Here is a 57,671-nt window from a genome sequence, read left to right on the forward strand (position 1 = left end):
CTTTAGTGCGCTACTACATTCCCTAGGGTACAAAGTTTCTCTGCATCATGCTGGGGTACAACCTTTAGGAGCTGAGCCACGCATTAATTCATTTCATCTTGGATTAACAGTGAACTTGCTAAATGAGCAGCAAGAAGATGAAGTATGGATTGTAGATGTCGGACTGGGCGATATGCCATATGAGCCTCTTCCACTCCTGATGGGGACTTATGAACAAACCCCACTTCGTTATAAAGTTATGGAATCTGAAGTTATTACTAATGGTTGGCGTTTAGAACATGACCCGCTTGCTTCATTTGTTGGCGTTGATTTTGCCCCTACGGTTGTTCAGGATTTGGAAGAATTCAGGCCGAAACATCATTTCTATAGCCGCTCCGTGGAATCTCCATGGTTTAACCTGTTTCTAATTCGGCAAAGGCAAGCATTAGAAGCGAATGAACTCAGAGGATGTATTTGGAAAAAACGTGGGCTAAACGGTTTGGAAAAAATAGAGCTGGATAAGAAGTCGCAGTGGCTGGAAGTATTGGCAGATGTATTTGGTGAGCCGCTCGTTAACTACAGTCACCAGGAACGGGACGAGTTATGGAAAAGAGTACTTGCGGCTCATATGGAATGGAAAAAAATCTTTGACTGAAGCGTTACAATAGAGAAGCTTCCTCTAATTCCTTGTTTCAAAGATTCGGTATTCTTTCAGAGGAATATGCACTTCCTCTGTTGCCTCTGTTGCGTTGATTGGACTGCCACACAGGAAGAGCGTCGCTTTGCCAGTATCCATCCACCCAGCTAACGCCCGAAAACTTCCAGTTCCCCAGGATATACCGATCAGCTACATCTCACACCTCCAGCATTTCCGGGGAGTGCTGCAACATTTCCAATTCCTTCACCATGTTTTCAATCAGCTTTGTGAATGAAGCCAATTCTTCCGAGCTGGAGGCCTGTTGCCGGGCACTGGCTGTTGTGGTAGCGGTTTCGGATTGCACACTGTCAAGCATACGGGCAATATCCAGCACCTTGCGCTGAATTTGCTCCTGTGCTTGCTTTGAATTAGATGCCAGCTTTCGCACTTCCTGCGCCACCACTTGAAATCCACGCCCTGCTTCTTGCGCATGGGCTGCCTCAATCGCCGCATTCAGTCCCAGCAGATGAGTCTGATCGGACAATTCTCGAATGGTACTGCTCATCTGTTCAATATGCTTAATCTCGTCACTCAATTGCAATACTAGTTCCTCTGTATGTTCCTGCGAAGAAGCAGTATTGCAAGCACTCTTCGCGATATTATCGGTATTTTCCCTAAGTTCGGCAATCATCCCCGTCAAATTTTGTGCAATTCGGGACACCACAGTCAGCATCTGCGTTTGTTCATCGGCGAGCTCGTTAACTTGCTCCTTTTCCTTTTCCTGATAAGCTTCCAACACAAGTTGGGAATCCAGATTGAACATTTTGGAAAGAGCGTGCACAATAGAATACCAGTCCTCTATCCCCGAACGCTTTAAAATGTCTATTGCAATATCCAGATAAGCAATGTACGTACCCAAATAATAATCGGAAGACAATCCGATCCGGGAATGTACCTGCCCCACAAAAAGGCGGTGTTCGATAAACTGATCATCTATTTTCCCATCTGCAAGAGAAAGCCAGTATTCACGTTGTGTTTGCTTTAGTCGCTCAATATTCGACCATTTAGAGATAATCGACACGAGATGCGGAACCTTTTCTACGTGCTCATAAAAACGATCCACTACCTCATTTACAATAGATTGGAATAGCCCCTGATAGTGGTGCAATAAAGCCAAATCACCATCAGTAATACCAATATATTGTATCTGTTTTAATCTACTCTCAGCGACATGAATCATAAGTTCCTCCAAATAATAGTTTACATAGATTTTACATTACCATATTTATCGGCAACTTTTTAGAAAATGTTAAAAAACACAAGATTGATTGTGATTGTTTACATATTAATTTCAGAAGAGTGTATAAATTCAATTCCCTAATAATACAAAAAAAAGAACCCGCCAGCACCTCAAACGCTCTGTGCCTGCCGGATTCTCTTCACCATCCATTTCAATCCATAGCCTCATTCACACCATTGTTTATTTCCCCTTACCGATTCAGGAGGCTGCCTACATACCTCAATAGATCGTTGGCGCTGGCTCCAGTGTAGCCATGCTCCTCAATCAGCCGCTTAATCACCTCATTCATCCGTTTGAGCTGATTAGCATCAGGCGTTTTGGTCGAAGTTGTGATCTTCACAATATCCTTCAAATCGGCGAACAGCTTCTTTTCAATGGCTTCTCGCAGCCGATCATGATGATGATACTCAAACTTTCGCCCCTTGCGGGAATAGGCAGAAATACGGATTAATATTTCCTCACGGAATGCCTTTTTCGCATTTTCCGACACCCCGATCTGCTCCTCGATGGAACGCATAAGCCGCTCATCCGGGTCGAGCTCCTCATCTGTGAGCGGATCGCGGATTTTCGCCCAATTGCAAAAAGCTTCGATGTTATCTAAATAGTTATCAAACAGCGTCTTGGCTGATTCTTCGAAAGAGTACACAAAGGCCTTTTGTACTTCTTTTTTCGCCAATTCATCATATTCCTTACGAGCCACCGAAATGAAGTTCAGATAACGCTCCCGTTCTTCCTTTGTGATGGAAGCGTGTTGGTCTAAACCATCCTTAATGGCTCGTAAAATATCCAGAGCATTGATGGACTCCACATTTTGCTTAATCAGCGCACTGGAAATACGATTAATGACGTACCTTGGGTCTACGCCGGACATACCTTCTTCCAGAAACTCATGTTGCATCTCCTTCAGATCGGCCTCCTTATAGCCTTCGACCTCCTCACCGTCATACATGCGCATCTTTTTAACCAAATCCATACCCTGCTTCTTGGTTTCTTTCAACCGGGTGAGCACAGAGAAAATGGCCGCCGTTCGCAGCGCATGAGGAGCGATGTGAATATGACGCATGTCACTTTGCTCAATGAGTTTGGCATAAATCTTTTCTTCCTCGGACACTTTCAGATTATAGGGAATGGGCATTACAATCATCCGCGATTGCAACGCCTCGTTCTTTTTATTCGCAATAAAGCTTTTATACTCCGATTCATTCGTGTGAGCTACGATCAATTCATCTGCACTGATGAGCGCAAACCGTCCGGCCTTGAAATTTCCCTCCTGGGTCAGAGACAATAAATTCCATAAAAATTTCTCATCGCATTTCAGCATTTCCTGAAATTCCATCAGTCCGCGATTCGCTTTATTCAGTTCTCCGTCAAATCGATAGGCGCGCGGATCAGATTCCGAACCATACTCCGTAATGGTGGAAAAGTCGATGCTGCCTGTCAAATCGGCAATATCCTGTGACTTTGGATCAGAAGGACTGAACGTACCTATGCCGATCCGGTTTTCTTCCGATATAAAGACCCGCTCCACACGCACCTTTTCGATGTCGCCATCAAATTCCGTACGCAATCTCATCTGGCAGGATGGGCACAGATTACCTTCAATGCGTACACCCAGCTCCTTTTCGAATTCGGGACGCAACTCATGAGGAATAAGATGAAGGGGATCTTCATGCATAGGGCAGCCCTCTATAGCATACACAGCTCCCTGATCTGTTCTTGAAAACTTCTCCAGCCCACGCTTTAGCAAGGTGACCAGTGTCGATTTCCCTCCGCTAACAGGTCCCATCAAAAGAAGGATACGCTTGCGGACATCAAGCCGCCTGGCTGAGGAATGGAAGTACTCCTCCACCAGCTTCTCCAGTGCACGATCCAGCCCAAAAATCTCCTGCTCAAAAAATTTATATCGCTTATGTCCCCCAACCTCTTCTACACCAAAAGATTCAATCATTTTGTAAACCCGTGCATGAGCGGTCATCGCCGGTGTCGGGTCTTTCTTGAGTATCTCGATATACTCTCTAAAAGTGCCGTTCCAGGCCAAGCGGTTGTTCTCCGCTCGGTACTCCGCAAGGCGGTCAAAAATATTCATGCTCGGTTCCTCCCATGACTGCGTAATGACTATCCTCCACTCTTGATGATTATGGCTACACTCGTCACGCCTTTCAGGATATGATGCGATCCTCTTAAAAAAAGTGTAATACATACCTATGCAGATTGATTTCAGAATTGACCTATTTTTTGTGACAGGTCTCTAGGCTTTTTCCAAAAACAAAGGGATTCACTATGTTAAAATAGACAACAACGACGCGGACCTGACGCATTATGGTACAATATAAGCTCGGAATAATGGGATAAAGGAGCGGGAGAATCCATGGCGGTTCGGCATGAGACGGAGCTGTACGCTCCAGTCAAAGCCTTTTTTGAAAATTTGGGATATGAAGTCAAAGGAGAAGTGCGTAACTGCGATTTGGTGGGAATCAAGCCAGGGCAGCAAACGCCACTGATTGTGGAGATAAAAAAGACGTTTAACCTGGCGTTAGTGCTGCAAGGTATGCAGCGCTTGAAGCTAAGCAGCAATGTATATGTAGCCGTAGAACGGAATCGTGCCAAAAAAGGGGCGGTGAATCAACGCTGGAATGAACTGATCGGACTGTGCCGCCAGTTGGGGCTTGGCTTGCTCACCGTCACGTATTTTAAAACAAAGCCTCCACTCGTTGAGGTGCTGTGTAAGCCCGTGGCATCTAGTGATGATGTTTACAAAACGACTGCCATTCGTCGCGGCTCGCGCAAGGAAAAGCTGCTGCGGGAATTCCACGCACGCAGCGGTGACCACAATGTCGGCGGTAGCACCCGGCGCAAGCTGGTCACTGCCTACCGGGAAAAAGCACTGCGCGTAGCCGCTGCTTTGCAGGGCTTGGGAGAAGCCGCCCCGGCGCAGCTTGCCCGTACAGCAGCCGTCAGCGATGCTGCTGCCGTGCTCCAGCGCAATTACTACGGATGGTTTGAACGTGTAGCCCGCGGTCGCTATCGGCTGACTCCGTTCGGTGAAGCCGCCCTGAGCGAGTATGCGGGAGTGCTGCAGCAGCAGGGGATTGAAACTGCCGCTGGAATGGCGGCAGAGTTTAACAAGGATGGTGAACAGCTGCACATTGCAGAAGCATCCACCGGTTATTCAACCATTATCGCGGAGGCAAAGGATGACTGACCCGTGGTGGTGACTATTACTAGCTCCGCGCAGTAAATTCACCGATCGTCTCACCGATCAAATTCATGCCCATAAGTAGCTGTTCTCGGCCCGGGTGGCTAAAGTTAAGGCGAATATGGGACGCACCTTCATCGCCAACCGCACACAGCGCACCTGGCATAAAGGCTACGCCCTTGGGTAGCGCCGCTTTGAGCAGCAAGGCGCTGTCCAGCCCAGCGGGCAATTTCACCCACACATACATCCCACCAGATGGAATATGATACGTCACATCTTTCCAAAACGGACGTTTGAGCAGCTCCAAGAGTAATTGGAGCCGAGTTGAATATTCCTTGTTTAACATTGCCAAGTGCTCGTGCCATTGAAAACGCGAGTTGGTAAGCAATTGGAACAGCAGCCGTTGGTTCATCGTACTGGATTGCACGTCAGCCAGCTGCTTCAAGGCGTACATCCCTTCAATCAGCGGCGCAGGACCAGCCGCCCAGCCAGTTCGCAGTGCAGGGGCAACTGTTTTATTAAATGAACCGATATATAGCACTTGACCGCCCTGACCCGCATGATCCAACGCGAATAGTGAGGGATAAGCCTCCGCAAACTTTCGGCTCTGGGCATGCGGACTCTTATCATGAGTTTCGTGTTTTGTCTTAAAATGCAATTCACCGTAAGAATCGTCCTCAACGACCAACACCTCATGACGTCTACACAGATCCAAAATTTCCTGCCGTCTAGCCGCGCTCCATAAGGAGCCTGTCGGATTCGTAAACGTTGGCGTAGCAAAAAAAAGCTTGGGGCGATAACGGATCATTAAAGCTTCAAGCTTATCAGGAATAACGCCCTCTCCATCTGATTCTACAGGAACGACCTGCGCCCCTTGCATAGATAACACCTGCAAACATCCAGGGGATGTCGGGTTCTCGACCAATACCGGATCACGCTCATCCACCATCAGCCTTACGATCAAGTCAATAGCCTGCTGGCTACCTGTGGTGAGAAGGATTTGACCTGGCGGTACTCTTACTCCTTTACGCTGTTCCCACTCTCCCGCAAGCCATGCCCGCAACGGAAAATAACCCTCCGGTTCACCATACTGGAGGGCGTCAGGGCCGGAGCCAAACACATCATGAGCCGCTTCTTCCAATAGTTTCACCGGAAACAGCTCTTGTGCGGGCAATTCTTCAGCCAAAGATATAAAGGAATGTTTTCTCGCATTTTCCCGGATATGACGCACTGGAGAAGCCAACATCGCAGCCGTTCGTGAAGCAAAGGAATATTGCATGAACATCCTCCTTCTCCTGAAAATAGTCATGATCTCCGGGCTGACGCGTCAAGCATATAACTGCTTCATCTGACGCGCATATAAGGCATAACGTTCAATCGCCTGCGCCCGGCTGGACACACCTAATTTCGCATAAATTTTACGTAAATAATTATCAATGGAGCGCCGACTAACTTCGATCTCGACAGCAATTTTGTCATATGTAATTCCCTGGACAATACGTTCCATAATAAAAACTTCGGTTTGCGTCAATTCGTCAAAAGGCTCCGAAGCCATTAACGGCATAAATGGCCAGTTTCCACAACGAATCCAATCCATTGGTAATGAAGCAAATCCTTCGCGCAAACCGTTGATCAGGTGAATTAACTGGCTCGGTGATGCCTGCTTGGATAGCATTCCATTTGCACCAAGCGAGATTAACTGCTGGAACAACGTAATATTGTCCTCATCCGTCATAATAACAATATGGCTGTCCGGAGACAAGACCCGCATTTGTGTCAAAAACGGTTCCGCCGTTCCCTCAGGCAACCTATAGTCCATTAAAATAATTTCCGGGCGAATGGAGCAAACCAGCTCCAGGCCTTCTGTGCCGGAGGAAGACATCCCTCTAACAAGCAAATCCTGCTGGTCTTCCAAAATAAGCTTTGTTCCCAGCATACTTGTAGGATGAATATCTATGATGACCACCTGCCATACTTTTCTCATATCTAAACCTCCTGATTTACAAAAAAATACATATTTAACGAAAATAATCAAAAAACTAAAGAATGCTTATGTAGAAATTGCGTAAATGTGAACGTATAGGAAGCGAAAACGATTTAAGGAAATTGTATCCTAGGACTTCCTTCCGATGCAATCTCTTTTTCCAATATTTTTATATGACTATTTCGCTTTTGCGAAATAAATAGGCCCATGATAGAATTGGTACTGCAAATAAAGACTGGAAATTTGAATTTACACGGGAGTTGAAAATCGCATGCAAGCTTCACCTGAACGTCCTCCTGCCGAAGCCCGGCGGAGCAATTCAAGAAAGGGGTTGCCCGTAAAGACTTTTCTGCTATTTTGGTTCATTCTTATTATACTAGGTGCTCTCGCAACCTATCTGTATAGCAATCACTTGAAGCAGCAAATGCTAAACGAAATGCAAACCCATACAGACCAACAGATTCAGGCACTCAAATCCGACTATGAAAAGCAACTGACTGCACTTTCCAAGGAAGTTAGCGGATTGCAGGGCAAAGTTCAGTCCTTCAACGAACTACTGACCTTTACAAAGGATAATGCCAATAACAAGACCGATAATAGCAATAAACTGTATACTCAATTAAATGAAGTCAAGCAGCAACTCAATACACTTCAGAAAAAAATGGACTTGCTAAAATGAATGTAGATACAAAGCTAGTAAACCGGTTCTTTATGTTGGCCCTTGCTCCTTTTATCGGTTTGTTAGGGTGTATTTTGTTAGTGCATCCCCCTTTGAGCTTTCCTAAATCTACATCTCCGAGTCTGCAAAAAGCCGAAATCACTCTACAAGCGCAATCAGTAGGCAAGCAGCTTGATGAAGCCAAGCAAACAGCAACGTATACCTTATCTACGATTCGCCGGACGTCTGAGCTCTACAAACAAACGACCCAAACGATGAATCAGCTTGTCGTGACTGCCTCTGCGCAGTCCAAGCGACCCGCGGTTATCTATAATCGTCGCATCACTGCCAAACTGGGTGTTCCCTATTACCAGGTAGATAGCAACCGGATTACCATTGAATTATTTAAAGTAAACCCGGGAATTTATCACGGATACGCTATGAAAGTCAAACTTAAAGATCCTACGGCAATGAAAATGTCTTTGGGAAATGACAAGTTGGGTGGCTCAGAAACGACCATGCGTGCAGTCTTGAGACACGGAGCTATTGCAGGCATCAACGCAGGCGGCTTTGCCGATGGAGACGGCAAACGCTATCCATTAAGCACTACTGTCTTGAACGGCCGCTACCTTACTGGCTTTCAGTCAAGTTTCAAGGACTTGTCATTCGTTGGATTGAGTAATGACGGCAAGCTTATTGGGGGCAAATTTTACAATCAAGGTGCTCTTGACAGCTTAAAACCTGCCTTTGGAGCTACCTTCGTTCCCGTTCTGTTACAAAGGGGACAAAAAGTGCCTATTCCTGACAAATGGAAAGTCTCTCCCAAGCGGGCTCCACGTACAGTCATTGGCAACTATAAAGATGATCAGTTGCTCATTATTGTCGTAGACGGCTACAATGAAAGCGGGGGTTCAGGTGCAACGCTCGAAGAACTCCAAGGGAAGATGTTCAATCTGGGTGTTCAAGATGCTTATAATTTGGACGGCGGCGGTTCCTCGTCCCTTATACTAAACGGCCGAATCGTAAACAAACCGTCAGATGGTAATTTGCGTCCAGTCCCTACTCATTTTTTGTTCTATAAATAGTTATGTGTAGTTTACTATCCAATTAAATATATGCTGTTCAGGCATAGCTCTATCCGAAAAAAAGCATCACGAACGAATGTCGTGATGCTTTTGCCTCATTTAGGAGGAGTACTGTGTCATTTCTGTCAGGCATTGAGCACAAATATAACGTTCTTTGAAATCGTTCACTTGTTCTATTGAGCCGCAGAATACACATTTTGGACGATAACGCTCCAAAATAATATGGTCGCCCTGAACCAAAATTTCGACAGGATCTCCCTCATTCATTTGATATCTTTTACGTAGTGACTTAGGCAGAACTATTCTCCCCAACTGATCAACTTTACGTACCACACCGGCAGGTTTCATCGTGATCGTACACCTCTCCTATTGAGTATTAGCTTTCAATTTTCTTTCCAGGCGAAAAACTAGGTACAAAGACACTATTCTTTATGTAGTATTCGCTGTCTTTTTGTCGAATCCTGCTGATCGCAGGAAATTTTATTACATTTTTTCATAAAATCATGAACCATATCAAAGTATGGTACAGAATGTCTATAATATTTTTATCGACCGGAAAGCTAATTATCATTAGCTTTCACAGAGAATTTCCGCAAATTTATGACCATATATCCTTTATTCAAGCTCTACTGTCATGTACTTTCGAGCAATAATAGTGCAACTTTTATCAGCAACTAAGGTCCTGGTTCTTTATTCGCATTTATACTTGATCGATTGATGTTTATTACGATAAACCTGGAAAATCCAATTGTCTCAGCGCTTCATATACAATAATCGCAGCGGAATTCGACAAGTTTAGAGATCTTACTTTATCTGACATTGGCATCTTGATACATGTATCAGGATTAGCAGCTAGCAGCTCAGGAGGCAAACCTTTCGTTTCTTTACCAAATACCAAAAAGTCTCCATCCTGAAATTCAATATCACTATACTGCTGTTTTGCCTTTGTCGTCGCATAAAAAAAGCGACCTGCTTGATATTTCTCTTGTACTTCAGCAAAAGACTCGTGATACTCAATGTGGACAGCATACCAATAATCAAGCCCAGCCCGTTTTAACGTAGCATCATCGGTACGAAAACCCAGTGGCTTAACCAGATGCAGATGAGTTCCGGTTGCAGCACATGTTCTGGCAATATTCCCTGTGTTAGCTGGAATTTCCGGCTCGACAAGCACAATATGTAATGGCATCAGTTTTTCATTCCTTTCATCATTAAATTCATCAGACAAATAACCTAAAGTCTAACCAAAATGTGTACGCTGAAAGCATGCACTCTCTTCATTTTAACAAAATCAGAGGGATATAGACATCAAACGACAAAAAAATATCATTTTCCCTACACCACTAAAAGCCTTCCCCTATACACATTCAGGGAAGGCTTTATTTTTACTTTTCGATTTCAAATATCGTGTATCGAAATATATGTCTGTGTAATCAACTGTTACGTTGCTTAAATCCATCCATAAACTCGGCTAATGCTTGACAGTTCTCCAGTGGAACCGCATTGTAGATCGAGGCGCGAAGCCCTCCTACACTGCGATGCCCCTTCAATCCGATGAAACCGGCTTGTTCGGATTCTTTAATAAATTGTTTTTCCAGATCCTCATTTGCAAGGCGGAAGGTTACGTTCATAATAGAACGATCAGCGCTGTCCACACAGCCACGATAGAAGCCTTCGCTTCTGTCAATACGGTCGTATAGCAGAGCAGCTTTCTGCTGATTCACACGCTCGATGCCTTCTAAACCGCCTTCCTCCTGGATCCATTTGAGCACTTCATTCACCATGTATATGGCAAAAGATGGGGGAGTATTGTAGAGAGAGTTATTCTTTTGATAAGTACTGTAACGCAGCATTGTAGGAATATGACCTGGTGAGGAAGCCAGTAGCTCTTCACGGGCAACCACGACCGTTACACCAGAAGGTCCCAGATTTTTTTGCGCACCAGCATAAATCAATCCAAATTGAGTAACATCAAAAGGTTTGCAAAAAATATCACTGGACATGTCCACAATCAGCGGTACGGAACCCGTATCCGGGAATTGCTTAAATTGTGTACCTTCAATCGTCTCATTGGACGTCATATGCACATATGCAGTATTCTCAGGCAAGTCCAAGGAATCCACATTTGGAAGACGCATGTATTTCTCATCAGCGGAGGAGGCGGCAATATGAGCCTTGCCCAATAGCTTAGCTTCTTTATATGCCTTGTCCGACCAGCTACCTGTCATTACATAGCTTCCGATCTGCCCTTCACTCAAGAAATTTAAAGGCAGCATGGCAAACTGCGTACTTGCGCCCCCTTGGAGGAACAACACCTTGTAGCCTTGTGGGTTGCCCAGCAGAGATAACAGACGTTCCTGCGCCTCATTATGAACAGATTCATACACGGCTCCACGGTGAGACATTTCCATGATGGACATCCCTGTCCCCTGGAAATCTACGAATTCAGCTTGTACACGTTCAAGTACTTTAAGCGGCAATGCCGCCGGTCCTGCATTAAAATTGTAGGCTCTCTTACTCAACAATTTCCCATCCCTTCTCTACTCTGGTGTGGATATTATCGCTATGATAGCAGTATTCATAAATGCGTTCAAGACTTGTATAAAAATGTTTCCGAATTCCTTTACGATGTGACAAAGCTGTGAATGTTAATATATTTAACATCTTCATTTTGTAATATTCTTCTTAATGGTAAAAGGTCTCCGGCGTAAGACCGGAGACCTATCTTGAACAACAACTATTCCCCGCAGGCTAATGAGCGTTATTCAAAAGCAGCTATGCTATCGATGTAGTATTAGCAGTCAAAATACAAGCTGTATTCATGTGGATGAACACGGATATTCACCGATTTAGCTTCAGAACGTTTGAACTCTACATAGTTATCAATAAAGTCCTTCGTAAATACGCCGCCCTCAGTCAGGAATTCGTAATCGGCTTCCAGAGCGTCCAGAGCTTCATCCAGTGTACCAGGTACACTGCGGATTTTGCCTTTTTCAGCATCAGACAGCTCATAGATGTTAGTGTCGAGTGGACCATAGCCCAATTCGATTGGGTTCAGTTTGCGCTTGATGCCATCCAGACCCGCCATCAGCATTGCTGAGAAGGCAAGGTAAGGGTTAGCTGTGGAGTCCGGTGTACGGAACTCGATCCGACAGCCTTTAGGAGTAACAGCCGCTACTGGAATACGTACAGCCGCAGAACGGTTACCTTTGGAGAATACCAGGTTAACCGGCGCTTCGTAACCAGGAACGAGACGTTTGAACGAGTTGGTGCTTGGGTTGGTCAAAGCGATCAACGCAGGTGCGTGGTACAGAATACCACCAATGTAATGAAGAGCCATTTCGCTCAGATTAGCATAACCACCTTTTTCGTAGAACAAAGGAGTATCGCCGTCAAAAATAGATTGGTGAACGTGCATACCACTTCCGTTGTCCCCGAAAATTGGTTTCGGCATGAATGTTGCCACTTTACCATATTGACGAGCTGTGTTGTGTACAATGTATTTATAAACGAGCAGGTTATCTGCTGTTTTCTTGAGTGTATCAAAACGGAAGTTGATTTCCGCTTGGCCTGCTGTAGCCACCTCATGGTGATGGCGCTCAATTCTCAGACCTGCTTCTTCAAGCAAACGGCACATTTCACTACGAATGTCTTGTTGGGTGTCTACTGGTGCTACAGGTACATAGCCGCCCTTCACTCCCACTTTAAAGCCCAGGTTGCCGCCTTCTTCCTTGCGGTTCGTGTTCCAAGCTGCTTCCTCAGAATCTACGAAGAAGGAGGAGCTGTTCATGCCACTTTCGTAGCGAACATCATCAAAGATGAAAAATTCAGATTCAGGTGCAAAGAATGCCGCTGTGCCCACTCCTGCGGATTGCAGAAATTCCTCAGCTTTTTTAGCAATGCCACGAGGATCACGGTCATATTTTTCGCCGTCTGGCGTAGCAATGTCACACAGGATATTCAGTGTAGGATGCTGAGTGAAAGGGTCGATAAAAACCGCTTCTGGATCGGGCAGCATAACCATGTCGGATTCCTCAATGCCACGATAGCCGGGAATGGAAGAACCGTCGAAAGCAACACCGTTAACAAATGTTTCTTCATCTACTTCGGAAGCTGGCAACGAAATATGGTGAGCACGACCAGACAAATCTACAAAACGAAAATCTACCCACTCAATATTATTTTCTTGAATTGTTTTCAATACGTTTTCAACGGACATGTCTTCTTCCTCCCAATTTTTCCGAACATTAAGTCTTATACAACCCTGAAATGTTCATGATCGAATGTTTTTTTCTGTCGTCATTATAAATCTCAAACATGACACGGGTCAATAGCTATGTAAGGTATTTTTTAAACTAATGTCAGATATGCTTACGCCCTTGATAACATTTAAACAATACAAAAAGCCCGAAACATCGGGCTTTTTGGTGATTTTACTCTCATTTACTGCATTGCGGCAAAACTTTTATGCATTAATGTTAATAATTAGTTTTTAGATACGGCACTAGGCGTGTGGAATGTTTTCCCAATTGCAGGGGCTAACAGTTCTAAATCTTTTAGTAAATCTGCAAATTGATCCGGGAATAGGGACTGTACACCATCACCCGTCATCGAGTTGTCAGGGTCTGTATGCATCTCAATAATTAAACCATCCGCTCCGGCAGCTACCGAAGCCTTCGTCATAGGAACAACCAGTTCACGTCTACCTGTGCCATGGCTAGGATCGGAAATGACCGGTAAATGGCTCAACTGTTGCAAAACAGGGATCGCGGACAAATCGAGCGTATTTCTCGTGTAAGTTTCGAATGTACGGATACCGCGCTCACACAACATAACATTCGGATTGCCGCCTGCCAAGATGTACTCAGCAGCATTCAAGAACTCGTCATAAGTCGAGCTGAAACCGCGCTTGAGCAATACTGGCTTGCCGCAAGTACCCAGCTTGCGCAGAAGATCAAAGTTTTGCATATTACGTGTACCTACTTGCAGAATATCGGCGTATTCCGCGCAGATGTCTACGTATTCAGGTGTCATGACCTCTGTGATGGTCAAGAGATCGTGCTTCTGACCCGCCTCAGCCATCATGATTAAACCTTCTACACCCGTTCCTTGGAAGCTGTATGGCCCTGTACGCGGCTTAAAAGCACCTCCACGAAGGACTTGCGCTCCTGCAGCTTTGACCAATCCGGCAATTTCATCGATCTGTGCAGCAGACTCAACAGCACATGGTCCCCCCATAACGACAAGCTCGCCCCCGCCTATATTTACACCTTTGATGGAGATCACCGTATTTTCCGGATGAAAATCACGGCTGGCCAATTTGTAGGACTTCGAAATTTTAACCACATTTTCTACACCCTTCATTTGGCGTAGATGTTCTGCCAGCTTCGGCTCTACGCTTCCAATCAGCCCGATAATCGTACGATCCGATCCTCGCGATACATGAGCCTGCAATCCTTCTTTTTCAATAACTTCAACAATAGCTTGAATATGTTCTTCAGGTGTTTGAACACCAGCGATAACGATCATTTTTTTCTCCCTCTCTAAAAACCATATTTTACAATCACATAGATGATATTATGACACTTAGACGCTTGTTCGCTTTTAAGCTTTTATTCGTTAAAGCAACTATACCTGTTTTAGCTCGACTCGTCAAGGCTTAATTATCCCGACTTGTTCTATTTTTTTTGAATTAGTGTAGCTGGTCTAATTGGATAATATCGGCACTTAAACAGTTTAAAAAAAGCCGCTACCCGGACGTTTGTATCCGAATAACGGCTATAATCAATCACATACTATTTCGTCGTTTTTGACTTTTCTCGTACAGGAGGCAACAGTTTTTTCATATCAATGGTTCGCCGAATCTCCCATGTTTCCGGGTTATCCGCATCATACTGTTCCAAATACGTAATGACCTCTTTGGTAATCAGCGTAGGTGTTGAAGCCCCGGAGGTCACAGCTACTTTGGCTACGCCCTCAAGCCACTCCCTCTTCAGCTCGGTTATATCAGAAATACGATAAGCCGTGGTACCAGCTATTTCCTCCGACACCTGAGCCAATCGGTTGGAATTGTTGCTTCGCGGGTCACCGACTACAATTACCAGATCCGCCTGTCCTGCCTGCTCAGCTACCGCTTCCTGACGTACCTGCGTTGCCAAACAGATTTCATTGTGTATCTCGGCACCTGGGTACTTCTCCAGCAACTTCTTCATAATGTGCTTGATGTCCCATTGACTCATGGTTGTCTGGTTCGTAATCAGGATTTTGTCTGCTGACAGTGTAAGACCGTCAATCTCTTCTTCCTTTTCAATCAGATGAACATGGTCAGGAGCAATACCGATAGCTCCCTCTGGCTCTGGATGATTCTTTTTGCCAATATAAACAATCTGATAGCCTTCGGCTGACTTCTCCCGAATCAGATCATGTGTCTTCGTCACGTCAGGACAGGTTGCGTCAACCGTAGTCAATCCCTTATCCCGTGCCAGCTTGCGAACCTCTGGTGATACGCCATGAGCAGTGAAGATGACAGTACCACTCTCTACCTGGCTTAAAATCTCCATGCGGTTCGGTCCGTCCAATGTAATGATCCCTTCGTCTTCAAAGGAATTGGTAACATGACTGTTATGAACAATCATGCCTAGTATATAAATAGGCCGGGGTAAATCCAAATTTCTGGCTGCCTGACGAGCCAATACCATGGCATCGACTACGCCGTAGCAGTAACCCCGGGGCGAAATTCTGAGTACCTCCAAAAATAGCCCCCACTTTCTTCGACACAGTATACAGCTCCAATAACGGGACAGCTGTGGGCTTTTATGCCTCTACCGGCCAATTCTATGATGTAGTTCCCCTCCTATTATAGCCTATTCCAAAGGCGCGGAAAAGCTGACTGGAAGCCAAATGACAAAGGTCGTTCCTTCTCCTTGGCGCGTAACCACTTCCACAGACCCCTGATGTTCATCAATAATCCACTTGGCAATCGATAATCCCAAGCCAATTCCCTCTGTCACGCCGCGTGACTCATCTGCCCGGTAAAACCGGTCAAAAATAAAGGGAACCTCACTTTTGTCCATACCAATGCCTGTATCACTGATCCGTAGCCCCACCTGTCCCTGATATACAATTGCATCAAATCGGACTGTGCCTTCAGGTGTATACTTAAAAGCATTATCAATGAAAATGAATAGCATTTGCTGCAAATAATCTTTGCTTCCGTCCATATAAATACCATTCAACAACGAAAAGTCGCCTACATTCCATTCGGCCGTTCGCTCCAAAAACTGAGCACGACGAGCAACCTCGTTTACGAGCGGCTCCAGCGCAACAGGCATCTTATCGAACGTTTTCCCTGTGTCCGCTCTTGCGAGTGACAACATATCGCTCACCAAGCGACTCATTCGTTTGCCTTCATCCGCCATGTCATTCAGCGCCTCCATGGAAAGCTCGCGAATCATGGCTTCATCCATATTCGGTCGCTCGCCCGGTTCAGTAGTCCACATTTTGAGCAGAAAATCAACGTTGCCACGAATCGTCGTCAAGGGTGTGCGCAGTTCATGGGAAGCATCGGCCACAAAGCGGCGCTGCGCACCATATGCATCTTCAAGTTCCTTGTAGAACACTTCTGTACGCCCCAGCATGTTGTTAACCGTCCCGATCAATTGTCCAATTTCATCTGGCGGACCGTCATATTCAATCCGAACACTCAAATCATTACTCGATTGAATCTGATTGGCCCCCTCAATGACCTTAACCAGCGGCTTCATAGATTTGCGAGCCAGGAAGAGACCAGAGGTCGCAGCAGCGAGTAAGGCAAATAATGAACCGTACACAAGCACATTTTGTAACCTGTTCATGAGTCGGTCCTGAGAGCCCGTGAATTGCCCTACCTGTAGCAGCCCGACCACCAAGCCCAATTCCTCGGATTTGATCGACTGTTGATAAATCATAAAGGAATCACCATTTACGTTCACACGCCGAACTCCCTCATTTTGAACTGCTCCTGCCGCTGTAGACGGAACAGGGAAGGTGATACTAAGGTCTTTCATATTTTGGGTCGTTTTAGTTACACCGGACGTATAATTATAAATTTGAACATATAGCTGTGAGTCATCTATTCCACGCCCCTGCTCCAATCCAAGATCCAGGTTAGGGACCTCAAACAATCCCCCTTTTATAATAAGGCGTAATTGCTTGTTAATCTGTGGCGCCTGAGTCATAAGCTGACTTTTCACTTCATTATATGTGTAGTAATATACTAGTCCGTAAATAGCCAGACCAAAAATGACAAGCACTATAGCCAAGATGCTCGAATACCAAGCTGTCAGCCGCCACCGAATAGACATATTACACATCACCTCTTAAAATATAGCCAGCTCCCCGAATTGTACGAATAAGCCGTTTGCCACCATCCTGCTCGGTTTTTTGTCGCAACATGGCAATATATACTTCCAGCACATTCGATTCCCCGCTATAGTCATAGCCCCAAATTTTATCCATAATCAGATCACGCGACAGAACGCGTTTCGGGTTTTGCATGAACAAATGGAGCAGTTCAAATTCTTTGGCCGTCAGTTCCAAGCGTTTGCCACCACGAACCACTTCACGCGATTCATTATCCAGTTGTAAATCCTCGAAGGTAAGCCGATTCCCATTATTGTCCTGCTGTTCAGTTTTACGCCGCAAAAGCGCTCGCACTCGTGCCAGCAACTCCTCCAGAGCAAACGGCTTCACGAGATAATCATCAGCCCCCAGATCCAGACCCTTCACCCGGTTCTCCACCTCATCCTTGGCTGTAAGCATTAGGACAGGTACCGTGCTTCCTCCCTCTCGCATACGCCGGCAAACCTCAAAACCATCGACCTGCGGCATCATTACATCCAGTACGACCAAATCAGGCTCAGCTGTTAGCATTTTATTTAATCCCTCTGCTCCATTGGTGGCTGTCAGCACTTCATATCCTTCAAAAGCCAGCCCTCTGCGCAGCATGGATACGATTTTTTCATCGTCATCAATGATCAGAATAGTAGAACGCATACACGATCAAACTCCTTTATCTCTTCTTCTTTTCCCTCTATTGTAGCAGGAGTAGACGCGTGTAGCATCTTGCCACCGCATACAGCAAGAAACGGAAGGGGCGTCTTCCTTCCGTTTCTTACGTTCATGTTCAATTTTTAGAGTTATTCTCCTACTGCTGAAGAGTCGAGCTAAAATCATTTTTGTTGCCTATTTTCAGCTGAATATCTTTTTTCTGCCCGGCTCGTTCGATGTTAAGCGTAAGTGCTGTACCCACTTTTTGTTTTTGGATAAATTGAATTAACTCCTGTGATGTGCTATAAGGCGTGCCATTGGCTCCGATAATTACATCGTAAGGACGCAGATCGGCCTGATAAGCTGGTGATTTGTATATAATATCCCGAACAACCGAGCCTTCGGTCAGAGATGTACCCAATTCCTTGGCTACTTCAGGGCTCAAGTTTAGCAGACTTGCACCAATGAAAGGTACAGGTTCTTTCGGAATAGGTTGGTTATTTTTCAGCTTATCGACGACTTCCAAAATCGTATTGGACGGAATCGCAAACCCGATCCCCTGTGCATCTGCACTAACAGCTACGTTCATACCGATAACCTGCCCTTGAAGATTTAACAACGGTCCGCCAGAGTTACCAGGATTAATGGAGGCATCCGTCTGAATGAGATGCTTGTATTGCGTCGGTTTTCCAGTTGATTCACTGTTAATGGTGATAGTACGCTCTTTCGCACTTAGCACACCGGCTGTTACTGAATGTTCAAAGCCTTCTGGGTTACCGATTGCAACCATCCACTCGCCGACTTTAGCGTTATCGGAGTCTCCCAAGGTTACGGTAGGGAAGTTATTTTTTCCTTCAATTTTAAGAACTGCCAAATCTAGATCTGCATTTTTGCCCAAGACCTTGGCTTCGTAAGGCTTGTTGGTTCCTTCTACTGTAACCTGAACCACACTCGCGCCTTCCACAACATGGTTGTTGGTCAGGACGTAACCCGATTTATCAAAAATAAAACCGGAACCAATACCCAGCGGAGTCAGCTGTCCACTGTTGCTACCTTCATTTTCGTTACTATTGCCGCTGCTGCCACTATCGCCATACTGATTACCGAAAAAGTATTGATACAGCGGGTCATTGTAATAAGGGCTGCTTTGTCTGCCGCTGCCAGCACTCGATTGCTTGGCAAGCGTTTCAATTTTGACGACTGCCGGACCAGCCTTGGCCACAACAGATTGAACATCAGCCGTACCTGAAGGCATCACAGCTGGAACTGCGCTTGGAGACGAGTTAGTGGTTCCCGAATTCGTCGTTTCTCCGCTTTCAGCTGCCGCCGAAGTCAACGCTGTCTCCGGTGTGAACATATTGGTTCGGTCAGCTGTATACATCAATACCGTAATGACCAGCATTCCGGCTAAAAAAGATAATAAGATCGTTTTTACCTGCGACTTGGGCTTATTGGGTTTAAATTGCCAGTTTCCACTATTCCGACCAGAACCATCCTGTTGCTCAGGCATAGCACGTTGATAAGAGGAAGGAAGCGGTCTCACTGCCTGTGGTGGCGTAATCTCAACGTCCTCCACCGACTGCCCTTCCCTGCGTTGTCCGTCCGACTGCACTGAGGAAAAAGGGCCATAGGAATAATAATATGAGGAACCGTTTGAATCGTTTTGCCGAGTTGCTTTATCGTTATCAACCTGATCATTGTCGTTCCGGCGCCCGGAATTATTATTTTTAAATTCGTCCATTGTATATCTCCTCCCAAACCCTATGCTTCAAGGTGGTGTTGTTTAACTGACTTTATTTTGCACTTTAAACCTTAATTCCACCTTAAAAAAAATTAAAAAGGAGATAAAACCTCAGACCTATTGTATCTAGCCACTTTTACTCAACGCGAAATGCTCCGGAATTCAATCCGGAGCATTTCGTGTTGAGTATGCTTTTTTATTTTGTGTTAAAGTTCTCGTCGAACTTTTCGTTCGGTGTTTGTGCATTGCTTTGAATTTTGCTGCGACTGGAGTTTTGAACTTTTTGCGCTACTGCACTTGTACCGCCTTGATCTGTCGCAAATTCTTCGTCATACTTCTCATTTGGTGTTTGGAAGTTGTCTTGAATTTTATTTTGTTCAGACTGCTTTACCTTTTGAGAAACAACGCCTACCGTATCATCTTGTGCAAATTCCGCTTTGAACTGATTTCCTGTGTTTGCCTTGAAGCCTTTGTTCGTGAAAGAACTTCCGCCTTGATTTAGCATATTCCTCAACCTCCCAGTATGGTTTGCGGGATAAGCTCATCCCGAAACATAGTATGTGAAGTCAGGAAAAACAATATTCAAGGATTATATGGAAGCATCCAGTGTCTCGGGCGGAATGGTCTTATGCGTTTCTATCGCCTTTTGCAGCGATTTTATCATTTTTTCTGTACATTTTCCGTTTCCTTTTTTTATGATTTGAACATCCACATCTTTCTTGCCCCATTCAGAATACACCTGCCGGATTGTTTTAAAATACAAGTCAATTTTATTGCCCTTAATCGCTGAACCTGTATCTGCTACAATCCCGTAGCCGTAACCTGGAATGTACAATATGCTGCCCAAAGGAAACATCTTCGGATCAGCCGCAATCGTGGACAGTGTATTTTTGTCACGACGCACTTTTACACCGGAATACGTAATACCGTAACCGGGATGATTCGGCCGTTTGCCAGTGGATTCATAGCCTGCTGTATATCCTGTTGCCGTGACCGTCATGGTCGTAATAACCTGCTCTTCGCGTGGAGCCAAAACAGGTGCAGACTGCCATTTCTTATGCTGGACCGGTTCTTTGTGACCGTAAACCTCATTGCCGGGCAATACCAGACAAATTGCGATTAACATGGCTCCCAAAACCCGTTTCCATACCAACATGGATCTCATAAAAAACCTCCCCTTGAGGCAAAGGCTTTCCAGAAATCCATGGGTTTATACGAACTATTGATTATTTTTGAACATCCTGCCCCGGATAAAGTCTGCTTAGCTTCACTTTATCTTCAAAAATATGCAGGAGCGTCCGCACAATAGGGGTGTGCTCATCGTCTGTGTGCAATATAATGGAAGCAGGAGATATCGAAATAAGGGTACTGACGATTCGATCTTCAACCTCCATCTCCAGTTCAATACCGGGCATTTCCACAATAATATCATCTGCATCAGGAGTCGGTATGGGTACCATGGCACTATCGAGAATGGTAAAATCATGCCCCCCTTGGTGAAGTACATGCACGAGTGGAACTTTGCTTTCCTGAAAAAACACAAAATATTTAAGCAGCCCCATAAATTCTTCGTATTGCCGATCTGCCCAGAATTCTTCCATGGCATAGTCAACGATTTCTTCAAGCTCTTTTTTATACGCATGCAGTCTGAATTGAATAAGCCCTTCCAAATTGATCACACGAAGCTCCTTGAAGTCCTTTTCCAGGAGAGTGGTCAGCTTACCATGACGCTTTAAACGTCCTCGGGGACCATCATCATTTAACAGTGAGCGAATCATACTACGAATTTGTTCAACGTCCTCTTTCTCCAGCAACGAGCAGGCTTTGTTGAGAATATGATTGAGTATCCTCCACTCCCTGACTTCGATAATATAATCCGCTATTGCCGAAGACATGATGCTGTATACACAGGGAAGAAAGCTTTCAAACGCCGAATTGCTTTCAGTGCCCTTGCAGGTCCATGCCACTTTGTTGTCCAGCTGTCTGAAAGTGAATCGAAATCCGCGCCGTGACATATGTAGTCCCTTGGTTCTACTTTTGACCACTTCGTAAAAACGGTCGGTTTCTTGATCTCCGTCTGTATTGGTCCACACTGTAAACAGTTCCATTGGCTCACTCCTTTCGATCACTGCTTTCAGTATATGGCGGCCTCCGAAGGGTTATACGAAGTGAACGACTGGAAACAGAAAGACATATGCAAAAGAGGCTGATCAGGTTTCAAAGAGACGTGAAGCGTGTTATAAACAATTACCGTGATTAGGTAAAAAACGAAAGCCGTTTGAATATTTAGGGTGGGGTATGTTAAGGTTATAGTGATATGAATTTTTCACAAGAGGGAGGAGATAAGATGTCAACGATGCTGAACATGCTGCGTACATTCATGATCGTCATATTGAGCCTCGTTCAGATTTTGTCCCTCCCTGTGACGTTTCACGCGGAAGATACCACTCAATCCCTTCAATTTACTTTAGGTTCTTCACTTATGCCTCAGGCTGAGGCTACTTCGTTAGAAACGGATTCTCACGGTCTGGAACATCATTCCAAACCAGCGGTACGCAAATCCTCCCCGTTACTTCATCTGGTGATTGCTGCGGCTAAATCACTTCCCTTTGTCATTTTGATAGCGCTTGTGCTGCTCATGAGAATTCCTAAGCTACGTCTGCCTTTTATTCCTGTCATCTGTAAGCTAAAGAAGCAATTATTCTTATTCCCCATCAAATTCACCTCTAGTTATGTGGCTTAACCTCCTTTTAGCATGCATATCACCACAATTGCTTGTCTCTTTGCTAACTTTTCCTATTCATCTAATGCGTAAAATTTAATTTTCTATTTTTTATTTAAAAATTGATAAATTCTAATTTTATCATGTCATTCCCAAAGTATGTGATTTATTTCCCATATCATTCACTTAAATAAACGTATTATACAGGAGGCTTTATAAATGGATATTCGAGAGTCTATTTTGCCAGGAATCGGAATTAAGTATCGAATAGATGCGGAGAGTGGTGACCGAATTGTCATTATTATTCATGATGATGGCAGACGTGAACTATATCACTTTGATTACGAGGATCTGGAACAAAGCATTTCTATGACAACCCTGAATGATCAGGAAGCACGATTGGTAGCCTCTATCATCGGTGGTATGACTTATAAGCCCAAGCAGCTTGAAAGTGTAGAAATGACTTTTGACGATTTTATTATCGAATGGTATAGAGTGGAATCCCACTATGCAAGTGTTGGCAAATCCATCGGGGAACTGGATGTAAGGCAAAATTCGGGTGCCACGGTTATTGCCATTGTGGAGAAAAAGGGAAAAAAGTATGTAAATCCTGGCCCTGAAGTGATTATTAGCGATGATGCCACTGTAGTTGTTGTTGGAGAACGTGACCAGCAGAAACGCTTTAAACAAATCCTTATGAACGGAAGCGGGTGATTGGATGGATCATCTGGTATTTGAGGTTGGATTGGCTATTGCTCTAATCGCTGCAGTCGGGCTGATATCCTCCAAACTGCGCTTCTCGGTCATCCCTTTTTATATTCTGATCGGAATGGCAGTTGGACCGCATGCGATGGAGCTATGGCATTTTGATTTTCGGTTTATCGAAAGCGCCCCGTTTATTGATTTTATGGGGAGAATCGGAGTGCTGTTTCTTCTCTTCTACTTAGGGTTGGAGTTCTCAGTAGGTCGGTTGATTAAATCAGGTCGTTCCATTGCTGTAGGCGGTACCATTTATATTGGCATCAATTTTACACTGGGGCTGGCTCTGGGCTTCCTGAGCGGCTTTCCTATAGCAGAGACACTGGTTATTGCCGGAATTACGACAATATCATCCAGTGCTATTGCAGCCAAGGTGCTGGTCGATCTCAAGCGTACCGCTAATACTGAAACAGAAATGATTTTAGGTATTATTATGTTTGAGGATGTTTTCCTCGCCGTCTACATCTCCATCCTCTCCGGATTGGTTCTTAGCGATTCTTCCTCGCTCGGGGGTGTACTGCTATCGGCACTCATTGCGCTTGGCTTTATGCTTGCAGTTATTATTATCGGTCGAAAGGCCGTCCCTCTGCTAAATCGGATTCTCCGTATCCGCTCCAATGAGGTATTCGGACTTGTTGTTTTTGGCTCACTGTTTCTGGTGGCTGGCTTTTCGGAAACGATTCATGTAGCGGAAGCTATTGGAGCCCTGCTGGTTGGTCTAGTACTGGCCGAAACGGAACACGCCAAACGGATTGAGCATTTAATTGTTCCTTTCCGTGATTTCTTCGGTGCCCTGTTCTTCTTCAGCTTCGGACTGTCCATTGATCCGCTGTCATTAGGAGGTAACGCCATATGGCTTGCGCTGGCAGCAGTCCTTCTCACACTATTTGGCAATATTTGGGCGGGTATGCTGGCTGGGCGTACGGCGTCCTTATCTCCCAAAGCATCCGCAAATATCGGTTTGACTATTGTGGCGCGAGGCGAATTTTCGATCATCATGGCCAACTTGGGTAAAGAAGGCGGTTTGCTTGATATTGTTCAACCTTTTGCAGCCATCTATGTACTCATACTGGCAATTCTTGGACCACTTCTGACAAAGCAGTCAAAGCCTATCTTTAATATGCTAAACAAAATATTCAAATTTAAGGACCCTCGTTTACGAAAGGAAGAAAGCAAATCGGCGTAACTGTAAAAGCTGGATACGACAATCCATAGGAGGGAAGGCTATGCCGCACGCTGTAAAACATGCCGAAACTCTATGAGGCGGCTTGTGAAGCCCGCTTCAGGAGATGCGAGCAGGTTCCCTGTCTTTTATACGGTGATTGGCGGAATTACGGCATCCGTCGGTCTGGAATTGTTTTTACATCCGCACGATATGATCGCTGGAGGCGTTACAGGAATCTCCAGACTCATGTCGCTTTACACACAGGAGCATTTTGGATTGCTGCTATTCGTATTAAACTTGCCACTAATGCTGCTGTATTCTTTGTCTACTCACAAGCCCATGCTGCTTCGCGCACTCCCCGGCTTGTTTGCCTTTTCAGGCTCAGCCATCATTCTCTCGCCTTTTCCGGCAGTGAGCGGCCATCCGGTCGTATGCGCTTTGGGAGGCGGAATCTGTATTGGGCTTGGCGCAGCGCTGACAGCTCGTCACGGGGGGCTGCTTGATTCACTAGGACTTAGCGAATCTGACGATGGCCGTCCATCCACTTTGGTACTAACCCATCGGAAAATCCCGTTAATACAGATTGTAATGTTGTGTAATGGCCTGCTGCTTATTACGGCTGGCTTTGTGTTAGGATGGGAGCCAGCCCTCTATTCCGCCTTATCCTGTCTCGCTGCTTACGAAACGACCCGGCTGATGTTTACTGGTCTGAGACGCACGGTCTGTATTGTCAGCAAAAAACAGCAAACTGTCGAAGATGCCATATATCGCAGGTTGCGTTTACACGGCACACCTATTGAAGGCTCTGCCCAGATAAAGGGTATGTTGAAAAGTGAATCAGATAAAAAAGAACAAATGGTCATCGTTTACAGCGTTCATCTTCTAGATTTGCAGCGCTTTAAGGCAGTCATCCAAATGGCAGACCCACAGGCTGAGATCATGCATATGAAGTGCTGGGAAACGTAGCAAAGCCCAATATATTAACCAAAATACGCTTTTACTCCATTGTCATGCGGATTGGCAATAATGATAAAATATAGCTAATATGTAGACACTAAAAAAGAGTAAGGATGTTGTAGCATCCCTACTCTTTAGCAACAGCCGCTTACAAGGGCGGTGGCAGTTCAAAGATTTGTTCACCGAAATAGACCGTATACCTTTGGAGAGGGCGGTCCTTTGCAGGAGACTAGCCTGCGCCCATCTAAGCCATTCTGTTGTTTCTAACAGACGACAAAGAACGCTTATCTACATCAATCCCTCCATTGGATTAGTGATAGATAAGCGTTCTGGTTATAGCGCCTAATAACAGGTCTTAATTTTGCATAATAAAGTCATGCTCAATACTGCTGGCACTGTCAAAAGTACGAATAATATCATAACGGGTATTGCGCTGTGCCGGAATGTGATCCGTCTCACGGATCAACTGTAAAATGGATTCAATGTTGACCTTATACGTTGCACCTGCAGCGGAAACTACGTTCTCCTCAATCATGGTGCTGCCAAAATCATCGCAACCGTAGTACAGCGATTTTTTACCGATTTCCGGTCCCATGGTTACCCATGAAGACTGGATATGCTTGATGTTATCCAAAACAAGACGACTGATCGCTACAGTTTTCAAATACTCCTCTGGCGTCTGGCGTTCCTTCTTCAGGTTGGTGTTGTCTGGTTGGAAGGTCCATGGAATAAAGGCCAAAAATCCTTCAGAGTTATACTTGTTTTCAATGCATTCGTCCTGAGCATCACGGACACGCAACAAATGCAGTGCACGCTCCTCCATCAACTCGCCAAAGCCGATAACCATCGTAGCTGTCGTGTTCATCCCAACCTTGTGAGCTGTTTGCATAACATCCATCCAATCACGCCAGGAGCCTTTGAGACGGCTAATTTTGCGGCGTGTGCGGTCGTCCAAAATTTCTCCGCCTCCGCCTGGCAGCGAATCCAACCCAGCTTCATGAATGGCCCGAATCGTTTCCTCCATGGATAGACCGGATTTTTCCTTCATTTTGTGAATTTCAGCTGGTGAGAAGGAGTGCATCGTGATATCGGGAAAACGTTCCTTAATAGCTTTTAGCAAATCGGTATAATAGCTGAACGGCAGATTTGGATTTACACCGCCTTGCATTAGGATTTCGGTGCCACCTACTTCCTGCGTTTCCTTAATTTTTTGAAAAATTACCTCATCCGGCAAAACATAACCTTCATCGGAACCCGGTCTACGGTAAAAAGCGCAAAAGCGGCAGTATACGTCACACACGTTCGTATAATTAATATTTCGTCCGATGACAAAGGTTTTTATGGGATCGGGATGCATGCGATTCATGACTTTATTTGCCGCATGACCTATTTTTTCAACCTCGTCTGATTCGAACAAAGCAACGGTATCCTCTAAATTCAGGCGTTCGCCGCGTAGGGCTTTATCTAAAATATGGTCGATTACACTCATGGTGTATCCTCCTTCGCTGTCACAGGGCGACGAAATGAAAGACAGGACTTATGAACGAGAATGCTTTCACAAACCTGCGTTCGAACCCTGTCGTAATGTATGTTCATGACTAGCCTTGTATGTTGTCTGTGCTATTTAGCATAGTAAAACCTAATGATAATACTAACATATCTTTAGGTAAGGAACCATACTTAGACTGAAAAGTGCCTTTTTTCACACTGTCCTTCATGTCATTCATATAGAAAACAGCAAGTCTCCTGAATACCGGAAACCTGCTGCTTAAAGCTGTACCTATTTGCTTCCTTCGTATAACGTTAAGCTGCTGCGGATGTGCTAACGTTCTAGCGCAACGCCTCATCCAGATCACGGATCAGGTCATCAATGTCCTCCAGACCTACGGAAAAACGGAGTAGACCGTCCGTAATCCTGCGCTCCAACCGTACACTTTGCGGCATAGCCGCATGTGACATCATTGCTGGGTACGACAAGATACTTTCCACAGCTCCCAGACTCACCGCCACAATGGGAATACGTACACGACTGAGGACCTCTTTTGCACGCTCACCAGAACCCACATCAAACGATATCACTGCACCATAACCGCTCGATTGACTCTCATGAACTGCACGCCCTGGATGGTTCTCCAAACCCGGATAGTATACCGCTTCAATGTCATTGCGCTCGTTTAGCCAGTTTGCAAGCTTAGCTGCACTTTTTTCGCTGTGAGCCATACGCGCCTCTAGTGTCTTCATCCCACGCATAAGCAACCAAGACTCTTGCGGAGCCAGCACGGTACCCAATCCATTCTGCAGCTGCTTGATTTGTCTCCCCAATGATTCAGTACGAGCTACCGCAAGTCCTGCCAGTACATCACTGTGTCCACCTAAAAACTTGGTCGCACTGTGCAATACAATATCGACTCCCTGCTCAATCGGACGTTGATAATAAGGTGTCATAAAAGTATTATCCAATAACGTCAACAGCCCATTATCTCTTGCCCAAGAGGTTATTCTTGCCACATCGGTAATTTTGAGTGTCGGATTAGAGGGGGTTTCCATATACACAGCCCTTGTATTTTCCTGCAACGCCTCTTTCACAAGGTTGAGATCCGTCATATCAACGAAGGTCGTTTCGATATTCATCCGTTTCAAGATGGAGGTCAGCAGTCGATATGTTCCTCCATATACGTCCTCCGAAACAATGACATGATCACCAGCCGATAAGAGCATAAATGTAGTGGAGATAGCAGCCATACCAGAGGCAAAGGCAAAACCGCAAGCTCCGCCTTCTAATAATGCGATATAATCTTCTAAAGCTTGTCGTGTCGGATTACCTGAGCGGCTATAATCATGCTGTGGAGGATTAAAAATATCATGATGGTGAAAGGTCGAAGCTTGATAGATCGGGACACTCGATGCCCCTGTAACACTGTCAATTTCAGAGCCAAAATGCAGCAGCTTGGTTGCGAATTTCCGCCCTTTGTCCTGATCCTCTCCGATCTTCCTCGCATCCTCTATCATTGCTGCTCCCCTCCTTCTACTTCTTGACGTGCCGCTTCCAGTGCCGAACGCAAATCTTCAATCAGGTCATCTGTATGCTCGATACCTACGGAGAAACGAAGCAACCTGTCATCTACCCCGACTGCATCCCGAATTTCTGCCGGTATGTCCGCATGTGTCTGCACAGCAGGATAAGTCATTAGCGATTCCACACCGCCCAGACTTTCGGCAAACGCAATAAGCTTAATATGACGAAGCAAAGGCTCCACATAACGAGCATCCTTTACTTTAAAGGAGAAAATCCCTGTGTTTCCGCTGGATTGTTTATTTTGTATCTCACGACCCGGATGACCTTCAAGCGCCGGGTAAAATACTTCCGCCACTGCCGGATGCGTCAGTAAATAATTAGACAACACCGTTGCATTATGCTCATGTCGATCCATGCGCAGAGCTAACGTCTTCATCCCCTTCATCAACTGATAACAGTCGCTCGGGGAAAGCACGGCCCCTATGGAATTGTGCAGGAAGGAAATTTCAGCTGACAGCTCTTTTCCTTTGGTTACAATCAACCCTGCCAGCACATCGTTGTGCCCGCCCAAATATTTAGTTGCGCTATGTACCACAATATCCGCACCCAGTTCCAATGGCCGCTGGAAATATGGTGTTAGCAGCGTATTATCTACAATAGTAAGCAACTCATGTTGTGATGCCCATGAAGCCACCGCTTGAATATCAGTTATCATCATTAACGGGTTTGTAGGCGTTTCTATGAATACAGCTTTGGTATTCGGTCGACATGACTGTTGGAGTGCTTCAAGATCGTTTGTATCCACATAGCTTGCGGTCACACCAAATTTGGATAAAATACGCTCTAGCAAACGATAGGTCCCGCCATAAAGATCCAGCGATACAATGAGGTGGTCTCCCTGTCCAAACAATGCAAATACAGTTTGCAGCGCTGCCATACCTGAGCTGCAAGCAAAGCCTGCATCACCAGATTCAAGTGCAGCAGCAGCCTCTTCCAGTACCTTTCGCGTGGGATTAATCGTCCGAATGTAATCAAACCCAGTGCTTTGGCCCAGACGGGGATGGCGGAACGCCGTAGATTGGTAAATCGGGTAATTAACAGCCCCAGTTACTGGCTCCTCAATTGAACCAATTTGTGCCAATCTGCTTTCGATTTTCCACTGTTTCTCACTCATATGAATCCTCCTGTTCACTTCCATAGTAGGTGCTATAACATATGCTGCAAAAATGGATGTCCAAGACTATACTGCTGCGCTACTGCAAGGTGTTACTGTATAAGGGTAAACGACAAGCCCCTTTTTAAATCTGAGGTCCGATATCATAAGGTGTTTCTTGGTATACATAATAGTTAAGCCAATTTGAAAACAATAAATTAGCATGAGCTCGCCAGATAGAGGGTGGTATGCGTTCAGGATCATCGTTAGGAAAATAATTTTTGGGGACGTCAATATCCAGTCCTTTGGCCACATCGCGGTCGTATTCCCATTTAAGTGAAAGCGGGTCATATTCAGAATGCCCTGTTACAAAAATTTGTTTACCGTCAAGTGTGGCTACCAGGTATACTCCAGCTTCCTCGGATTCGGATAAGACTTCTAATTCGGCAATATGATCAATATCTTCCCGCCGAACTTCTGTATGTCTGGAGTGAGGAGCATAAAACAGTTCATCAAAGCCGCGTAGCAATTTCACTTTAGGTTTAATCACGGTGTGTGGAAATACGCCAAAGCATTTGGTGTCGAGCCCGTATTTAGGGACATCGAAATGATGGTATAAGCCTGCCTGTGAGGCCCAACAGATATGCATGGTCGAAGTTACATTCGTTTTCGTCCATTCAAAGATTTGCCGGATCTCCTCCCAGTAGTTCACATCCTCAAACTCAAGCTGTTCAACCGGTGCTCCTGTAATGACCATGCCGTCAAAACGACTGTTCTTGATCTCATCAAACGTTTTATAGAACATGTTCAAATATTCTTGCGATGTATTTTTGGATACATGAGACTTCATATGCACCAGCGTAACGTCCACTTGCAACGGCGTATTGCCGACCAAGCGTAACAGTTGGGTTTCCGTCGTTTCCTTGGTAGGCATTAAATTCAAAATGGCGATACGCAACGGACGAATATCCTGATGATAAGCCAAGCTTTCATCCATTACGAAAATATTTTCGCCCTCCAGCACTTCCTTGGCAGGCAGCGTGTCTGGGATTTTAATCGGCATGTAAACTCACTCCTTGATCGGTAAGTTGTGCGAAAATCGTCTGGTAGAGATGCCAGCATATAATAAAAAGACCTTTCTCAGTTAGAGAAAGGTCATATTTGTATCCATATGCGCCTCTCTCATCTGTCAGGGCTACGCTTTTTTGTACAAAGCGCGAGTCCTGCAAGAATTAGCACCGTGCGATAAAAATCGCCGGTTGCCGGGTATCATCGGGCTAGTCCCTCCACCTGCTCTTGATAAGATTTCGCTATATTCATTTTGGGTTCACAAAGTTCTTGTTGTTCACTTTAATGCATCGGCTGGGCTTCGTCAAGATGGACTTGTAAATTTGTGCCCTGCATTCACATTTTGTCTACCTTTTCCATAGGTTAAATCATATCCTCCCTGTCGCAGAAGCTCATATGACTGCTGTTGATTTTGCCCATGATTTTGCGCTTGAAAGGCCGTAGGCCGAGCGTTATACTATACAAGTGCTAATAGGCAAAAATATGGTGCAGCAGTGTAGATTAGAGTGTTTTCTGCGATACTGTGGCAACCTAAAAAAAGAACATTTGTGAGGTGAATCCGGAATGGAAGGCGACCCGAGTCCGAATAGGCGGCGATCCCTGAACAACAGCATAGGAATGACTTCAGCTTGCCGAAAGACGGGACGCCAGGCTCCGTATGCTCCAAAAGCCTTCTGCTTTTGATGGTATGCACGCTTACCCGAACCGGCTAACTGGCTAACTGAGTCCATTCCTTATGCTTAAGGTAAACGTATTTCCGTTACGACGGAGCATAAGGAGTGACATATATGAAAATCCGTTTGGTTAACAACGGGGTTTTTACCCCTGTCGAAGAAATTGAAATGGCGCTCACTGCACCGGCAGAAGGCTTTTATTGGATTGATGCCGATGTCGAGGATCTGACAGTGCTCCAGCCCTTATTTTCTATGCATGATCTTGCAGTAGAGGACTGTTTAAGTGAAGAAGAACAGCGTCCAAAGATTGAAATTTATGAAAGCCATTATTTTATCGTTGTAAATAGTATTCGTTTTGATGATGAAGAAATATTTTTGCGTGCTTTGAACATTTTTCTCGGCCGCCATTTTATCATTACGGTGACCAAGCAGAAAATCAATGAGCTTCGTACTCTCAAGCCTATGCTGTGGGAGCAGGAAGTCAGCCAGCCTGACCGTTTTATGTATCTGTTGGTCGACTTGATCGTTGACAACTATTTTCTGGTTGGTGACCGGATTGAGGTTCGTATTGAAAAGCTGGAAGAAGACATTCTAATGCATACGAAAAAGTCGCACTTGAACGAAATCATCGGCTTGCGCAGTGAGATTTTATGGCTAAAAAAAGTGCTCGGCCCGCAAAAGGAAGTCATCAATACCCTGAACAAACGGGATTTGCGACTTATCGACGATCAACTACAAAAATATTTTAGCGACATTTATGAAAATGCTGTGAAAATTTCGGAGACTTTCGAAACTTATCGCGACTTGATGGGGAACCTTAGAGAAGCTTATCAGTCAAGTATCGCCAACCGTGCTAATGAAATCATGCGTGTGTTTACCGCCATTACAACCGTATTTATGCCGTTGACGGTCATTACCGGAATATATGGGATGAACTTTGATAATATGCCTGAGCTTCATACACGTTATGGTTATTTTGTCGTCATTGGGATTATGGTGGCACTAGGTGTCAGTATGTTCTGTATTTTCCGCAAGAAGGACTGGGTTTGAAAAGAAGAGAGTAAACCAAAACTACCAAGCTGGGTGTTTATTCCGATTTTTCAAACTTGGTCATCAAAAGCAGCAGCTGATTCCTATGAGGAACTCGCTGCTGCTTTTTTTATATTGCACCTTATTTGTACTTTAGGGCACTTCCAATCGTCTCTATATTATCCAACATGTTGGTCAGGTACCTCCTGATGGCGGAACCGTACACGAATCAATCGCAATCGCTCATAAATTTGATCCATTCCTGTTTCCGTTGCTTTTTCTTCTCCATACACTTTTAGCATAATGGGCTTGAGCAGCGTATCTCCCAACTCTGCATAAGCAGACCAGATGGCTGCTTGCTCCTCCTCAGATACATGTGCCAATTCCGTGCAGATCAGCTTCTCCATATCCATTCCATCCCTATCCAAATGTTCCACAGCTTCAATCATTTCTCGACGGTGCAAGCCTGTCTTCATTCCGATATGCTCCAGTGAAAGACCGTCCGAAATACCTTCGATAATCGCTCTAGTCAGGCTAAACTTGTTTAGTTCCTGTCTGTACTGGTTTTCTTTTTGCTTGTACAGCCATGACAAAAAAACTTCTTCTTCAAGTGCCTCTGTTACCCAGTTCAGCGGAAATGGCGTAGTCCGATCATTTTGCTTCGTAATAGCCAATAGCTCCGTCCCATATTGCGACACCTTACCCAGGCCCATACCAGGCAGTTCTAACAATTCTTCTTCGGTATGAGGAAGAAAGACACTGATGAGTCGAAGTAGTCGATTCGTAGCGATAAAATAAGGTGCTTTTCGCTCAGTTGCTGCCTTTTGCCGTCTCCACATTGTCAATTGTTCATACACCTCATCACGCGGAAACAAATCACTATAGCAATACAGCTTTTGTAGCGTTTGTCCACGTCCTGATGATCCTTCTTGTTCATGAAAAACGCCATGAATTAGAGGCCTGTAGCCCTCAGCCATCTTGAGCGCCAGCTCATGACGGTATACATGCAGTAATTCCTGCCACAAACTGCCCTCATACCAAAGGTCGTCTATACTTTCATCTGGGACATGGTGTGTGCTCCAGCCTGCACTCCATCCCCCTTCATGTTGTCCAATCCATACCTGCGCAAAGTCCTCACAGCCCTGTTCATTCCGTTTGGACAAGCGATTTAAAAATACAATCTCCATGATTCTTCCTCCCTCATATAATTAGATTACTGACCCGCACAATACAAAAACGCAAAAAAAAGCACCTATCCCGCGTATTCGCAAGAAAGGTGCTTCCCTTTTTGATCCGTACTATGCTGTTGCCTATATGATAACCGGACCTTGAAGTACCGTCAACCATAAATTCTAAGAATTCAGCTTTTCCTTGGCCAAAGCCAGAGCTCCGCACAATCCAGCATTGTCACCCAATCCTGGAGATACGATATATTGCTCAATTTCTGTAGTCAGACTTGAATGCTGTACATACCCGTTTAAAAGTTGTTGAAGCTTGGTACGAATGAGCGGGAACAGCTGATCCTGCTTCATTACTCCGCCGCCCATAATAATTTTTTGCGGTGAGAGGATTAAAATATAGCTCATTAGAGCCTGTGCCAGATAATGCGCCTCCATTTCCCAGGCAGGGTGATCCACAGAAAGCTCGTGTCCTTTAACCTTCCATCTTTTTTCGAGCGCCGGACCGGCTGCCAGTCCTTCCAGACAATCTCCATGATATGGACATGTGCCCTCATAGTTATCCTCTGGATGACGACGTACCAGAATGTGTCCCATTTCCGGGTGGGACAATCCATGTACCAGCTTTCCGCCAACCAAAGCACCCGCTCCGATGCCTGTACCTATTGTAATATACAGACAGTTGTCCAATCCTTTAGCCGCACCCCAAATGGATTCACCCAGTGCTGCTCCATTTACATCCGTGTCAAACCCCATAGGTACATCGAAATGCTCCTTCAGTTTGCCGATCAGATTATAATTTCCCCAATGCGGCTTTGGCGTTGTTGTAATATAACCATATGTATCACTGCCTTCGATAGGATCAATTGGTCCGAATGAGCCTACACCCAGCGCTTCAATCCCTTTGCCTTCAAAAAATGCGATGACATTCTCCATGGTTTCTGCTGGAGTCGTTGTTGGAAAGCTTGCTCTTTCCAAGACCTCCCCACGTTCATTTCCGATTCCACATACGAATTTGGTGCCGCCTGCCTCAATTGCTCCCAATACTGTCATAGCTGTTGTAATCCCCTCTCCATGATCTCTCTTCACTATATTCACCTGAAACGAGCCTAAGGTCAATCCCCTTATCACAATTGTATAAAATCCTTCACATGGCTATATATCTTCGCTGGCATAATGGCATATAAATAAGGACACTCACGCACCAAGCGTCAGCATCCCTATATAACTTAGTCTACCTGAAATGTACATCCCTAGCCTAACAGCTCTTCATTATGATCCGGTTGCGACACCCATCAACGTACACAAGCTTTTCATTTCAAGTTGCTCAAATTTGTCGACAATTTGCACGTGATCCAGTGTCAACAGACAGCTGTCTAAAGCACATGCAACAGGCACATCACAGTGAATTTTAGCAAGTTTGCGTGAAAGATGCAGCATATCCAAATCACTCTCGATCTTTTTACGGACCGACGGTGTCAATTGATCTAGATTTTCCAGAATGCCTTCAATGGAGTCGTATTCCTGCACCAGCTTGAGGGCTGTTTTTTCACCAATTCCGCGTACTCCCGGGTAATTGTCACTTGCATCACCCATCAGACCTTTGAGGTCCACCACTTGGCGCGGCTTAAGCCCTTTTTCAGACAACAGCGTCTCCGGGGTATATACCATGTAATTGCCATGTCCTTTTTTCATAATAATGACTTGTGTCCGCTCATCTACCAATTGAAGTAAATCATGATCTCCCGATAGAATCATGACATCCATGTCCTCATTTTGCGAATAATGGCGTGCGAGCGTACCGATGCAATCATCCGCTTCAAAGCCTTCCGCCCCAATGTTGGGAATGCCGAGGCTGTCCGTCACTTCACGGATCAAAGTAAATTGAGGAATCAAATCATCTGGCGCGTCGGCTCGGTTTCCCTTATACGCAGCAAAATGTTCCCCACGGAATGTCGTTCCGCCCATATCCCAGCAGCAAATGACATGTGTAGGATTAAAGGTTTGGACTGCATCCCAAAAATATCGAATAAAACCATATATGGCGTTCGTTGGTACTCCAGCTTTTGTACGACGGATATAACCGTTTGCAGCGGTTGCATAATAAGCACGAAAAAGCAGGGCCATGCCGTCAACCAGCATTACGGATTGTTCATTGCGTTGTGTCACAGATTGTATTGCTCCCATTCATCATATTATTTAACCCCCACAGTATAACATATCATGGTGGTAAATTGGGCGTTACTGAGCTCCCCACGTCCCCTCAAATGTTTCCTCTTTGAATCCTACCGTTACTTTACTCCCGTCAGTTACAATTGGACGTTTGATTAATCTTCCATTCGAGGACAAAAGTGAAATTTGCTCTTCACGGCTCATGTTTCCAAGCTTATCTTTCAGCTTTAACTCTTTGTATACTTCACCGCTTGTATTGAAAAACTTTTTCAACTCCAGCCCGCTTTTATTAATCAAGTCTTCCAGTTCCTCCGGGCCGGGCGGTTGTTCAAAAATAGGAATCAGTTCCGTCTCATGCCCCTTGTTTTGCAGCCATTTCACTGCATTACGACAGGTGCTGCATTTAGAATATTGATATACTTTCAGTTGGCTCATCGCTAGATTAACCTCCATTTAGTTTCAATCTATTATTGAATATTTTATTCTGGATGATATTGAGCTCTTAACAGCTCTTGCATTCTGATCATATCGTCCGGCAGAGGAGCGTAAAACGTCATCCGCTCCCCGGTCATAGGATGTACCAAGGACAATTCCGAAGCATGCAGGGCTTGTCGAGGCATCCTCGCATCAAGCTGATCATAGAGCTCACGCTGCACAGCGTCATTAGGTGTAATCCGGTACATTTTATCTCCGATCAACGGGCAACCGATATATGTCATGTGCACCCGAATTTGGTGCGTACGTCCGGATTCCAACTTTAGACCGATGCGGCTTCCTCCGCTCCACACTTCCTCTAGCTTATATAGCGTAAGAGCAGGATAACCATCCGGGGTCACCATGCGCAAATGCGGATTATCCGGGTTGCGGTCAATCGGTCCGTCCACCCTGCCTTCCTGCTGCTCAGGGCGCCCATGCACCAAGGCTGTATAGCGTTTGTCCACCGTTCCCGCAATCATCTGTTCGGAAATATGCTGATGGACATACGGATTTTTAGCTACAACTAGCACGCCCGTCGTCTCCTGATCAAGACGATGAACAGGACGAAACCGAAACAGCTCCCCCTTGGTCTGCCAATAATGCACAACCCCGTTAGCCAGCGTCCCTGTGTAGTGACCATGAGTCGGGTGGACAATCATGCCCGCCGCCTTGTTCACTACTAACAGATGTTCATCCTCAAACAAAATCTCAAAAGGAATGGGTTCGGGTAAAATATCGTCGGAACGCTCGCGTTCCATGCGAATCTCTACTCGATCCCCGGACTTTACCTTTACGCTGATATACACACGTATCCCGTTCAGCATAATCCCCTGTTCGGTCAGCTTGAGTTTGGATATGAGCTTACGAGAAATGTTCATACGTTTTTGGAGAATGGTCTTCAACAACATGCCCTCCTCCTCAGGAGGGATCATATATACGATAGGTTCATAGTACAAGCTCATCACAAATTCCCGATTGCCTCCTTATTTGCGGAACACCTTTTTGCTGCGCACATATTCGACATCGGGCACACCCTGACGCACATTCGCTGTGCGAGCCACAACAAAGAAGTAATCGGACAGGCGGTTCAAATACCGACGTACCGCGGGATTGATATCTGTGTGCTTACCTAGTGTAACCGCACGGCGTTCCGCGCGTCGGCAAACCGTGCGGCAAACATGAAGCGTCGAAGATAATGTGCTTCCTCCCGGGATAATAAAGCGCTCCACCTTTGGATTTTCCTCCTGGCATGCATCAATCCAGCCTTCCAGCCGCTCTGCCAGCTCGTCTTTTACCTTATATTTACTTTCATTGATTTTAACAAACGCCAAATCCGAACCACAATCGAACAGCTCCTGCTGTATTTCTTCCAATTGAGTCCGAATGTCCGCAAACTTCTCCCCTTCGGCAAAGCTGATTGCTTGTCCTACAAAGCTGTTCAGCTCGTCAATGGTACCGTACGCCTCCACACGGTCGTCATCTTTGGACACTCGGCCGCCGATCACAGAAGTTTGCCCTTCATCGCCTGTTCTGGTATAAATACCCATATCATTCCATCCCCTTTATCATTCTGTGAGTGCTTTCAGTACCTTGATGGCTTCTTCCTTATTGCTTGTGCGTGGCGGTACAGTAGCAAATAATGTGTTTGAGTTATATTTTAGGTCCTTAAACATCTTCATCTGCTCCACCGGAATTCCGAACAAATGGGTTGCCTTGATTACATCCGTTCCTTCTTCCCCTTGCTCCTTTTTCTTAAATACGCCGCCCTCGAACACACCCCGGGCATACGTCTTTTTGTCAAAGGCATCATCTAACGGTAGATTCGAGCCATTCTGTCCATACAACTTCATGTCCTCTTCCGGCAAAAGAAACAAATCATGCTCTCCGGCCGCATATTCTACGACCAGCTTCTGCTGGTTATACAGTGGGCTGACTGAAATCTCGATCGTCGGAGCCTGTTCGCCCAGCTTATCCTTAAGCTTTTGTGCCAGCTCGTCACGAATAACTGATGCATCCCCTTTATCCATAATAAATATGGAGAAGCTGTCCTTGTCCCGTCCCCCACATCCAGCCAATAGTACAAGTGCTATGATTCCGATAATCCATGGCGATATCCTTTTTAGCCCTGCTCTCATATGTACGCCCCCTCTTCCATGCCACTAATATATCATAAGTTGTGAATGCAAAAAAAGAAGGCCCTGCGGCCTTCTTCGTAGCTACGGTGACTTCACACAGTTACACTCTGCATTCCATACCGTACAGCTTCATGTATTCATTGATTTTCAAATCAAGCTTGCAGCTGATCTCGATGACAAGATCAGAGGTGAAGGACTGCTCTTCCTGAAACGTCCGCATCATCTCATTGCGCAGGAACAAAATTTCATCTTCCAGGGAAATGTCGTATCCTATTGAACTCGGCGACTTATATCCAACATATGACATGAGCACTCCTCCTGTAATTGAAAAATTGAACTTCCTGCTTCCGATTTCAAATTATAGCATAGAAATTTAGAAATAAAAGACTATTTTCTATGAATTACCCATAAAAAAAATAATTTTAACCTTCTTTTTTAACTTTTTCAACAAAATGACCAATCCGATCCAGAGCTTCCGTCAGCTGAGTGACAGAAGTCGCATATGAGCACCGAAGATAGCCTTCGCCTCCCAAACCAAACACATTGCCCGGTACAGCTGCAACTTTGGCCTCTGCCAATAGGCGCTGCGCAAATTCATCCGAGCTGAGTCCTGTGCTTTGAATACTCGGGAAAACGTAAAAAGCCCCTCTTGGCTCGTGGCATTCCAGACCAATGTCGCGGAATCCCTCAACCATCAGACGACGACGCTGATTATAGGCTTCTACCATTCGATCTTTCTCACCCATACCATTTCGCAAGCCTTCCAGTGCTGCAACTTGGCCCATAGAAGGCGCACACATAACAGTGTACTGATGGATTTTGAGCATAGCAGCAATCAAATCAGGATGCCCGCAAGTATATCCAATACGCCAGCCAGTCATGGCGAAGGCTTTGGAAAAACCACTAACGAGAATCGTACGATCCATCATACCCGGTACCGAAGCAAAGCTGACATGCTTGTCGCCATAATTCAATTCGGCATAGATTTCATCAGAGATGACGATCAAATCATGCTTTTCCACGATTTCCGCAATCGGAAGCCAATCTTCATAAGTCATCGTAGCCCCGGTCGGGTTGCTCGGATAGCATAAAATCAACACCTTGGATTTTGGTGTAATTTTTGCCTCCAGCGCCTCAGCCGTCAGCTTAAACTCATCCTTGGCAAACGTTTCAATACCGACCGGAATCCCGCCTCCAATCGAAGTGATTGGAGAATAGGAAATGTAGCACGGCTCAGGCACCAGAATTTCATCACCAGGTACAATTAAGGCGCGCAACGCAAGATCAATTGCCTCGCTACCTCCAACTGTTACGATAATCTCATTTTTAGGATCATAGCGGACGTCAAATTGCTCATTCAGATACTCACTAATCGCTTCACGCAGTTCTGGCGTTCCCGCATTAGACGTATAGCTGGTGAAGCCTCGCTCCAATGAATAGACACAGGCTTCCCGCATATGCCAAGGGGTTGTAAAATCCGGTTCGCCTACCCCCAGGGTAATAATGTCCTTGTTACCACCCACCAGGTCAAAAAACTTACGGATACCCGATGATGGAATCTCGCGTACCAATGGGGATAAATACGAACTCATGGCCTTGTTACTGTCGGTGAATGCTTCTGTTTTGAAATTCATCATGATCTTCCTTTACGGCGAAATCATCAGACGATTATCTTCCTGATGGTCCTCAAAGATAATTCCGTCCTGCTTGTATTTTTTAAGCGTAAAATTAGTCTTGGTAGACAAAACCGAATCAATAGGGGATAGCTTCTCCGACACAAAATTAGCGACCTCACGGAGATTTCGGCCTTCCACCTCTACCAGCAAGTCATATGCTCCGGACATGAGATAAACAGATTTAACTTGCGGATACAAATAAATCCGTTCTGCAATCCCTTCAAATCCTCTTCCACGCTCAGGTGTAATCTGCACTTCGATCAAAGCGGTAACCTTTTCGTCGTCGACTTTGTCCCAATTGACTACAGCGGCGTATTTGACGATCACATGTTGGTCTTCAAGCTCTTTAATTGAGGTGCGTACGTCTTGCTCGTCTACCCCCAGCATAGTAGCCAATAGAGTCGGTGTTCTTCTTGCATCTTCTTTTAACAATTCCAGCACTTTTAGTTTTAATTCATTCAGCTCTGTCATTCTACATAAGGCCTCCATCGAAAGAGATTACTATACATCATACAATACGCACTTTAAACCTGCAAAGAAAAACCGTCCGCCCCGGTAAACCCGGCAGACGGACGGCTGTTATGGGAAATTGCTTCAAAAACGGAAAATCCCGTTTACATATAATAAGGGTTGCTTTGATGAGTAGATTGGCCTTGCTGATGCATAGGTTGACCATATACTCCCGCGGATGACGACTTCTGCTGAATGAACTGTTGGCATTCCTGTTGGGTCTTGCGAGCTTCTTGAATCTGTTTATCCAAATCGATGCGCAGCGCTTTAGTCGGAGCGGTGTACATATTATTCTGGCTCATTAGATGATACAAATCACCTTGCAGACGCAATGTATCATTCGTAAGGTCGGTGAACATCTGACGCACAGACGGGCAATTGGATTCTGTCGTCGCTGTTGTGTACTCGCGCACTGTACGTTTCATATCAGCAAGAATGGTATAGAGCAAATCCTCTTCGGGCATAAATGACATATTGTTTTGTGAATACATTCTGTCAAACCTCCTTTATTAGTTAGTCCAAATTACTGCTGCGGCTGCATTGGAGCAAGCTGCTGATGCTGTTGAAGAGCATTAGAAAGCAGATTCAAGTGGTGCTCATGAGTTCTTGCCAGTTGCAAACAGGCTTGTTGGATGGCTGGGTGCTGAATAGACGCCGCTGTGGCCGCACATTGTTTGAGCAGTAGTTCTTCATTGGAAATGGAGTCCACGATGTACTCCAGCTCTTTGCCTGACAAGGGTTGCATGTTCGTAGATTGCATAGTCTCTGTGCCTCCTTAAATGTTTTGTTGCACGCTGGTTATCTTGTCCCTTTGACGAAATACTATGTACACATAAGAGATACTACATATTGCCTATAAGGAGTGCTACTTATATGGAATTGATAAGCGGGAATACATATTGGCCGAGTACCTTGGAGCACACGCTGGATTTTCCGCCTTTGGCTGAAGATTTAAATTGTGATGTACTGATCGTCGGAGGCGGGATGGGTGGATCCATCTGCTCCCGGTTAATGGGAGAACGACAGGTTGACACTGTACTTATTGACAAGCGCAAGCTGGTACACGGAAGCTCTTTGGCCAATACAGGACTGCTGCAATATAGCAATGACAAGACCTTAACCTCTTGCATCCACACGTTTGGTGAAACGAACGGCGTACTGTTTTACCGCATGTGCAAAGATGCTCTGGATCAGTTAGAAAAGCTGTCCACCACACTGGATACAGACCCTACCTTTATTCGGCGCAGCAGCCTGTACTATGCAAGTACGTGGGAGGATGTACTGATGCTTCAGGAAGAGTACGAACAGCTAACCCGGTTTGGATTTCCAGTGGAGTTCTGGGATGAGCAACAAGTTGCTGCCCGATTTCCTTTTCGAAAACCAGCGGCGTTGTACACACATGAAGATGCTGAAGTGAATCCATTTTGTTTTGCCCAGGGGCTGCTGCAATCTGCCAACCGTCTTGGTGTTCGCTTATATGAGCATACGGAAGCCAAGCATTTTGATTTCAACGATAATGAGGTCGTTTGTCATACCAGCGGTGGAATGATCCGAGCAAAAAAAGTTGTTTTTGCAACAGGTTATGAAACACAAGAGATTAAAGCCGATCGCGGAGCCGTTCTAGAGAGCTCTTATGCTATCGTCACCAATCCAATCGAAGATGCTCCCTTATGGCATGAGCAGTGTCTGATCTGGGAAACTGCTCGTCCTTATCTATATATGCGCTCCACACCGGAGGGACGGATCATTATTGGTGGTTTGGATGAACCTATATTGGACGCCAGCCAGCGTGAAATCAGGCTCTTACATCAACAGCAAAAGCTGCTACAATCGCTAAAGGAATTTTTTCCCGGTGTCCCATTTCAAATCGACTATGCTTGGGCAGCTGTATTTGGTTCCTCTCATGACGGCTTGCCGTATATTGGTCCACATCCGCGTTTTCCAAATTGCTACTTTTTGGAGGGTTACGGAGGGAATGGAGCAGTCACGAGTATGATGGCAGCACAGCTATTGGCTGATGAACTGACGGGCATACACCGACCTGAAATGGAGCTTTATTCTCTGACTCGTTCTACCAAACCCTCGCCTGAAACAACGGAACCGATGATTTAATTGGGATATAACAAAACCTCCTTTTCCTATATAAATGGATTTGGAGGTCATTTGTATGGAAATTCCAATTATTCGGTTTGCTTGTGCCAGCGTCGTGCATGGGAATCGGACTTGCATTGCTTCGTTTTTTGTTCCATTTTCAGCACACTTCGCATAAAGAGCCATCCAATCACTGGCATCAATGCCAGTCCAATCAACAGCCAGATCATCGCCGTAGGAGCCTTGCTGATACTTAGGACGCCCAAGAAAATGAGTGTCCCCGTCAACCGACCTATCATTAAGCATAGTTCGCGCAGTACAACCAGTTCCACTCTCTGATTAGCGTCTCCTTCACTCGTACCCATTAGATCAAAGCTCGCAGAGATCATAGGAATTAAATACAAGGGCATGAATAAAGCGGTGCCAATCCCCATAATCAGCAGCGTGCTATACTCCATACGCCACAATAGCGGTAAAAGCGCGATCACCAACAGCACGGCACCCAACAACATACCAGCCGAGCGATAGTGTGGCTTGAGCCATTTTCCGACAGCCCAAAAGCTGAAAAATGAAACCCCCGATGTAATAAGTGAAAACTGTGCTAGCTTCCATTCCTGTTGAGTAACTACATACACAAGCAGCGTAATCAGGAAAGCAAACACACCTTCACGAATGCCCTGCGTAACAAGCGATAACGACAACGGACGCCACATACTTCCTTTTTGTGACAATCGCTGCTTAGGCTCGATCCAATTGTAATTTCCTGTCGGTTTACGCTTGCGAAGAAAGAAACTTAGCACCACTCCTACGACATAAAAGGCCAAGGAAATACTGAATATCACACGATAACCCGCGTCATCCTCCATACGCGCAATAATCCAACCAGAGAGCCATGGACCCACTATACCGGAAAATGAGCCCAGCAGGCCCACCCATCCGTTAAAATGATCGCGACTTGCCTGATCCGTGACTTCGAAAAAAATGACATTAAACGCCAGCCAAAATAAACCTAACGCTGCACCCAACAACATTCCGAGCGGCCATATGTAGTTTACAGCCTGCGGTCCCGTATACAACACGATTAGATAGAATAGACCGGACAATGCGGTTCCCACGCGCAGGGCATTCATTTTGTTATGTTCCTTGACCCACTTTCCAGCTACCCAGACCATAATTCCCAGCGCAATTTGTTGACTGACATTAAACCATCCGATCATCGCGTAATCCTGCCTACTTTTCCACAAATACACATTAAGAAATGTGCCGGACAATGCTGCTGCAAACACAAACAATCCATTCAAGCTTAATAGCAGAATGGATTGTCCGTTCAGGTTTGATTTCAATGCAGTTCCCCCTAACGGAAAGATCACCAATCAGCTTATTACGAGTCAGCTTGTTCAAAGATTTCTTTGATTTAACATGCCCGTATTGAGCTTGGACCTATCCGGGGAATCGCTATTTAAATATTGGAAATACCGCTGAGCTTCTCCAGCATTCGCAGTCGGTCATTCTCTGACAAAGTCTGCTGAACATGGAAGCAGCTAGGACACACATAAACATTCAAGACGAACGGCAAATCCAGAACAGGCTTGCCGAGCACTGGGGATATCGATGGTTCGAAGCCTTCTCTGGTTACGGTTTGCGAACCCGCATGCAGCATGTACTCTCCGCATTGGGAACATTCAAGAACCTCATCTTGCCTGTCGAGTAATTGTTCAGCCCCTTGTTCATAAGCCATAAGATCCGCACCGCTTTCTTCAAATTTTTGTAAAGTATGCAGCACAGGCAGCTTATGAAGCTCATTATCCTGCAATAACGGTGCATCAGCTGGCTTTTCAGATACGACTTCATCCTCTGCCTCGTATAAAATATCCTGCTCGTCATCATCGCCAAGCTGAATACTCAATGTACGATAACCCTTTAGGTCTTCTTTTTCATGAGCATGGAGCGCCGGGGTTACAGAAACCGCATGATCATGTATCGCATCTTCATGCCCATCCGTATGTCTGTGAACAGATGGAGAAACAGACTCAGACTCCTCTTCATCATCTGTTATGTCTGAGTATCCTTTCAGATCATTATGGCAATAAGGACACTCTTCTTCAGGCCCTAATTCTTCATCCCAAATAATTTCCATGTTACACCATGGACAAATAGTCATTTCCAAGCTTTATCATCCTTCCGTTCCAAAGCGTATACCAAGCTCTAGTATACAGGATGTGTCAAGTTACACTCGCACCAATCACATAAGATAACGATATTGAAATAATCATGGAGAACAAGCCGACCGCACGGTTATCCTCTTTAATCTCTTGATCGATAGAAAATACCGGTGTCAGAAATTCAAAAAGGAAGTATGCCGCAAGTAGCAGTAAAAAACCAACGAATGACCAGATCATCGTATCATACACGCTGGATTTTGCCTCCATCGCAAAGCGGAGCACGTTGCAAATACCGAACATTTTCCCACCCGTTGCCATGGCTACCGAAACATTGCCTCGCTTAATCTCTTCCCAACATTTATAACGGGTTACCAGCTCAAAGCAGGACAAAAATACAATTAACTCCAGCACCGCCACGGAGAAATAACCCAGCATCATCCCCAACGGATGTGATAGCAATTCATCAATCGCCATCTTCACCTCGTCCCTCCCGTTCTACCAAGCGTTCTCGGTCAGCAACCCATATCTATTCCAATTCAGCAACCGTTACACCCGTGCCGCCTTCATTGTAGTTACCGATACGGTAGCTTTTCACATGCTTATGCTTGCGCAGGTACTCCTGAATACCGGTTCTCAAGACCCCCGTACCTTTGCCGTGAATAATGTATACCTGACCCAGATTGGCCAAAAACGCTTCATCCATGAAGCGGTCCACTTCCATCAGCGCTTCCTCCACGTTTGCCCCACGAAGGTCAAGTTCACTTCGCACATTATCATCCCGTGTCCGCTTAACGCCAGTCACTGGCTTTTGGACCCTTGGAGCCGTCGTTTGGGCTGGTTGTAGCAGCTCCAGATCATCCAGACTGACCTTCATTTTCATGATGCCCAGTTGAACGATAGCTTCCTTGCTGCCAGTCAGTTCAACTACGTGACCTTTTTTATTCAGACTGTGAACGGATACTTCATCGCCAGCCATGATGGAACGAGTACGCGTAGTGATTGAACGTTTGGCTGTACTTTTCTTGCGTTGCTTCGGTTCAGCTTCATCCAGTTCTTTACGAGCTGCAATCAGCTTGTGCTCCTTAACCGAGGCTCCCTCTTCCTGAGCCAATCTGCGCAAATCAGTAATAATTTTTTCTGCTTCACTACGAGCCTTATCTACGAGAATTCTTGCTTCGTCTTCAGCCTTTTTCAGCATGCGGTCCCGTTGTGACTCCAGCTTATCCAGCTCGGTCTGATGACGGGTACGCAATGCTTCCATTTCCTTACGCAGCTGCTCTGCTTTTTCCCGTTCTTGCTCAGCGGTCAAACGGTTCTGCTCCAGTGATGCAATCATGTGCTCGACGCGCTGATCTTCTTCCGTTACCTCGCCACGGGCATAATCTAATATCCGCCCTGGTAATCCCAATCGCTCGGCAATGGCAAAAGCGTTACTTCGCCCAGGTACACCAACCAGAAGACGGTAAGTCGGGCTTAATGTAGCGACATCAAACTCCATACTTGCATTAATAATTCCTTTGCGCTCATAGGCATACGCCTTCAATTCACTATAGTGAGTCGTCGCCACCATACGGCAACCCAGAGCATGTATATGCTCCAAAATAGACACAGCCAGAGCCGAACCTTCTGCCGGATCCGTTCCTGCCCCCACCTCGTCAAGCAATACAAGACTTTTAGGTGTCATATTTTTCAAGATGCTAATAATATTGGTCATGTGACTGGAAAATGTACTCAAGTTCTGCTCAATGCTCTGCTCGTCACCAATATCGGCATAGATTGCATCAAATACGCATAGCTGGCTTTCATCCTCAACAGGCACAAACAGTCCAGACATCGCCATCAAACTTAGCAGACCTATCGTTTTCAGGGTAACGGTTTTCCCCCCTGTGTTCGGTCCGGTAACGATAATGGAGGTGTACGAATTACCCAGTTCCACATCTATGGGAACGACCTGTTCCAACGGAATTAGAGGATGTCTACCCTTTTTCAGCTTCAAGTACCCACGATCATTCATTAAGGGCAGCGTTGCCTTCATTTCACGAGCGAGACGCGCTTTCGCAAAAATAAAATCAAGATTGCCCAAAATATCCACATCATACAGCAACATATCCGCTTGTTCTGCGACAAGTGCGGTCAGCTTTTGTAAAATGACTTCAATTTCACGCTCTTCTCTCAGCCTGGTTTCCCTCAGCTTGTTGTTCATGGCCACGATGGATTCAGGCTCGATAAACAATGTTGCGCCAGACCCGGATTGATCATGCACAATTCCGCCAAAATAAGAACGGTATTCGGCCTTGACCGGGATGACAAACCGATCTCCACGAATCGTAATCAACTGATCCTGAAGCATTTTGGACACAGTTGAGGAGCGAATCATGGAATCCAGCTTCTCACGAATACGCACTTCACCGGAGCGCAGCTCCCGGCGAATTTGTGAAAGCTCTGTACTGGCCGAATCCAGCACTTCTGCATTTTCGTCAATACAGCCTTTAATGGAGTTTTCCAAACTTCTTTGTTCCGAAAGCTGCTCACTCCAATACAGCAAAGTTTCAACAGGATTTTCCTCATGCAAACTTGTTACATATACCTGTATACGGCGTGCAGCTTGAACCGTTGTCCGAATACCAAGCAACTCCTGCGGACTTAACGTTCCTCCAATACGGGCACGCTTCACCGCCGGAGTGATATCCACTACTCCGTTAAATGAAGGCACTCCTTTTAGTCGATCAGCAGCATAGGCCTCGTCCGTACCTTTCAGCAATTTCTTGATATGCTCCAAATCATCGCTGGGCTGTAATCGAAGGGCTGTCTGTTGTCCCGTTGCCGTTTGGGCATAGTGACTTAGTTTATTTAGAATTTTTTGATATTCAAGGGTTTTGAAAATTTTAGAGTCCAACTTCACTGCTCCTTTCACTTATATCTATATTATACCGAAAGCAGCAAACTTACGCTATTTGCCAACTATGCTTTACACATAAGAAAGCTCTTCATGCCACACACTAACCTTTGTCTAACCCTGTTAATTCAAAAAAACAAAGGAGGTTATTCCGTGAGCATTCTTGGGCACATTGTACGTTTCATCGTTGCCGCTCTGGTTTTGATGGTCGTAAGCTGGATCGTTCCCGGATTTAGTGTAGGCGGCTTTTGGAGCGCGCTGATCCTTGCCATTGTCATTGCCTTGATTGGCTACATCGTCGAGGCGGTGTTTGGTCGACGCGTTTCTCCATTTGGACGCGGTATTGTCGGTTTTCTAGTGAGCGCTCTGGTTATCTGGGTCGCTCAATATGTCGTGGCCCATGTTAGTGTTTCAATTATGGGCGCATTGCTCGCTGCATTGGTTATCGGGATTATCGATCTGTTCATTCCGGTATCGACACCATTTGAAGCCGGGCGCAAGGAAGGGAAATAATTTCAGCAGACACTTCCAGTATAGCTGTCCCGAAGCAGATTCGTCTGCCAAAGGACAGCTTTTTGTCACTTACACTTCTTAGCGATCCATAAACAAACAATCCCCGGCCATGAGCAGCCGGGGATTGCCTTACAATTATTAATCCGTATCTACTGATCCTGTTCGATAAGTTCAATCCATTCATTATACTCGGTTTGAAGCTTGGTGTATTCTTCCTTTAGTTGACGTAATTCAGTCGAAATCTTCTCTGCATTTTCTCGGTCTACATCCTGTTGTACTTGTAATAAACGAAGCTGATGAGCTGCCATTTCATATTTTTGACCCACTTCGTCTAATTCAGACTGCAAGGCCATCCGTTCCTGCTCTATGGACTGCTGTTCTGCCTTTGCGGTGTTGGCAGCTTCAACTGCGGAACGAATCTCTTCCTGAAGTTGTTCCTTTTGTTCAATCGTTACCGCTATTTCCCGTTCCCAAGAAGCAAATTCTTCCTTACGGGCAGCATCTTCAGCTTCCAGACGTTCCGCTTCAGCCTTCAACTGATCATATTTCAGCTGCCACTCCACAGATGCCTTCTCAGCGCGTTCCAGTTTACTTTGCCGATCATGATTTTCCTGCTGGAGTTGCTTAATATGTTGCTCCAGCTGTCCAGCTCGGCTCTTCATGCTTCCATATTGCTCCTGAAGCGATTGATACGCCTTCGCGCCCTCTTGCTCTCGGACTTTGGCTTTCTCAAGCTCGTCCTGAACGCGAATCAGCTCAGGCGATAGCTCCTTGATCTTCGCTTCAAGTTGAACTAGACGTTGCTGCTGTGAAGCATATTTATCATTAGCAGCTTCAACCTCAGTCACAGTCTGCTGTAGTTGTTGCTCTATTGCTTCCTTCTGTTCACGCGCTTCCAGCAGAGAAAGCTCCAACTCGTCGGCTGCCAATTGACGTTCTTCTGCAAGCTTCTTCCATGACTTCTCACTTTCAGCGAGCGTAGCCAGCTCGCTTTGCAGCTTGCGAGAAGATACATGAGCTTGCTCCAGCAGCTTCTGCATCCGGCGCTGCTCTTCCTCCAGCTTAGCCGCCTGCTGCTGCGTAGCCTTGGCTTCATCCAGCAATTGATCATATCTGATTTGCAGTTCTTCACGCGCAAGCGTATCTGCCTGCTCCCGCTCTGTTGCCGCCTGTTGCTGTGCTTGCAGCTCAGCCTCCAGTTCGGACTGTTGTTGCTCCAATGCTGCAGCTTGCTCTTGAGCCTCCTTCAAACGAGAAGAAAGCTCTGCACTACCTGCCTGTACTTGTTCTAATTGCTCCTGAATCTCCTCCATCCGAATCTCCTGCTCCAGTGCAGCTTCCTCAGCACGTTTCTGTGCTTCCTCATGCTGGAGCTTTTGCTCATTTAGAGCCAATTCAGCCTGTTTACGTTCCTGCTCCAGTTGTTCATTCAGCCCGGAGCACTTGATCTGCCATTCGCTTATCTTCTGGCTATGCTCTTGCTGCAAAGCAGATCGCAGCTTGTCTAGCTCAGTGCGATTTCGCTCCTGATGAGCCTTTTCCGCAGCGGAAAGCTTAGCTTCAGCTTGTTTAGCCGCTTCGGCTATTTCCCTCTTCAACTGCTCTTCTGTCTGCCGGACACGCGCATTCGCAGCTTCTTGCTGCTCTTTCAGCTTACGAGAAGCTTCTTGGCGAGATTCTTCCAATTCACGCTTAGCTTGTTTTTGTGCATTTTCAAGTTCAGCCGCTTTTTTCTCCTGCTGTTCAAGCTTTGCCCTTAGTTCGGCAATTTCCTTGGCTGACGCAGATTCAGCCTCCACCAGCTTCTTCTGCGTCGTTTCTTTTTCTTCCCTCAATTGAACAAGGGCTTGATGCATATCTGTATTTTTCTGCTGTTGTTCCCCTAGAGCCGTCTGGAGTTGGGCCAGATCTCCCCGGAGCTCCGCCCGTTCCGCTGCCAAGCGGTTCATATGGCTCTGGATCTCCTGAATTTGTACAGCTTCTTCAGCCATATGAACCGCAGCCAGCACGGCAATTCGGGGCATATCCAGACGCGAATGAGCTTGAGAAATGCTGTGCATACGTTCATCTACGTAATTGGCAACCTGCTTCATATAATCACTATTACTGCCGACAAGTTTATAAGAAGTACCGTAGATCTCTACAGTGACGCGAGTACGATCTGGTGTAGTCACAATTATGCCCTCCTTCAATACTACTGTATGTTGATTCTAAGGTGTGTCCGGTACTAGGGTAACCCGCCTTCCGTGAAGCGTTCAACCTTATTAGTCCGGCTTCCCCGCAGCGGGTGAATATCAGAGTAGAGAGCTTCTATGATGATAGGCCAAAAAGCCGTATCGAACCTCTGTCACTAAGATTCGATACGGCTTCCCGCATTTCCTGCTACTTTCTCAATTCCGCTCCAAAAGTTTGTTCCAGAGACGTAACGACAGGAGAATGCGCCGCATTGATCTCTTCATCCGTCAACGTATGCTCCCAATGACGATAGGTCAGGGAAATAGCCACGCTCTTCTTGTCTTCACCAAGCTTGCTGCCTGTAAATACATCAAACACCCGTGCATCCTGCAACAGTTCTCCGCCTGCAGCGTGAATAACACGAAGCAGTTCACCTGCCTCAACGTCTTTATTCACCACGAGGGCAATGTCACGTTCCACGGATGGGAAGCGAGCCAGCTCTCTGAACTGAATATGGGAGTTTGCATGCTCAACAAGCTGTTGCAACGCAATTTCAGCTACATACGTATCGTTCAGTCCATAGGACTGTTGCAGTTCAGGATGGATCTGTCCAACCGTACCGATCCGTTGGGAGCTTCCGTTCACATCCAGCCATACTGAAGCGGAACGTCCTGGATGGTAGCTTTGCGGCTGGTCAGCCACATAACGAATGCTGGCACTTAGTCCGAAATAGTCAAACACCGTTTCAAGCGCACCTTTAATATCAAAGAAATCGACCTTTTCAGCTCCGATGTTCCATTGTTTCTCACGGCGTACTCCAGTCAACAGCAGACTCAGCACTTGAATTTCCTGCGGCTGGCGGGTTAATGTTTGCTCTTCTGTATAGAATACAGTTCCCATCTCAAAAATTGCTAGGTTATCTTGCTTGCGATTCATGTTGTACACCGCTGTATCCAGCATTTGCGGAATGATACTTGTACGTAACACACTACGATCTTCACTCATAGGCATAGCCAAACGTACCGGATGGCTGCCTTCTGTTAGAGCGTTAAACAAAGCCGTGCTTTGCGGATGTACAAAAGAGTAACTGATCGTCTCCTGCCAGCCACCATGAGCCAGCAATCTGCGCAAGGAGCGACGCAGAGATTGCGATGCCGTCAAAGCTCCTGGAGTTGTTGGACCTTCAATCGGCGTGGTTGGGATATTATCGTAACCATACAGACGTGCTACTTCTTCGATTAAGTCCACATCAATGGTAATATCTCCACGGCGTGTAGGTACTTCAACTTCCAGCACCCCTGGCTCTGTGTCACCGCATCCGAAATGAAGTCTACCAAAAATCGTCTTCACCTCAAGCAGCGACAGTTCGGTTCCCAAATATCGATTTATTTTATCTAGCGACAGCTTGATAATATGATTTTCAGCTTTTGCGGAAGCAGACTCTACAATACCCTGGTGTACAGTGCCCCCTGCATAACGCTGGATCAGCGCAGCTGCACGATTCACAGCAGGTATAACAGCACCTGGATCAACCTCTTTTTCAAAACGCAGACTTGCTTCCGAACGCAGTCCAAGTTGACGGGATGTTTTGCGAACTGTTCCCCCGTCAAACTTCGCAGATTCCAACGCAATGCTAACCGTTGCATCCGTAACCTCAGAGTTGGCTCCACCCATTACGCCTGCTAATGCAATCGGCTTCACGCCGTCCGTAATCAGCAGCATATGCGGTTCCAGCTTACGTTCCTGATCGTCAAGTGTAATCAAAGTTTCGCCTGTACGAGCAAGCCGAACCTCAATATTTCCATTTTCCAGCTTATCCGCATCAAAAGCATGCAACGGCTGGCCGTATTCCAGCATAACGTAGTTCGTAATATCTACGATATTGTTAATCGGACGAACACCTGCCGCCATCAGACGATTTTGAATCCATAACGGGGAAGGCCCCACTTTTACACCTGTGATATAACGTGCTGCATAGTGCGTACACAGTTCAGGAGTATCTACCTTTACGGACAGATGATCTGCCGCTGCATCGCTAATTTCCACCAGATCCTTAGCGGGGTCAGCCAGCGAAATGTCACGTCCTAGAATGGCACTCACTTCATAAGCGGCTCCATGCATGCTCAGGCAATCCGAACGGTTGGGTGTCAAATCAAAATCCAGCACCTGGTCATCCAGGGCAAGCAGCTTCGTAATTGGCGTACCAATTTCAGCATCTTCTGGCAGCACCAAAATGCCTTCCTGCAATTCTTTTGGCAATAGCTTATCATTCATGCCCAGTTCTTTGGCCGAGCAGATCATGCCCATGGACACAACACCACGCAGCTTGGCCTTTTTAATATGAAAATCTCCTGGCAGCTTGGCACCTACAACTGCAACAGGAACCTTTTGACCTGCATCCACGTTCTTGGCACCACACACAATTTGCAAGTCTTCTCCCTGACCCGCATCGACAATACACACATTCAGCTTATCCGCATCTGGGTGCTTTTCTTTGCTTTTGACATAGCCTACAACGACGCCAGTAATTCCTTGGTTACGATGTTCGACTTCATCAATTTCAATGCCCGAACGGGTGATTTTTTCTGCTAGCTCCTCCGCACTCACTTGATCCAGTGATACATACTCGGACAGCCAATCGAATGATACTTTCATATGGGTTCACTTCCCTTGATATAGTTGTTTATTGACGCGCAAACTGCTTCAAGAACGACAGATCGCTGTTATAAAAATGGCGAATATCATCAATGCCGTATTTCAAAATGGCAATCCGTTCTACACCCATACCGAATGCAAAGCCACTGTATACCTCGGGATCAAAACCACCCATTTCCAGCACTTTCGGATGCACCATACCACAGCCTAAAATTTCAATCCACACGCGCTCGCCGTTTTTCTTCACAAAAGTCACGTCTACTTCAGCACTTGGCTCGGTGAACGGAAAGAAGCTTGGACGCAAGCGGATTTCGGTCGATTCCCCGAACATTTCGCGTGCAAATTGCAGCAAAGTTCCTTTCAAATCACTCATACGAATGTCTTTTCCAATCACAAGACCTTCAATTTGGTGGAATTGGAAGGAATGCGTTGCATCGTCATCATCACGTCGGAATACCGTACCCGGACAAATCACCTTAATAGGCGTTTCACCCTTCATCGCCTCCATCGCGCGAATCTGAACTGGTGACGTATGAGTACGCATCAACAGATCCTCGGTCAGGTAAAATGAATCCTGCATATCGCGTGCCGGGTGATTTTTAGGCAGATTCAATGCTTCGAAGTTATAATAATCGGTCTCTGCCTGCGGACCCTCAGCCACTCGATATCCCATACCTGTAAAAATATCCTCGATTTGCTCGATCACTTTGTTAAGTGGGTGGAGCCCGCCTTGCGGCATTGCGCGTCCAGGCAACGTAACGTCGATTTTTTCTGCTTGCAAGCGCTCATTCGTTTCTGCTTTCGTGAACTCGTCCTGCTTACGGTTAACGACCTCTTCAATCGCCTCGCGCACCTCATTGGCTACCTGTCCAACAACTGGACGCTCTTCCGCGCTCAGCTTGCCCATACCGCGCAAAATTTCGGTCAACGCACCCTTTTTACCCGAATATTTAACTCGTAGATCAGCCAGCTCCTTAGGTGTTGCCACCTTCTCCAATACTTCCAGTGCTTCTTCCTTCAAGGCCAGCAAATGTTCCTTCATTTGGATGGTTTCGCTCATCGCCTGTTCAGTCCCCTTTCTTCATATCCAGCTTTTCAGACAACAAAAAAAGGTCTTTTCTCCCGAAAAGGGACGAAAAGACCGTGGTACCACCCTCGTTAGACAATGAAGTTTAGCAACCCGATGCGTTGCCTTATGGCAATCAGTACGGGTGTTCATTCATGCTATGCATCATCATCTCGCTCTACACGTTGTAACGGTCGTGAACCGGTATCCCCTACTTGCACAACCGCCATTTACATGACGCTTGAGGTTCAAGGAACTGCTCCGGAGCGAACTTCAACAGCCCAATATTTGCAGAAACGCTCTCAATCCTACGGCGCTTCCTCCCTGTTCAATCGGACACTGCCTACTCTTCTCCATCAAGACATTTTCAAAATACGAACTATTGCTCATTATTATATGCAAACTACTGCACTTTGGCAAGCAGCGCCTATATTTCATTCCTTCAGATATCGGGATCATTCAACTGATCTAGCTTGGCACGAATGCGCCTGATGTCGCTCAAGAGCTCCTCATTTTCTTCACTCGTCCCCGTCATTCCCATCAGTTCGGTAAGACGCAACTGTAATCGAAGACGTTCCTCCCGCTCCTCCTGATCCTTAGGCTCTCGGATACGGCTCCGTTCATCTTCTTGTTTTTCGTCGGCCGTCCCTTCATAGATTTCATATCCGCCGCCCGGCTTCATATCGAGTAACCGAGTTGCCGTACAACGCACCAGCTCCCGGTCATGCGAGACGAGTACCAACGCCCCATCATATCGGCGTAAAGAATCCTCTACAATTTCACGGGTTTCAATGTCAAAGTAATTCGTCGGTTCATCCAGCACCAGCAGATTGGCTCCACTAAAGTACAGACGCAGAAAAGCTACCCTGCATTTTTCTCCCATACTGAGCGTTCCGATCCTTTTGAATACGTCCTCTTTGGCAAATAGAAAACAGCCCAGCACCGTTCTCGCTTCTGTTTGGGTCATTGTAGGGAGCGCAAGCAGACTGTCGAGCAACGTCTGATCCTCTGGAAGCTGCTCCAGCTCCTGTGAAAAATATCCGATGTTCAACTGTGGGTTGGCTGTAATTGTCCCCATCTGCGGTTCGAGCTGACCTGTTAATAACCGAAGCAGCGTGGTTTTGCCAATTCCATTGGGTCCCCGAACAGCCAAACGTTCCCCACGTGCAACGTTCAGATTTAGATTTTTCACAATGACATGGTCGTCGTAGCTAAAGTCAACCTGTTCAGTACGCAGCAAATATTTAGCCTGAAAACCGCTATCACTTAATTTCATGTGCAAAGACGGAGCTTCACATGGTTGTTCTACCCTGTTAGCCTCCAGTCGCTCCAGTTCCTTCTCTTTCGCATGATAACGGGAGATATTTTTTTTAGCCTTGGCCTTATAGAAGCTCTGTGTAATAGCCACTTCGACTTTGGATGCGCTACGATGTGCCTGGTGAAACCATTCCCTGTAATTTCGAATCGTGTCCTCCAGCGCCTGTCTCGCCAGTTCCTGCTTCCGATAGCTCGCCTCCTGCTCTCGTTGTTCCCGCTCCTTTTGTGCTTTATATTCCTTATAACCGCCTTTATAGCGCCCAATACCTGTGGATGTAAGCTCAACTATACTCGTGGTCACCTGATCCAAAAAGGCTCTGTCATGCGATACAAACAACAGTGTTCCAGGATACGTGGATAGCCACTGCTCCAGCCAGAGCAAGCTTTCGGGATCCAAATGGTTGGTTGGCTCATCCAGCACCAGCAACTTCGGCTGCCTGACCATCAGTCCAGCCAGTCGTACTCTTGTCTTCTGTCCACCACTTAGATCACTATAAGCAATGGACCACGTCTGTGTAGGCATCCCCATTCGGGTGAGCGCCTTTTCCACCTCAGACTCCCAGGCAAAGCCTTGCAGGCTTTCATATTCATCCATCAGCTCGCCGTAACGCTCCAGATGATGCTCCATATCCTTTTCAGGATCGGCTAGATCAGCTTCCAGCTGTCCCAACTCTTGCTTGAGATCCCAGTACTGAGTGCTCGCCTGCTGTGCGACCTCTAGTGCGGTTCGAGACCAATTCACTGTATCCTGCTGCTTCAGCCAACCTCGCTCTTCCAGCGGCAAATCATGCTCTACTTGACCAGAGGTTGGTGCTTCATCTCCCAGCAATATTCGCAATAGCGTCGTTTTGCCTGCCCCATTTCTTCCAAACAACGCGAGCCGTTCTCCTTCCGTCACGTCCAACGACACCTTCTCAAATAAAGATGTCCCGTTCCATTCCTTGACTACATTGCGAACACGCAAAATGGTTTTCATACCACGATCATCCTTTCCCAGTCCGGTTTTCACACCGGAAGCAATAAAAAAAGCCGCAGAAGGCTGCGGCTTGCATACAAGGAATATAGAATGGCTGTTATGAATTATTTCAGAACTTATGCTTATGAAAAATAACACCGCGAACGAAAAAGCACTTCTCGTTCCGGAAATATACGCATACGTCCCTACTTTCATTTCAGACACACTTCTCCCGTTGCAGCTTGCAGCCGCCTGCCAGTAACGTGCAGTTGAGTGGGAAAATCAGTGTGCTTACTTCATCGGACGTATGGTTACCTTCCTTTTCATGGGATACTTACTTGCAGTCATTATAGCAGATCACAGCATATTTTCCAATACCCGCTTTATTTTCCAAAGACCAAAGTTGTATTGGACGAACCTGCATACTTAGTTACGAATTCTCTAGTATATTCAGGAGTTTGAACTTGATAGCTGTAGTTCTTGCTCGGATTCCATCGGGTCACAGGCGATTTTTGGTTAGTGATGGCTGGAAAACTACCTACATCTTTAAATTCACCATTGGCTTTATCATCCAGAATGCCGCCCTTTTCACTACCTTTTCCAAAATAATTATTCTCGGAATAAATTCGTGCATTGGTTGCTATTGTGTAAGCCAACTGAAAATTATTAATATAATTATTTTTTACATGGAAATATCCATATCTCATCAGACCTGGACCGCGTACAAGTAAGTTTTCAAAATAATTATTGGCAATCGTAATATGGGGCATGCCGTCATAATTTTTATTGCTGTCATCTGGATAACCCAGAATAAGGCCATATTTATGATTCGCAAATTTGGAGTTGCTAATGGTTACATAATCAGCCGATTGTCCTATGTACAAAAGTTTGTCCAAATCCGAGCCATTTGCATTATAATTATGACCTGCAAAAGTAACATGATCAATCCAATAATTTGTACCTGCAGTAAGATATAGCTGGATATCATCGTTACCATTAATACTGGCACTGTGCTCAAAAGTTAAATTTTGAAAGATCACATTTCCCGAGTTAGCTGTTGTTTTCAAATGAATATTGACTAGCTTATTTTGCGCATAAGAGCCGATTAGCGATTTGTTAGAACCGATATTGACCACGGTTTTAGAAGAAGCAGAAATATTCTTTTCAATGACCAGAATTTTGGGAGTTGAATCCCCTAGCTGATTTTTCAATTTGTTTAGATTATTGATATAAATGACCTGACCATTTTTGCCCCCTGTTGTAGCTGGCTTTGAAGCTCCTGTTTCGCTTTTAGCCTGTCCAGCAAAACCAATCATGCCATTCGTCGACGTATTTGGGAAATCAGTCGCAGCGAACGTAGCACTTGCTGAAAAGGTAAAAAACACAAAGGCCAAAGCTAAAAGAAAAGAGATTTTTCTCATCGCAGCCACACCATCCTTTTTTTATATTAAATTCCAATTATGAGACTATACTTTTTTTGCAAAATGGTAAATAGTTCTTTTTATCTGTTTATTTATAGCATATAAGAGAAATATTTAAATTA

At 45.7% G+C, this 57,671-nt stretch carries 52 protein-coding genes and 1 riboswitch (1 of these 53 only partly in view); of the genes, 11 read left to right on the top strand and 41 right to left on the bottom strand.

What is annotated here, in order from left to right:
• A protein-coding gene (locus C0638_RS00290; protein WP_058711785.1) for an arylamine N-acetyltransferase family protein crosses the window boundary here: on the top strand, positions 1 to 634 show its 3' portion. The gene continues 233 nt to the left of window position 1, outside the view; 634 of the gene's 867 nt are visible here — the last part of the coding sequence; its start codon lies beyond the left edge, outside the window; it ends in the stop codon at positions 632 to 634.
• A gap of 199 nt (positions 635 to 833) precedes the next feature.
• Here the strand turns inward: C0638_RS00290 and C0638_RS00295 are convergent, their stop codons facing one another.
• Both C0638_RS00295 and C0638_RS00300 read right to left on the bottom strand, forming a co-directional pair.
• Positions 834 to 1,856, bottom strand: coding sequence for a globin-coupled sensor protein (locus C0638_RS00295; RefSeq protein WP_058711784.1), 1,023 nt, complete (start codon positions 1,854 to 1,856; stop codon positions 834 to 836).
• Between the two features lie 250 nt (positions 1,857 to 2,106).
• Positions 2,107 to 4,002 carry a PrkA family serine protein kinase gene (locus tag C0638_RS00300; RefSeq protein ID WP_013370145.1) on the bottom strand — a complete coding sequence of 632 codons (1,896 nt, stop codon included), beginning with the start codon at positions 4,000 to 4,002 and terminating at the stop codon, positions 2,107 to 2,109.
• A gap of 282 nt (positions 4,003 to 4,284) precedes the next feature.
• On the opposite strand from C0638_RS00300, the gene C0638_RS00305 reads away from it, so the two are divergent.
• Positions 4,285 to 5,118 carry a DUF2161 domain-containing phosphodiesterase gene (locus C0638_RS00305; protein WP_058711783.1) on the top strand — a complete coding sequence of 278 codons (834 nt, stop codon included), beginning with the start codon at positions 4,285 to 4,287 and terminating at the stop codon, positions 5,116 to 5,118.
• A 19-nt stretch (positions 5,119 to 5,137) separates the two neighbouring features.
• On the opposite strand, the gene C0638_RS00310 is transcribed toward C0638_RS00305, so the two are convergent.
• The gene (locus C0638_RS00310) at positions 5,138 to 6,391 is read right to left on the bottom strand and encodes an aminotransferase-like domain-containing protein (RefSeq protein ID WP_013370142.1); all 1,254 of its coding nucleotides are present in this window, start codon (positions 6,389 to 6,391) and stop codon (positions 5,138 to 5,140) included.
• Between the two features lie 48 nt (positions 6,392 to 6,439).
• The gene (locus C0638_RS00315; RefSeq protein ID WP_013370141.1) at positions 6,440 to 7,096 is read right to left on the bottom strand and encodes a response regulator transcription factor; all 657 of its coding nucleotides are present in this window, start codon (positions 7,094 to 7,096) and stop codon (positions 6,440 to 6,442) included.
• Positions 7,097 to 7,367: 271 nt separating this feature from the next.
• Here C0638_RS00315 and C0638_RS00320 point away from each other — a divergent pair, with 271 nt between their 5' ends.
• Entirely contained in the window at positions 7,368 to 7,775 is a 408-nt protein-coding gene (locus tag C0638_RS00320) for a hypothetical protein (protein WP_013370140.1), read from the top strand.
• Positions 7,772 to 8,839 (top strand): phosphodiester glycosidase family protein, encoded by a 1,068-nt coding sequence (locus C0638_RS00325; RefSeq protein WP_058711782.1) that lies wholly within the window; start codon positions 7,772 to 7,774, stop codon positions 8,837 to 8,839. Before C0638_RS00320 ends, C0638_RS00325 begins: the two co-directional genes overlap by 4 nt.
• Before the next feature lie 99 nt (positions 8,840 to 8,938).
• Here the strand turns inward: C0638_RS00325 and C0638_RS00330 are convergent, their stop codons facing one another.
• The 12 genes from C0638_RS00330 to C0638_RS00385 form a co-directional block, all read right to left on the bottom strand.
• A complete protein-coding gene (locus C0638_RS00330; RefSeq protein ID WP_014599574.1) occupies positions 8,939 to 9,187 on the bottom strand; it encodes an AbrB/MazE/SpoVT family DNA-binding domain-containing protein in 249 nt (82 codons plus the stop codon).
• A 376-nt stretch (positions 9,188 to 9,563) separates the two neighbouring features.
• Entirely contained in the window at positions 9,564 to 10,028 is a 465-nt protein-coding gene (gene trmL, locus C0638_RS00335; protein WP_025676392.1) for a tRNA (uridine(34)/cytosine(34)/5-carboxymethylaminomethyluridine(34)-2'-O)-methyltransferase TrmL, read from the bottom strand.
• Between the two features lie 244 nt (positions 10,029 to 10,272).
• Positions 10,273 to 11,364, bottom strand: coding sequence for a 3-phosphoserine/phosphohydroxythreonine transaminase (serC, locus tag C0638_RS00340; RefSeq protein WP_082689659.1), 1,092 nt, complete (start codon positions 11,362 to 11,364; stop codon positions 10,273 to 10,275).
• 269 nt (positions 11,365 to 11,633) lie between these two features.
• Entirely contained in the window at positions 11,634 to 13,058 is a 1,425-nt protein-coding gene (gene glnA, locus C0638_RS00345) for a type I glutamate--ammonia ligase (RefSeq protein WP_013370134.1), read from the bottom strand.
• Positions 13,059 to 13,324: 266 nt separating this feature from the next.
• A complete protein-coding gene (gene aroF, locus C0638_RS00350) occupies positions 13,325 to 14,368 on the bottom strand; it encodes a 3-deoxy-7-phosphoheptulonate synthase (RefSeq protein WP_025676390.1) in 1,044 nt (347 codons plus the stop codon).
• 266 nt (positions 14,369 to 14,634) lie between these two features.
• Entirely contained in the window at positions 14,635 to 15,591 is a 957-nt protein-coding gene (locus C0638_RS00355) for a 4-hydroxy-3-methylbut-2-enyl diphosphate reductase (RefSeq protein ID WP_014599573.1), read from the bottom strand.
• Between the two features lie 111 nt (positions 15,592 to 15,702).
• The gene (locus C0638_RS00360) at positions 15,703 to 17,181 is read right to left on the bottom strand and encodes a sensor histidine kinase (RefSeq protein ID WP_013370130.1); all 1,479 of its coding nucleotides are present in this window, start codon (positions 17,179 to 17,181) and stop codon (positions 15,703 to 15,705) included.
• Position 17,182: 1 nt separating this feature from the next.
• Positions 17,183 to 17,872 (bottom strand): response regulator transcription factor, encoded by a 690-nt coding sequence (locus tag C0638_RS00365; protein ID WP_013370129.1) that lies wholly within the window; start codon positions 17,870 to 17,872, stop codon positions 17,183 to 17,185.
• A gap of 151 nt (positions 17,873 to 18,023) precedes the next feature.
• A complete protein-coding gene (locus tag C0638_RS00370) occupies positions 18,024 to 19,607 on the bottom strand; it encodes a S1C family serine protease (protein ID WP_025676389.1) in 1,584 nt (527 codons plus the stop codon).
• 196 nt (positions 19,608 to 19,803) lie between these two features.
• Positions 19,804 to 20,112: a hypothetical protein gene (locus C0638_RS00375; protein WP_058711781.1), complete on the bottom strand. Its 309-nt coding sequence runs from the start codon at positions 20,110 to 20,112 to the stop codon at positions 19,804 to 19,806.
• Positions 20,113 to 20,196: 84 nt separating this feature from the next.
• Positions 20,197 to 20,772, bottom strand: coding sequence for a 3D domain-containing protein (locus C0638_RS00380; RefSeq protein ID WP_013370126.1), 576 nt, complete (start codon positions 20,770 to 20,772; stop codon positions 20,197 to 20,199).
• A gap of 61 nt (positions 20,773 to 20,833) precedes the next feature.
• A complete protein-coding gene (locus C0638_RS00385; RefSeq protein ID WP_040101779.1) occupies positions 20,834 to 21,715 on the bottom strand; it encodes a putative sporulation protein YtxC in 882 nt (293 codons plus the stop codon).
• A gap of 239 nt (positions 21,716 to 21,954) precedes the next feature.
• Here C0638_RS00385 and C0638_RS00390 point away from each other — a divergent pair, with 239 nt between their 5' ends.
• The 4 genes from C0638_RS00390 to C0638_RS00405 all read left to right on the top strand — a co-directional run bounded on the left by C0638_RS00390 (position 21,955) and on the right by C0638_RS00405 (position 25,219).
• Positions 21,955 to 22,350, top strand: a complete 396-nt coding sequence (locus tag C0638_RS00390; RefSeq protein WP_058711780.1) for a hypothetical protein — start codon at positions 21,955 to 21,957, stop codon at positions 22,348 to 22,350.
• A gap of 198 nt (positions 22,351 to 22,548) precedes the next feature.
• Positions 22,549 to 23,043: a cation:proton antiporter regulatory subunit gene (locus C0638_RS00395; protein WP_017426654.1), complete on the top strand. Its 495-nt coding sequence runs from the start codon at positions 22,549 to 22,551 to the stop codon at positions 23,041 to 23,043.
• Between the two features lie 4 nt (positions 23,044 to 23,047).
• A complete protein-coding gene (locus tag C0638_RS00400) occupies positions 23,048 to 24,274 on the top strand; it encodes a cation:proton antiporter (RefSeq protein ID WP_058711779.1) in 1,227 nt (408 codons plus the stop codon).
• A gap of 84 nt (positions 24,275 to 24,358) precedes the next feature.
• Positions 24,359 to 25,219 (top strand): YitT family protein, encoded by an 861-nt coding sequence (locus C0638_RS00405; RefSeq protein ID WP_058711778.1) that lies wholly within the window; start codon positions 24,359 to 24,361, stop codon positions 25,217 to 25,219.
• 346 nt (positions 25,220 to 25,565) lie between these two features.
• Here the strand turns inward: C0638_RS00405 and mqnC are convergent, their stop codons facing one another.
• From mqnC to metA, 4 genes are all read right to left on the bottom strand, one after another.
• Positions 25,566 to 26,699: a cyclic dehypoxanthinyl futalosine synthase gene (mqnC, locus tag C0638_RS00410; RefSeq protein ID WP_058711777.1), complete on the bottom strand. Its 1,134-nt coding sequence runs from the start codon at positions 26,697 to 26,699 to the stop codon at positions 25,566 to 25,568.
• A gap of 341 nt (positions 26,700 to 27,040) precedes the next feature.
• Complete coding sequence (locus C0638_RS00415) at positions 27,041 to 28,219, bottom strand: aminotransferase class V-fold PLP-dependent enzyme (protein ID WP_058711776.1); 1,179 nt, start codon at positions 28,217 to 28,219, stop codon at positions 27,041 to 27,043.
• Positions 28,216 to 29,400: a PLP-dependent transferase gene (locus C0638_RS00420; protein ID WP_013370118.1), complete on the bottom strand. Its 1,185-nt coding sequence runs from the start codon at positions 29,398 to 29,400 to the stop codon at positions 28,216 to 28,218. The genes C0638_RS00415 and C0638_RS00420 overlap by 4 nt, the downstream gene beginning before the upstream one ends.
• Before the next feature lie 124 nt (positions 29,401 to 29,524).
• The gene (gene metA / locus C0638_RS00425; protein WP_013370117.1) at positions 29,525 to 30,442 is read right to left on the bottom strand and encodes a homoserine O-acetyltransferase MetA; all 918 of its coding nucleotides are present in this window, start codon (positions 30,440 to 30,442) and stop codon (positions 29,525 to 29,527) included.
• 116 nt (positions 30,443 to 30,558) lie between these two features.
• Positions 30,559 to 30,685: riboswitch (SAM riboswitch) on the bottom strand.
• Between the two features lie 550 nt (positions 30,686 to 31,235).
• On the opposite strand from metA, the gene corA reads away from it, so the two are divergent.
• On the top strand, positions 31,236 to 32,171 hold the full coding sequence (gene corA / locus C0638_RS00430) for a magnesium/cobalt transporter CorA (protein ID WP_013370115.1): 936 nt from the start codon (positions 31,236 to 31,238) through the stop codon (positions 32,169 to 32,171).
• A 158-nt stretch (positions 32,172 to 32,329) separates the two neighbouring features.
• Here corA and C0638_RS00435 read toward each other — a convergent pair whose 3' ends face one another.
• From C0638_RS00435 to C0638_RS00490, 12 genes are all read right to left on the bottom strand, one after another.
• Positions 32,330 to 33,337 (bottom strand): HRDC domain-containing protein, encoded by a 1,008-nt coding sequence (locus C0638_RS00435; RefSeq protein ID WP_102163285.1) that lies wholly within the window; start codon positions 33,335 to 33,337, stop codon positions 32,330 to 32,332.
• A gap of 165 nt (positions 33,338 to 33,502) precedes the next feature.
• A complete protein-coding gene (locus tag C0638_RS00440) occupies positions 33,503 to 34,381 on the bottom strand; it encodes an ROK family protein (RefSeq protein ID WP_172800007.1) in 879 nt (292 codons plus the stop codon).
• A gap of 219 nt (positions 34,382 to 34,600) precedes the next feature.
• Positions 34,601 to 35,497 carry a 5'-3' exonuclease gene (locus C0638_RS00445; RefSeq protein WP_013370112.1) on the bottom strand — a complete coding sequence of 299 codons (897 nt, stop codon included), beginning with the start codon at positions 35,495 to 35,497 and terminating at the stop codon, positions 34,601 to 34,603.
• 72 nt (positions 35,498 to 35,569) lie between these two features.
• Entirely contained in the window at positions 35,570 to 35,935 is a 366-nt protein-coding gene (locus C0638_RS00450) for an arsenate reductase family protein (RefSeq protein ID WP_040101789.1), read from the bottom strand.
• 44 nt (positions 35,936 to 35,979) lie between these two features.
• Positions 35,980 to 36,939 (bottom strand): RluA family pseudouridine synthase, encoded by a 960-nt coding sequence (locus tag C0638_RS00455; RefSeq protein WP_058711775.1) that lies wholly within the window; start codon positions 36,937 to 36,939, stop codon positions 35,980 to 35,982.
• A gap of 21 nt (positions 36,940 to 36,960) precedes the next feature.
• On the bottom strand, positions 36,961 to 37,524 hold the full coding sequence (locus C0638_RS00460; protein WP_013370109.1) for a cob(I)yrinic acid a,c-diamide adenosyltransferase: 564 nt from the start codon (positions 37,522 to 37,524) through the stop codon (positions 36,961 to 36,963).
• Positions 37,525 to 37,542: 18 nt separating this feature from the next.
• The gene (locus C0638_RS00465) at positions 37,543 to 38,112 is read right to left on the bottom strand and encodes a hypothetical protein (RefSeq protein ID WP_013370108.1); all 570 of its coding nucleotides are present in this window, start codon (positions 38,110 to 38,112) and stop codon (positions 37,543 to 37,545) included.
• Between the two features lie 100 nt (positions 38,113 to 38,212).
• Positions 38,213 to 38,419: an aspartyl-phosphate phosphatase Spo0E family protein gene (locus C0638_RS00470; protein ID WP_013370107.1), complete on the bottom strand. Its 207-nt coding sequence runs from the start codon at positions 38,417 to 38,419 to the stop codon at positions 38,213 to 38,215.
• A 115-nt stretch (positions 38,420 to 38,534) separates the two neighbouring features.
• A complete protein-coding gene (locus C0638_RS00475) occupies positions 38,535 to 39,746 on the bottom strand; it encodes an aminotransferase class I/II-fold pyridoxal phosphate-dependent enzyme (RefSeq protein WP_081317831.1) in 1,212 nt (403 codons plus the stop codon).
• Between the two features lie 12 nt (positions 39,747 to 39,758).
• Positions 39,759 to 40,259: an Lrp/AsnC family transcriptional regulator gene (locus tag C0638_RS00480; protein WP_013370105.1), complete on the bottom strand. Its 501-nt coding sequence runs from the start codon at positions 40,257 to 40,259 to the stop codon at positions 39,759 to 39,761.
• A 143-nt stretch (positions 40,260 to 40,402) separates the two neighbouring features.
• Positions 40,403 to 40,789: a spore coat protein gene (locus C0638_RS00485; protein WP_025676375.1), complete on the bottom strand. Its 387-nt coding sequence runs from the start codon at positions 40,787 to 40,789 to the stop codon at positions 40,403 to 40,405.
• A gap of 32 nt (positions 40,790 to 40,821) precedes the next feature.
• The gene (locus C0638_RS00490) at positions 40,822 to 41,058 is read right to left on the bottom strand and encodes a hypothetical protein (RefSeq protein WP_013370103.1); all 237 of its coding nucleotides are present in this window, start codon (positions 41,056 to 41,058) and stop codon (positions 40,822 to 40,824) included.
• Between the two features lie 113 nt (positions 41,059 to 41,171).
• Here C0638_RS00490 and C0638_RS00495 point away from each other — a divergent pair, with 113 nt between their 5' ends.
• Positions 41,172 to 42,410: an NAD(P)/FAD-dependent oxidoreductase gene (locus C0638_RS00495; protein WP_058711773.1), complete on the top strand. Its 1,239-nt coding sequence runs from the start codon at positions 41,172 to 41,174 to the stop codon at positions 42,408 to 42,410.
• 68 nt (positions 42,411 to 42,478) lie between these two features.
• Here the strand turns inward: C0638_RS00495 and C0638_RS00500 are convergent, their stop codons facing one another.
• The 4 genes from C0638_RS00500 to C0638_RS00515 all read right to left on the bottom strand — a co-directional run bounded on the left by C0638_RS00500 (position 42,479) and on the right by C0638_RS00515 (position 47,447).
• Complete coding sequence (locus C0638_RS00500) at positions 42,479 to 43,732, bottom strand: MFS transporter (protein WP_058711772.1); 1,254 nt, start codon at positions 43,730 to 43,732, stop codon at positions 42,479 to 42,481.
• 116 nt (positions 43,733 to 43,848) lie between these two features.
• Positions 43,849 to 44,556, bottom strand: coding sequence for a hypothetical protein (locus tag C0638_RS00505; RefSeq protein WP_058711771.1), 708 nt, complete (start codon positions 44,554 to 44,556; stop codon positions 43,849 to 43,851).
• 55 nt (positions 44,557 to 44,611) lie between these two features.
• The gene (locus tag C0638_RS00510; RefSeq protein WP_014599569.1) at positions 44,612 to 45,025 is read right to left on the bottom strand and encodes a DUF350 domain-containing protein; all 414 of its coding nucleotides are present in this window, start codon (positions 45,023 to 45,025) and stop codon (positions 44,612 to 44,614) included.
• Between the two features lie 52 nt (positions 45,026 to 45,077).
• Entirely contained in the window at positions 45,078 to 47,447 is a 2,370-nt protein-coding gene (locus C0638_RS00515; RefSeq protein ID WP_058711770.1) for an endonuclease MutS2, read from the bottom strand.
• A 153-nt stretch (positions 47,448 to 47,600) separates the two neighbouring features.
• Here C0638_RS00515 and C0638_RS00520 point away from each other — a divergent pair, with 153 nt between their 5' ends.
• A complete protein-coding gene (locus C0638_RS00520; RefSeq protein WP_058711769.1) occupies positions 47,601 to 47,960 on the top strand; it encodes a phage holin family protein in 360 nt (119 codons plus the stop codon).
• Positions 47,961 to 48,109: 149 nt separating this feature from the next.
• Here C0638_RS00520 and C0638_RS00525 read toward each other — a convergent pair whose 3' ends face one another.
• From C0638_RS00525 to C0638_RS00545, 5 genes are all read right to left on the bottom strand, one after another.
• Positions 48,110 to 50,134: a hypothetical protein gene (locus C0638_RS00525; protein WP_058711768.1), complete on the bottom strand. Its 2,025-nt coding sequence runs from the start codon at positions 50,132 to 50,134 to the stop codon at positions 48,110 to 48,112.
• Between the two features lie 208 nt (positions 50,135 to 50,342).
• Positions 50,343 to 52,790: a phenylalanine--tRNA ligase subunit beta gene (gene pheT / locus C0638_RS00530; protein ID WP_040101796.1), complete on the bottom strand. Its 2,448-nt coding sequence runs from the start codon at positions 52,788 to 52,790 to the stop codon at positions 50,343 to 50,345.
• Between the two features lie 28 nt (positions 52,791 to 52,818).
• Positions 52,819 to 53,850 (bottom strand): phenylalanine--tRNA ligase subunit alpha, encoded by a 1,032-nt coding sequence (pheS, locus tag C0638_RS00535; RefSeq protein ID WP_013370093.1) that lies wholly within the window; start codon positions 53,848 to 53,850, stop codon positions 52,819 to 52,821.
• A gap of 448 nt (positions 53,851 to 54,298) precedes the next feature.
• Positions 54,299 to 56,149, bottom strand: a complete 1,851-nt coding sequence (gene abc-f, locus C0638_RS00540) for a ribosomal protection-like ABC-F family protein (protein WP_058711797.1) — start codon at positions 56,147 to 56,149, stop codon at positions 54,299 to 54,301.
• Between the two features lie 362 nt (positions 56,150 to 56,511).
• Entirely contained in the window at positions 56,512 to 57,549 is a 1,038-nt protein-coding gene (locus tag C0638_RS00545; protein ID WP_058711767.1) for a pectate lyase family protein, read from the bottom strand.
• Positions 57,550 to 57,671 lie beyond the last annotated feature (122 nt).

Origin of the sequence: Paenibacillus sp. lzh-N1, from assembly GCF_002872435.1 — a bacterium.
Lineage (GTDB): Bacteria > Bacillota > Bacilli > Paenibacillales > Paenibacillaceae > Paenibacillus > Paenibacillus polymyxa_C.

What these genes read in the sequence shown, in the direction of transcription:
- C0638_RS00295 (WP_058711784.1), bottom strand. Translation starts at nt 1,856, where the DNA reads ATGATTCATGTCGCTGAGAGTAGATTAAAACAGATACAATATATTGGT.
- C0638_RS00300 (WP_013370145.1), bottom strand. Translation starts at nt 4,002, where the DNA reads ATGAATATTTTTGACCGCCTTGCGGAGTACCGAGCGGAGAACAACCGC.
- C0638_RS00305 (WP_058711783.1), top strand. Translation starts at nt 4,285, where the DNA reads ATGGCGGTTCGGCATGAGACGGAGCTGTACGCTCCAGTCAAAGCCTTT.
- C0638_RS00310 (WP_013370142.1), bottom strand. Translation starts at nt 6,391, where the DNA reads ATGCAATATTCCTTTGCTTCACGAACGGCTGCGATGTTGGCTTCTCCA.
- C0638_RS00315 (WP_013370141.1), bottom strand. Translation starts at nt 7,096, where the DNA reads ATGAGAAAAGTATGGCAGGTGGTCATCATAGATATTCATCCTACAAGT.
- C0638_RS00320 (WP_013370140.1), top strand. Translation starts at nt 7,368, where the DNA reads ATGCAAGCTTCACCTGAACGTCCTCCTGCCGAAGCCCGGCGGAGCAAT.
- C0638_RS00325 (WP_058711782.1), top strand. Translation starts at nt 7,772, where the DNA reads ATGAATGTAGATACAAAGCTAGTAAACCGGTTCTTTATGTTGGCCCTT.
- C0638_RS00330 (WP_014599574.1), bottom strand. Translation starts at nt 9,187, where the DNA reads ATGAAACCTGCCGGTGTGGTACGTAAAGTTGATCAGTTGGGGAGAATA.
- trmL (WP_025676392.1), bottom strand. Translation starts at nt 10,028, where the DNA reads ATGCCATTACATATTGTGCTTGTCGAGCCGGAAATTCCAGCTAACACA.
- glnA (WP_013370134.1), bottom strand. Translation starts at nt 13,058, where the DNA reads ATGTCCGTTGAAAACGTATTGAAAACAATTCAAGAAAATAATATTGAG.
- aroF (WP_025676390.1), bottom strand. Translation starts at nt 14,368, where the DNA reads ATGATCGTTATCGCTGGTGTTCAAACACCTGAAGAACATATTCAAGCT.
- C0638_RS00360 (WP_013370130.1), bottom strand. Translation starts at nt 17,181, where the DNA reads ATGTCTATTCGGTGGCGGCTGACAGCTTGGTATTCGAGCATCTTGGCT.
- C0638_RS00365 (WP_013370129.1), bottom strand. Translation starts at nt 17,872, where the DNA reads ATGCGTTCTACTATTCTGATCATTGATGACGATGAAAAAATCGTATCC.
- C0638_RS00370 (WP_025676389.1), bottom strand. Translation starts at nt 19,607, where the DNA reads ATGGACGAATTTAAAAATAATAATTCCGGGCGCCGGAACGACAATGAT.
- C0638_RS00375 (WP_058711781.1), bottom strand. Translation starts at nt 20,112, where the DNA reads ATGCTAAATCAAGGCGGAAGTTCTTTCACGAACAAAGGCTTCAAGGCA.
- C0638_RS00380 (WP_013370126.1), bottom strand. Translation starts at nt 20,772, where the DNA reads ATGAGATCCATGTTGGTATGGAAACGGGTTTTGGGAGCCATGTTAATC.
- C0638_RS00385 (WP_040101779.1), bottom strand. Translation starts at nt 21,715, where the DNA reads ATGGAACTGTTTACAGTGTGGACCAATACAGACGGAGATCAAGAAACC.
- C0638_RS00390 (WP_058711780.1), top strand. Translation starts at nt 21,955, where the DNA reads ATGTCAACGATGCTGAACATGCTGCGTACATTCATGATCGTCATATTG.
- C0638_RS00395 (WP_017426654.1), top strand. Translation starts at nt 22,549, where the DNA reads ATGGATATTCGAGAGTCTATTTTGCCAGGAATCGGAATTAAGTATCGA.
- C0638_RS00400 (WP_058711779.1), top strand. Translation starts at nt 23,048, where the DNA reads ATGGATCATCTGGTATTTGAGGTTGGATTGGCTATTGCTCTAATCGCT.
- mqnC (WP_058711777.1), bottom strand. Translation starts at nt 26,699, where the DNA reads ATGAGTGTAATCGACCATATTTTAGATAAAGCCCTACGCGGCGAACGC.
- C0638_RS00415 (WP_058711776.1), bottom strand. Translation starts at nt 28,219, where the DNA reads ATGATAGAGGATGCGAGGAAGATCGGAGAGGATCAGGACAAAGGGCGG.
- C0638_RS00420 (WP_013370118.1), bottom strand. Translation starts at nt 29,400, where the DNA reads ATGAGTGAGAAACAGTGGAAAATCGAAAGCAGATTGGCACAAATTGGT.
- metA (WP_013370117.1), bottom strand. Translation starts at nt 30,442, where the DNA reads ATGCCGATTAAAATCCCAGACACGCTGCCTGCCAAGGAAGTGCTGGAG.
- corA (WP_013370115.1), top strand. Translation starts at nt 31,236, where the DNA reads ATGAAAATCCGTTTGGTTAACAACGGGGTTTTTACCCCTGTCGAAGAA.
- C0638_RS00435 (WP_102163285.1), bottom strand. Translation starts at nt 33,337, where the DNA reads ATGGAGATTGTATTTTTAAATCGCTTGTCCAAACGGAATGAACAGGGC.
- C0638_RS00440 (WP_172800007.1), bottom strand. Translation starts at nt 34,381, where the DNA reads ATGACAGTATTGGGAGCAATTGAGGCAGGCGGCACCAAATTCGTATGT.
- C0638_RS00450 (WP_040101789.1), bottom strand. Translation starts at nt 35,935, where the DNA reads ATGAGCCAACTGAAAGTATATCAATATTCTAAATGCAGCACCTGTCGT.
- C0638_RS00455 (WP_058711775.1), bottom strand. Translation starts at nt 36,939, where the DNA reads ATGAGCTTGTACTATGAACCTATCGTATATATGATCCCTCCTGAGGAG.
- C0638_RS00460 (WP_013370109.1), bottom strand. Translation starts at nt 37,524, where the DNA reads ATGGGTATTTATACCAGAACAGGCGATGAAGGGCAAACTTCTGTGATC.
- C0638_RS00465 (WP_013370108.1), bottom strand. Translation starts at nt 38,112, where the DNA reads ATGAGAGCAGGGCTAAAAAGGATATCGCCATGGATTATCGGAATCATA.
- C0638_RS00470 (WP_013370107.1), bottom strand. Translation starts at nt 38,419, where the DNA reads ATGTCATATGTTGGATATAAGTCGCCGAGTTCAATAGGATACGACATT.
- C0638_RS00475 (WP_081317831.1), bottom strand. Translation starts at nt 39,746, where the DNA reads ATGAATTTCAAAACAGAAGCATTCACCGACAGTAACAAGGCCATGAGT.
- C0638_RS00480 (WP_013370105.1), bottom strand. Translation starts at nt 40,259, where the DNA reads ATGACAGAGCTGAATGAATTAAAACTAAAAGTGCTGGAATTGTTAAAA.
- C0638_RS00485 (WP_025676375.1), bottom strand. Translation starts at nt 40,789, where the DNA reads ATGTATTCACAAAACAATATGTCATTTATGCCCGAAGAGGATTTGCTC.
- C0638_RS00490 (WP_013370103.1), bottom strand. Translation starts at nt 41,058, where the DNA reads ATGCAATCTACGAACATGCAACCCTTGTCAGGCAAAGAGCTGGAGTAC.
- C0638_RS00495 (WP_058711773.1), top strand. Translation starts at nt 41,172, where the DNA reads ATGGAATTGATAAGCGGGAATACATATTGGCCGAGTACCTTGGAGCAC.
- C0638_RS00510 (WP_014599569.1), bottom strand. Translation starts at nt 45,025, where the DNA reads ATGGCGATTGATGAATTGCTATCACATCCGTTGGGGATGATGCTGGGT.
- pheT (WP_040101796.1), bottom strand. Translation starts at nt 52,790, where the DNA reads ATGAAAGTATCATTCGATTGGCTGTCCGAGTATGTATCACTGGATCAA.
- pheS (WP_013370093.1), bottom strand. Translation starts at nt 53,850, where the DNA reads ATGAGCGAAACCATCCAAATGAAGGAACATTTGCTGGCCTTGAAGGAA.
- abc-f (WP_058711797.1), bottom strand. Translation starts at nt 56,149, where the DNA reads ATGAAAACCATTTTGCGTGTTCGCAATGTAGTCAAGGAATGGAACGGG.
- C0638_RS00545 (WP_058711767.1), bottom strand. Translation starts at nt 57,549, where the DNA reads ATGAGAAAAATCTCTTTTCTTTTAGCTTTGGCCTTTGTGTTTTTTACC.